45 protein-coding genes and 1 pseudogene (1 of these 46 running past the window's edge) are annotated in these 57,671 nt (G+C 37.6%); 12 read left to right on the top strand and 34 right to left on the bottom strand.

Features of this window, described 5'->3' with window-relative positions; translation table 11 throughout:
• Together prfA and prmC are read left to right on the top strand one after the other, a co-directional pair.
• On the top strand, positions 1–662 hold the 3' portion of the coding sequence (gene prfA / locus ACFIMS_RS06900; protein WP_375668321.1) for a peptide chain release factor 1. 415 nt of this gene lie to the left of the window's left edge; 662 of the gene's 1,077 nt are visible here — the last part of the coding sequence; the start codon falls outside the window, past its left edge; the stop codon is at positions 660–662.
• On the top strand, positions 659–1,525 hold the full coding sequence (prmC, locus tag ACFIMS_RS06895) for a peptide chain release factor N(5)-glutamine methyltransferase (protein ID WP_375613295.1): 867 nt from the start codon (positions 659–661) through the stop codon (positions 1,523–1,525). The genes prfA and prmC overlap by 4 nt, the downstream gene beginning before the upstream one ends.
• Here the strand turns inward: prmC and nrdF are convergent.
• The 4 genes from nrdF to nrdH are packed head-to-tail and all read right to left on the bottom strand — an operon-like array spanning position 1,522 to position 5,262.
• On the bottom strand, positions 1,522–2,496 hold the full coding sequence (gene nrdF, locus ACFIMS_RS06890; RefSeq protein WP_273722534.1) for a class 1b ribonucleoside-diphosphate reductase subunit beta: 975 nt from the start codon (positions 2,494–2,496) through the stop codon (positions 1,522–1,524). The genes prmC and nrdF overlap by 4 nt on opposite strands.
• Positions 2,497–2,507: 11 nt before the next feature.
• Positions 2,508–4,658, bottom strand: coding sequence for a class 1b ribonucleoside-diphosphate reductase subunit alpha (nrdE, locus tag ACFIMS_RS06885; protein WP_375638354.1), 2,151 nt, complete (start codon positions 4,656–4,658; stop codon positions 2,508–2,510).
• Complete coding sequence (gene nrdI / locus ACFIMS_RS06880) at positions 4,640–5,038, bottom strand: class Ib ribonucleoside-diphosphate reductase assembly flavoprotein NrdI (protein WP_375613294.1); 399 nt, start codon at positions 5,036–5,038, stop codon at positions 4,640–4,642. Before nrdI ends, nrdE begins: the two co-directional genes overlap by 19 nt.
• Positions 5,038–5,262, bottom strand: a complete 225-nt coding sequence (gene nrdH, locus ACFIMS_RS06875; protein ID WP_005774163.1) for a glutaredoxin-like protein NrdH — start codon at positions 5,260–5,262, stop codon at positions 5,038–5,040. Before nrdH ends, nrdI begins: the two co-directional genes overlap by 1 nt.
• A 680-nt stretch (positions 5,263–5,942) precedes the next feature.
• Here nrdH and ACFIMS_RS06870 point away from each other — a divergent pair.
• The 3 genes from ACFIMS_RS06870 to ACFIMS_RS06860 are packed head-to-tail and all read left to right on the top strand — an operon-like array spanning position 5,943 to position 8,496.
• Entirely contained in the window at positions 5,943–6,695 is a 753-nt protein-coding gene (locus tag ACFIMS_RS06870; protein ID WP_375613293.1) for an ABC transporter ATP-binding protein, read from the top strand.
• Positions 6,696–6,698: 3 nt separating this feature from the next.
• Positions 6,699–7,568, top strand: a complete 870-nt coding sequence (locus tag ACFIMS_RS06865) for a metal ABC transporter permease (RefSeq protein WP_375613292.1) — start codon at positions 6,699–6,701, stop codon at positions 7,566–7,568.
• Positions 7,569–7,578: 10 nt separating this feature from the next.
• Entirely contained in the window at positions 7,579–8,496 is a 918-nt protein-coding gene (locus tag ACFIMS_RS06860; RefSeq protein WP_375613291.1) for a metal ABC transporter solute-binding protein, Zn/Mn family, read from the top strand.
• Positions 8,497–10,426: 1,930 nt separating this feature from the next.
• Here ACFIMS_RS06860 and ACFIMS_RS06855 read toward each other — a convergent pair.
• The 7 genes from ACFIMS_RS06855 to ACFIMS_RS06825 form a co-directional block, all read right to left on the bottom strand.
• Positions 10,427–11,473 carry a sn-glycerol-3-phosphate import ATP-binding protein UgpC gene (locus ACFIMS_RS06855; RefSeq protein WP_375613290.1) on the bottom strand — a complete coding sequence of 349 codons (1,047 nt, stop codon included), beginning with the start codon at positions 11,471–11,473 and terminating at the stop codon, positions 10,427–10,429.
• A gap of 2 nt (positions 11,474–11,475) precedes the next feature.
• Positions 11,476–12,327 carry a sn-glycerol-3-phosphate ABC transporter permease UgpE gene (gene ugpE / locus ACFIMS_RS06850; RefSeq protein WP_375650897.1) on the bottom strand — a complete coding sequence of 284 codons (852 nt, stop codon included), beginning with the start codon at positions 12,325–12,327 and terminating at the stop codon, positions 11,476–11,478.
• Between the two features lie 10 nt (positions 12,328–12,337).
• Complete coding sequence (gene ugpA / locus ACFIMS_RS06845; protein ID WP_375627662.1) at positions 12,338–13,222, bottom strand: sn-glycerol-3-phosphate ABC transporter permease UgpA; 885 nt, start codon at positions 13,220–13,222, stop codon at positions 12,338–12,340.
• Between the two features lie 95 nt (positions 13,223–13,317).
• Positions 13,318–14,652 (bottom strand): sn-glycerol-3-phosphate ABC transporter substrate-binding protein UgpB, encoded by a 1,335-nt coding sequence (ugpB, locus tag ACFIMS_RS06840; protein ID WP_375618067.1) that lies wholly within the window; start codon positions 14,650–14,652, stop codon positions 13,318–13,320.
• A 965-nt stretch (positions 14,653–15,617) separates the two neighbouring features.
• Positions 15,618–16,340: a glycerophosphodiester phosphodiesterase gene (locus ACFIMS_RS06835; RefSeq protein WP_375611843.1), complete on the bottom strand. Its 723-nt coding sequence runs from the start codon at positions 16,338–16,340 to the stop codon at positions 15,618–15,620.
• A 169-nt stretch (positions 16,341–16,509) separates the two neighbouring features.
• The gene (guaA, locus tag ACFIMS_RS06830) at positions 16,510–18,066 is read right to left on the bottom strand and encodes a glutamine-hydrolyzing GMP synthase (protein WP_375611844.1); all 1,557 of its coding nucleotides are present in this window, start codon (positions 18,064–18,066) and stop codon (positions 16,510–16,512) included.
• A 132-nt stretch (positions 18,067–18,198) separates the two neighbouring features.
• Positions 18,199–19,485 (bottom strand): RsmB/NOP family class I SAM-dependent RNA methyltransferase, encoded by a 1,287-nt coding sequence (locus ACFIMS_RS06825; protein ID WP_375627664.1) that lies wholly within the window; start codon positions 19,483–19,485, stop codon positions 18,199–18,201.
• Positions 19,486–19,951: 466 nt separating this feature from the next.
• Here ACFIMS_RS06825 and ACFIMS_RS06820 point away from each other — a divergent pair, with 466 nt between their 5' ends.
• Positions 19,952–20,098 carry a hypothetical protein gene (locus ACFIMS_RS06820; protein WP_273722522.1) on the top strand — a complete coding sequence of 49 codons (147 nt, stop codon included), beginning with the start codon at positions 19,952–19,954 and terminating at the stop codon, positions 20,096–20,098.
• A gap of 178 nt (positions 20,099–20,276) precedes the next feature.
• Here ACFIMS_RS06820 and guaB read toward each other — a convergent pair whose 3' ends face one another.
• From guaB to ACFIMS_RS06805, 3 genes are all read right to left on the bottom strand, one after another.
• Entirely contained in the window at positions 20,277–21,776 is a 1,500-nt protein-coding gene (gene guaB / locus ACFIMS_RS06815) for an IMP dehydrogenase (protein ID WP_375613284.1), read from the bottom strand.
• Between the two features lie 150 nt (positions 21,777–21,926).
• Positions 21,927–23,498: a phospholipase D family protein gene (locus ACFIMS_RS06810; RefSeq protein ID WP_375632273.1), complete on the bottom strand. Its 1,572-nt coding sequence runs from the start codon at positions 23,496–23,498 to the stop codon at positions 21,927–21,929.
• A 403-nt stretch (positions 23,499–23,901) separates the two neighbouring features.
• The gene (locus tag ACFIMS_RS06805) at positions 23,902–25,287 is read right to left on the bottom strand and encodes a sigma-54-dependent transcriptional regulator (protein ID WP_375681324.1); all 1,386 of its coding nucleotides are present in this window, start codon (positions 25,285–25,287) and stop codon (positions 23,902–23,904) included.
• Positions 25,288–25,540: 253 nt separating this feature from the next.
• Here ACFIMS_RS06805 and ACFIMS_RS06800 point away from each other — a divergent pair, with 253 nt between their 5' ends.
• On the top strand, positions 25,541–25,900 hold the full coding sequence (locus ACFIMS_RS06800) for a hypothetical protein (RefSeq protein WP_375611849.1): 360 nt from the start codon (positions 25,541–25,543) through the stop codon (positions 25,898–25,900).
• Between the two features lie 278 nt (positions 25,901–26,178).
• Here ACFIMS_RS06800 and ACFIMS_RS06795 read toward each other — a convergent pair whose 3' ends face one another.
• On the bottom strand, positions 26,179–27,171 hold the full coding sequence (locus ACFIMS_RS06795) for an SIS domain-containing protein (RefSeq protein WP_375613282.1): 993 nt from the start codon (positions 27,169–27,171) through the stop codon (positions 26,179–26,181).
• A gap of 39 nt (positions 27,172–27,210) precedes the next feature.
• Positions 27,211–28,101, bottom strand: a complete 891-nt coding sequence (locus ACFIMS_RS06790) for a UTP--glucose-1-phosphate uridylyltransferase (RefSeq protein ID WP_375613281.1) — start codon at positions 28,099–28,101, stop codon at positions 27,211–27,213.
• 265 nt (positions 28,102–28,366) lie between these two features.
• On the opposite strand from ACFIMS_RS06790, the gene ACFIMS_RS06785 reads away from it, so the two are divergent.
• Complete coding sequence (locus ACFIMS_RS06785) at positions 28,367–29,623, top strand: lytic murein transglycosylase (protein WP_375696517.1); 1,257 nt, start codon at positions 28,367–28,369, stop codon at positions 29,621–29,623.
• Positions 29,624–29,637: 14 nt separating this feature from the next.
• Positions 29,638–30,714 (top strand): SGNH family hydrolase, encoded by a 1,077-nt coding sequence (locus ACFIMS_RS06780; RefSeq protein WP_375668325.1) that lies wholly within the window; start codon positions 29,638–29,640, stop codon positions 30,712–30,714.
• 162 nt (positions 30,715–30,876) lie between these two features.
• On the opposite strand, the gene ACFIMS_RS06775 is transcribed toward ACFIMS_RS06780, so the two are convergent.
• Complete coding sequence (locus ACFIMS_RS06775) at positions 30,877–32,901, bottom strand: M3 family metallopeptidase (protein ID WP_375696516.1); 2,025 nt, start codon at positions 32,899–32,901, stop codon at positions 30,877–30,879.
• Between the two features lie 549 nt (positions 32,902–33,450).
• On the opposite strand from ACFIMS_RS06775, the gene mgtE reads away from it, so the two are divergent.
• The 3 genes from mgtE (at position 33,451) to ppa (ending at position 38,509) form a co-directional block, all read left to right on the top strand.
• Entirely contained in the window at positions 33,451–34,827 is a 1,377-nt protein-coding gene (mgtE, locus tag ACFIMS_RS06770) for a magnesium transporter (protein WP_375684355.1), read from the top strand.
• A 1,256-nt stretch (positions 34,828–36,083) separates the two neighbouring features.
• Positions 36,084–37,910: a translational GTPase TypA gene (gene typA / locus ACFIMS_RS06765; RefSeq protein WP_375613277.1), complete on the top strand. Its 1,827-nt coding sequence runs from the start codon at positions 36,084–36,086 to the stop codon at positions 37,908–37,910.
• A 68-nt stretch (positions 37,911–37,978) separates the two neighbouring features.
• A complete protein-coding gene (gene ppa / locus ACFIMS_RS06760; RefSeq protein WP_375613276.1) occupies positions 37,979–38,509 on the top strand; it encodes an inorganic diphosphatase in 531 nt (176 codons plus the stop codon).
• Positions 38,510–38,560: 51 nt separating this feature from the next.
• Here the strand turns inward: ppa and ACFIMS_RS06755 are convergent, their stop codons facing one another.
• The 17 genes and pseudogenes from ACFIMS_RS06755 to ACFIMS_RS06675 all read right to left on the bottom strand — a co-directional run.
• Positions 38,561–38,875 (bottom strand): DUF167 domain-containing protein, encoded by a 315-nt coding sequence (locus ACFIMS_RS06755; RefSeq protein ID WP_375611858.1) that lies wholly within the window; start codon positions 38,873–38,875, stop codon positions 38,561–38,563.
• A gap of 22 nt (positions 38,876–38,897) precedes the next feature.
• Positions 38,898–39,191, bottom strand: coding sequence for a YggT family protein (locus ACFIMS_RS06750; protein WP_375611859.1), 294 nt, complete (start codon positions 39,189–39,191; stop codon positions 38,898–38,900).
• 326 nt (positions 39,192–39,517) lie between these two features.
• Entirely contained in the window at positions 39,518–40,078 is a 561-nt protein-coding gene (locus ACFIMS_RS06745; RefSeq protein WP_273790632.1) for an invasion associated locus B family protein, read from the bottom strand.
• Between the two features lie 99 nt (positions 40,079–40,177).
• Positions 40,178–40,705, bottom strand: a complete 528-nt coding sequence (locus ACFIMS_RS06740; protein WP_375611860.1) for an RNA pyrophosphohydrolase — start codon at positions 40,703–40,705, stop codon at positions 40,178–40,180.
• Positions 40,706–40,744: 39 nt separating this feature from the next.
• Positions 40,745–42,055, bottom strand: a complete 1,311-nt coding sequence (locus ACFIMS_RS06735; RefSeq protein ID WP_273790634.1) for a S41 family peptidase — start codon at positions 42,053–42,055, stop codon at positions 40,745–40,747.
• Positions 42,045–43,289, bottom strand: a complete 1,245-nt coding sequence (locus ACFIMS_RS06730; RefSeq protein ID WP_375611872.1) for a murein hydrolase activator EnvC family protein — start codon at positions 43,287–43,289, stop codon at positions 42,045–42,047. The genes ACFIMS_RS06735 and ACFIMS_RS06730 overlap by 11 nt, the downstream gene beginning before the upstream one ends.
• 133 nt (positions 43,290–43,422) lie before the next feature.
• Positions 43,423–43,905 (bottom strand): 23S rRNA (pseudouridine(1915)-N(3))-methyltransferase RlmH, encoded by a 483-nt coding sequence (gene rlmH, locus ACFIMS_RS06725; protein ID WP_375611861.1) that lies wholly within the window; start codon positions 43,903–43,905, stop codon positions 43,423–43,425.
• A gap of 1 nt (position 43,906) precedes the next feature.
• Positions 43,907–44,293 (bottom strand): ribosome silencing factor, encoded by a 387-nt coding sequence (gene rsfS, locus ACFIMS_RS06720; protein ID WP_375610572.1) that lies wholly within the window; start codon positions 44,291–44,293, stop codon positions 43,907–43,909.
• Positions 44,294–44,404: 111 nt separating this feature from the next.
• A complete protein-coding gene (locus ACFIMS_RS06715; RefSeq protein WP_375681871.1) occupies positions 44,405–44,998 on the bottom strand; it encodes a nicotinate-nucleotide adenylyltransferase in 594 nt (197 codons plus the stop codon).
• A 29-nt stretch (positions 44,999–45,027) separates the two neighbouring features.
• Positions 45,028–46,284, bottom strand: a complete 1,257-nt coding sequence (locus ACFIMS_RS06710) for a glutamate-5-semialdehyde dehydrogenase (protein ID WP_375627674.1) — start codon at positions 46,282–46,284, stop codon at positions 45,028–45,030.
• A gap of 45 nt (positions 46,285–46,329) precedes the next feature.
• Positions 46,330–47,469 carry a glutamate 5-kinase gene (proB, locus tag ACFIMS_RS06705; protein WP_375675710.1) on the bottom strand — a complete coding sequence of 380 codons (1,140 nt, stop codon included), beginning with the start codon at positions 47,467–47,469 and terminating at the stop codon, positions 46,330–46,332.
• Position 47,470: 1 nt separating this feature from the next.
• Positions 47,471–48,496 (bottom strand): GTPase ObgE, encoded by a 1,026-nt coding sequence (gene obgE / locus ACFIMS_RS06700; RefSeq protein ID WP_375696515.1) that lies wholly within the window; start codon positions 48,494–48,496, stop codon positions 47,471–47,473.
• A 173-nt stretch (positions 48,497–48,669) separates the two neighbouring features.
• Positions 48,670–49,398 carry an RlmE family RNA methyltransferase gene (locus ACFIMS_RS06695; RefSeq protein WP_375682814.1) on the bottom strand — a complete coding sequence of 243 codons (729 nt, stop codon included), beginning with the start codon at positions 49,396–49,398 and terminating at the stop codon, positions 48,670–48,672.
• 29 nt (positions 49,399–49,427) lie between these two features.
• Positions 49,428–50,738: a Ppx/GppA phosphatase family protein gene (locus tag ACFIMS_RS06690; RefSeq protein WP_375627678.1), complete on the bottom strand. Its 1,311-nt coding sequence runs from the start codon at positions 50,736–50,738 to the stop codon at positions 49,428–49,430.
• 904 nt (positions 50,739–51,642) lie between these two features.
• The gene (locus ACFIMS_RS06685) at positions 51,643–52,248 is read right to left on the bottom strand and encodes an invasion associated locus B family protein (RefSeq protein WP_273790643.1); all 606 of its coding nucleotides are present in this window, start codon (positions 52,246–52,248) and stop codon (positions 51,643–51,645) included.
• On the bottom strand, positions 52,245–54,146 hold the full coding sequence (locus ACFIMS_RS06680) for a Vomp family autotransporter (protein ID WP_375696536.1): 1,902 nt from the start codon (positions 54,144–54,146) through the stop codon (positions 52,245–52,247). The genes ACFIMS_RS06685 and ACFIMS_RS06680 overlap by 4 nt, the downstream gene beginning before the upstream one ends.
• Positions 54,119–57,671: pseudogene (locus tag ACFIMS_RS06675) on the bottom strand (hypothetical protein); the annotation flags it as partial. The pseudogene ACFIMS_RS06675 and the gene ACFIMS_RS06680, both read right to left, overlap by 28 nt.

The raw sequence follows: 57,671 nt of genomic DNA, 5'->3' as shown, positions 1-57,671 counted from the left end.
ATGCCCATGCTCACAATTGGAAAGTAGAAGTTATTTCACTTAGTGAGGGGGAAGTTGGCGGATATAAAGAGATTATTGCTACCATTTCAGGAAAAGGTGTCTTTTCTAAATTGAAATATGAATCAGGGGTTCATCGTGTGCAACGTATCCCAGAAACAGAGACAGGTGGGCGTATCCATACATCTGCTGCTACCGTTGCTGTGCTTCCAGAAGCTGAAGATATTGATATTGATATTCGTCCTGAAGATATTCGTATCGACACAATGCGTGCATCTGGAGCAGGAGGACAGCATGTTAATACAACGGATTCAGCTGTTCGTATCACGCATATTCCAACAGGAATTATGGTCGTACAAGCAGAAAAATCACAACATCAAAACCGAGCACGAGCCCTTCAAATTTTACGGGCACGCTTATTCGATATCGAACGACAAAAAGCGGAAAGTGAACGTTCAGCTTCTCGTAAAAGCCAAGTTGGTTCTGGTGATCGCTCAGAACGTATTCGTACCTATAATTTTCCACAAGGACGTGTCACGGATCACCGTATTAATCTAACCTTGTATAAGCTTGATCGCATTCTAGAGGGAGATCTTGATGAGCTTATTCATGCACTCATCTCAGATCACCAAACAGCACTCCTGATGGAAATGGACAATAATTGAACAAATATTCTTTCAAAAATGTCATCCAACAAACTCAAGAAAAATTGCGCATGAAAGGAATTTCTGAAGCCAATCTCGATGCGAAAATACTCATTGAATGGATAACAGGAATAAATGCTGCTGAAAGAGTTTCTAAACCAGATATGCATCTATCTTCTGAGCATATTATACAAATAGAACAGGCTTTACAACGGCGTATTGCAGGCGAACCCGTTTACCGTATTATAGGAGCACGAGAATTTTATGGTATATCTTTTACATTATCTCAAGAGACGTTAGAACCACGCCCTGATACAGAAACGCTGATAGATCTTGTTCTCCCTTTTCTCCAAAAACAGATCGAAAATTCGAGAAGAACAACATTCCTTGATATGGGAACAGGAAGTGGCGCCATTGCCATTGCCATTCTTAAACAAATTCCCCAATCCTATGCAGTCGCTGTCGATATTTCTGAAGATGCCCTTAAAACAGCGACAAAAAATGCAAAAAATGCTGAAGTAGCACACCGCTTCACACCCCTTCTTAGCGACTGGTTTGATTCTGTCACAGATCGCTTTGATTTTATTGTTTCCAATCCACCTTATATCCCCGCAAAAGATATCAAAAAACTTGCAAAAGAAGTGCGCTTACATGATCCATTGCGCGCTCTTGTCGGTGGAAAAGATGGTCTTGATTTTTATCGAAAGCTCGCCCATGAAGCAGCCAACTACTTAAAAGAAAACGGCACTATCGCTGTTGAAATTGGTTACTCTCAAGAAAAAGAAGTTTGCAATTTGTTTGAAACAAATGGCTTCCAATGTTTAGAAATGCGCAAAGACCTCAGTGGAATACCCCGCGCACTTCTATTTGCATGCAAACATTAAAATTCCCAATCATCATCCGTGGTAGCAACCGCCTTGCCAATGACATAAGAAGAACCTGCCCCTGAAAAAAAGTCATGATTTTCGTCAGAGTTTGGTGATAAAGCTGCCAAAATAGCGGGATTAACACGACAAACCTCAGGGGGGAAAAGAGCTTCAAAACCTAAATTCATTAAAGCCTTGTTAGCGTTATAATGAAGAAAAATTTTAACATCTTCTGTCAATCCAAGCGCATCATAAAGATCTTCAGTATATTTGCACTCGATGTTATAAAGATCAAAGAGCAGGTTAAAAGCAAAATCTTTAATTTCTTGTCTTTTGGCTTCATCAAGCTTTGCAAAGCCCAATTGGAATTTATAACCTATATAATAACCATGGACTGCTTCATCACGAATGATTAGTCGAATGAGGTCTGCTGTATTGGTCAACTTAGCGCGACTGGCCCAATACATGGGCAAATAAAAACCAGAATAAAATAAAAAGCTTTCCAGCAAAGTCGAAGCAATTTTTTTCTTAAGTGGATCATTTGCTTCATAACGCTCAAGTACTAATCTAGCCTTTTTCTGCAAATGAATATTTTCTTCTGACCATCTAAACGCATCATCAACTTCTACCGTCGAACAAAGGGTTGAAAAAATAGAGGAATAAGAACGTGCATGAACCGCTTCCATGAAGGCAATATTCGTCAAAACTGCCTCCTCATGCTCTGTTATCGCATCAGCCAGAAGCGAAATGGCTCCTACAGTGTTTTGAATTGTATCAAGAAGCGTTAGTCCTGTAAAAACACGAATCGTTAGCTTGCGTTCTTCATCCGTTAAGCTTGACCATGAGGGAATGTCATTGGAAAGTGGAACCTTCTCAGGTAACCAAAAATTCCCAGTTAAGCGGTTCCATACTTCAAGATCTTTCTCATCATGTAATCTATTCCAATTAACAGCGCACACAACAGGATTTTTGGTTGTAATCTTTGTCATATGATGATCTCCTATAAACTGCACGAAACACAGCCATCTACTTCTGTTCCACTCAATGCTACTTGCCGTAATCGTACATAGTAAATACTTTTTATCCCCTTTTTCCAGGCATAAATTTGTGCGCGATTAATATCACGTGTAGTAGCCGTATCAGGAAAAAATAATGTTAATGAAAGACCTTGATCAACATGCTGTGTTGCCGCAGCATAGGTATCTATAATTTTTTCAGGGCCAATCTCATAAGCATCTTGGTAAAAATTCAAATTCGTATTATCCATATAAGGAGCAGGATAATAAACGCGCCCAATTTTTCCCTCTTTGCGAATTTCGATTTTTGAAGCAATCGGATGAATGGAGGAAGTGGCATGATTAATATAGGAAATAGATCCCGTGGGAGGAACTGCCTGTAGATTGCGATTATAAAGCCCGTACTCAATAACTAATTTTTTGAGTTCCTGCCAATCCTTTTGATCTGGAATAACAATATTATTCCGTGCAAAAAGCTCTTGCACAAGCGCAAATTGCGGTTTCCATTCTTTTTCAATATATTTCTCGAAAAAACGTCCATCTGCATAAGCTGATTTTTCAAACCCTGCAAACATTTCTTGACGTTCGTGCGCAATTAAATTGGAAGCACGTATGGCGTGATATGTCACAATATAAAAATAGATATTGGTAAAATCAATCGCTTCTGGAGACCCATAATAGATCTGCTCACGCGCTAGAAACCCATGCAAATTCATTTGTCCCAAACCAATCGCATGACTTTCAGCATTGCCTTTCGCAATGGAAGGCACACAATCAATATTGCTCATATCCGAAACAGCAGTCAGAGCGCGAACAGCAGATTCCACGGTCTGTCCAAAATCAGGACTTTCCATTGCTTTGGCAATATTCATGGATCCAAGATTACAGGATATATCACTTCCAATCGTGCGATAAGTTAAATCTGTCTCCAGTTCACTCGCCTCACTCACCTGCAAAATTTCTGAACATAAATTGCTCATACTTATGCGCCCAGCTATCGGATTCGATCGATTAGCAGTATCCTCAAATAAAATATAGGGATAACCCGACTCAAATTGAATTTCCGCTAATGTCTGGAAAAAAACGCGTGCACTTATTTTCTTTTTACGAATCTTTGCATTATCAACAAAAGAACGATAATGCTCCGTTAAAGAAATATCGCTAAAGGGCTTACCTGTCACACGCTCGATGTCATACGATGAGAAGAGATACATATCCTCATTATTCCGTGCAAGCTCAAAAGTAATATCAGGAATAACGACACCAAGCGAAAGCGTTTTAATTCTAACTTTTTCATCAGCATTTTCACGCTTTGTATCCAAAAACTTCATAATATCTAAATGATGAGCATGCAAATAAACAGCTCCAGCCCCCTGTCGTGCCCCAAGCTGATTGGCGTAAGAAAAAGAATCTTCCAAGAGTTTCATCACCGGTAAAACACCTGAGGACTGATTTTCTATTTGCTTAATTGGCGCCCCTGCTTCCCGCAAATTCGTTAAACAAAGCGCCACACCTCCACCACGTTTTGAAAGCTGCAAAGCCGAATTAACCGAACGACCTATCGATTCCATATTATCTTCAACACGTAGCAAAAAACACGAAACCAATTCACCTCGTTGTTTTTTCCCAGCATTTAAAAATGTTGGTGTTGCCGGTTGAAAACGTCCTGTAATAATTTCATCCACAAAACTTTCAGCAAGAGCTTTATTCCCTTGTGCCAAATATAAAGCTACAAGACAAACGCGATCTTCATAACGTTCAAGATAACGTTTCCCATCAAAAGTCTTCAGTGTATAGCTGGTATAATACTTAAATGCGCCTAAAAAGGTAGGAAAACGAAATTTAAATGCATAAGCACGTTTAAAAAGCTTTTTAATAAAAGAAAAATCATAAAGCTCAAATAAAGCTTTTTCATAATAACCTTCCTCTATTAAGTAATCTACTTTTTCCTTCAGGTTATGAAAAAAAACTGTATTTTGATTAACATGCTGAAGAAAATATTGCCGCGCAGCAAGCCGATCCATATCAAATTGAATATGACCATTTTCATCATAAAGATTAAGCATTGCATTCAACGCATGATAATCAGTAATCTGATCCGATTTCTGCGATTGTCCTATACCAATTGTTTCCAAAATCTTTCCAATCCCTTTTTTACATAAATAACGTCTTCATCAGTTCCACGCAGCTCAAAACGATAAAGGCAAGGTACACAACATTTTTCAGCAATAATTTTACTTGCTAGATTATAATAGCGACCAAAATTACGATTCCCACCGCCAATAACACCACAAATTAATTTTCGGTTCTCAGCTTCATTAAGAAACTGGACAACGGCTTTCGGCACGGCCCCTCTTCCTTCACCATCTGCATATGTAGGAACAACCAATACATAAGGTTCACCAACCAATGCAGAAGGCTTTCTTTTATCAATTTTGAAGAGTCTTTGCCCAAGCTGCGAGACAAAATGTTCTGTATTACCCGTTGCACTCGAATAATAAACAATAAGCCCCATTAAGCACAAAGACCACTAATCATATCTGGTCTAAAACCAGACCAATGATTTTCACCACAAACAACGACAGGAACCTGACGATACCCCAGAGATTGAACAAAACTGTATGCTTGTTCATCACAGGAAATATCAACAACACGATAATGAATGCCTTTTGCATCAAAAGCGCGGCGTGTAGCATCACATTGGACACAAGATGGTTTGCTATAAATAGTGATCGACATTTTCTTCAACTTTCACAATTCCAAACAATCAACCCTGAAAGGTCAATCTAATAATTTTATAGGTACTCAAGAATAACAAAAAATAGAAATTGTACGCAAAACATGTGGTTATTTTCAAATAATACACAGCTTCCTGAACATAACAGAATTCCTCATCAAATAACTTCAAAAACTATGATGAGAATAAGCGATTATTCTACAACTTAAATGGCAAAGCCCCCTAGTTATAAAACAATCTTTTGCTTGCATTACAATTCCCTCCTGCTGTCTAAAAAACTAATGTTCTAAACTACCGTTTTTCAAGAGCTCTGTTTGCTCTTTTACGGCAAAAATCAATTACAAAAACGAAAGGAAATCCTTCCAAAAGAGACCCTTCAGTAAAAATACTGCTATACCTTTGGCCAATAAACTCTTTACAATAATGGAAATAACTTAGATACCAAACGAAACACACTAACACCCTCTCTTGTGCTTATTTAGAATCACCAATCATTTTGATACTATATATAGTATATACTCTCTCTCTTTCGTCAAGGTGAATTCAATTATTATTTTTAATTTTCCACGATCTTCCCACTAAAATTTTCAGTACTCAAAACTATGTAATAATATAACATTTTGTTGACAAACGTTATATTATTACATAGTTTCCAAAATAATAAGCAACGATGGTAAAAAATATGGATCTGCACTTCAATAAAACAACATTAGGCTATAGGAATAGAATAGCAATAAAGAACTTTTCAGCAAAGTTAAAAGCTGGTTCATTGGTTGCAATAACAGGTGATAATGGCGCTGGAAAATCGACACTGCTAAAAGCCATCGCCGGATTGATTAAACCTCTTAAAGGAAAAATTACAAAACCAAAAAAAAGCCGCATTGCTTATCTTGCTCAGCAATGTAATATAGATCAAACATTTCCAATTGATGTGAAAACGCTTGTAAAAACAGGACTGTGGTCTTTTTGTGGATTATGGAAGAATCAGCGCCCTTATGATTCTAAGATTCAAAATGCTCTTAAAATGGTTGGGCTTACAGAACTCGCACCCCGTTCGCTTGAAACATTATCAGGCGGGCAATTACAACGCGCTCTTTTTGCACGTATCATTGTACAAGATGCCAATATTATTTTACTTGATGAACCTTTCAATGGTGTAGATCATAATACCCAAAAAGACCTTCTTGCTCTGATCACATACTGGCAACAGCAAGGACGCACAATTCTCACCGCACTCCATAACCCTCTCATCGTGCAAGAATTTTTCCCCCAAATGATTCAAATTGATCAACAAAACGCCTTTTATGGAGAAACAACACAGTTTTTAAACAACACCCTTCATCACGTTATGCCACCTCTCACATCCAATTCTTTCCCTATTAGCGCACAAAAACAAAATCTTCTCATCAATGATCCTCTCTTTCTTAGGTTATAAGACGTGTATGCATTTTTTCTTGCCCCCTTTGTTGATTTCCAATTTATGCAAAACGCCCTTATCGGTTCTATTTTTCTGTCTATTAGCGCTTGTCCTGTTGGTGTGTTTTTGATGCTCCGAGGAATGAGCTTGACAGGAGATGCTATCTCTCATGCCATTCTTCCTGGTGTTGCAATTGCTTTTCTGATTTGTGGCTTTTCCCTCATATCTATGACACTTGGTGGTATCTTCGCTGGTCTTATTGTTGCTTTAGCAACCATTTTGATTTCACGAAACAGCTTTCAGAAAGAAGATGCATCCATGACCGTCTTTTATCTTATTGCACTCGCGGCAGGTGTTATTATTATCTCACTGAAAGACTCAACAATTGAGCTGCTTCATCTCTTATTCGGATCGGTTCTTGCACTTGATGCACAAGCCCTTTGGTTAATCACTACTATAATGCTGATTACACTCTGCAGCCTTTGTATTTTTTGGCGTGCACTCGTTTTAGAAAGCTTTGACCCCCTCTTTTTTAAATCACTCTCTCCATTGAGTAAATATATTCATATTTCATTGCTTGGACTTGTGGTGCTGAATCTGGTTGGAGGCTTTCAATCACTAGGAACATTACTTTCCGTTGGTATTATGATGATTCCAGCCATTACAGCCCGTTTTTGGTTTTCACGGCTAGGCCCTATTTGCGCGCTTTCCACTCTTTTTGGAATCATTTCTAGCGTATGTGGTCTCCTGCTTTCTTTTCATCTTTCACTTCCCTCCGGCCCTGCTATCATCATTGCCGCAGGATTTATTTATCTTGTTTCCTGTTTGATAAGTCCACGTGGCTTTATTGTAACATGGTTTCCCCACCTCTTTTATACCTCCTCACTTTAAGGAAAAAAATGTGCCTAAGTTTGCTCAAAAATTTGTTCTTCTTGGAGCTTTATTGCTTGCCCTTTCTCCATTTTCTGCTTCTGCACACAATAAAATCAAAGTTGTTGCGAGCTTTTCTATTCTTGCAGATCTCGTAAAAAATGTAGGAGACAACCATATCTCTATGACCACTTTTGTAGGTCCCAATGCGAATACTCACACTTATGAACCTACCCCCCATGATGCTCAGGCTCTTAGAAATGCTCAAATTATTTTCATCAACGGGCTTCATTTAGAAGGATTTATTGATCGCCTCATTACAGCAAGTGGTACAAAAGCACTTCTTGTCGAAGTTAGCGCTAACATTCCCTCCCTCAAAATGAAAAATCAAGAACATAATGCCCATCACCACCACAGCGTTATTGATCCACACGCTTGGCAAACAATTCCCAATGTCAAAATCTATGTGAAGAATATCGCTGCTGCTTTTTGTAAAATCGATCCACAATCCTGTACCAGCTACAAAAAAAATGCCGAAACCTACATCCAAAAACTTAAAATAGCACAAGATACCCTGAAAACAAAAATTGCTACCATTCCTAAAGATAAACGTATCATTATCACATCTCATGATGCCTTTGGCTATTTTGCCAAGGAATATGGTTTTACTATCCTTGCCCCTCAAAGTGCTTCAACAGAAACTGAAGCAACCGCAGCCGATGTTGCTAAACTTATAAAACAAATTAAAGCGAATAAAGCAACTGCCCTATTCGTTGAAAATATCTCTAATCCCCGTCTCATAAAACAGATTGCAAAAGAAACAGGCTTAACAATTGGTGGAACACTTTATTCTGATGCATTGTCAAACAAAAATGGCCCTGCAGCAACTTATCTCGATATGATGGAACATAATGTGAATACCATCATTGATGCTATCACAAAACATTAAGATCTTCTATAAAAGAGATAAAAAAGAGTTCATAAAATCGTAAGTCTATGATTATGTTACTAATGATGCCCCAACAGCTATAATTGATAACATTGATATGAAATAAAGTTACTTTTACAGAGAAATTTATACTCTATAGATTCTAAGATAGATAAAGTAAGTGGATTTATTGCCTCATGGTGCCCAAACTGTCAGCAGTAGCATTCTATTTTTCAATGCTTTTTTTACAATAACTCTCGACACTTGAAACGATTCATAAGAAGAATTTGGTGTCTCTTTCTTAAAGTATTTTTATCTATCCAACTTCATTTATAACATGCAAGTAGAATTAGTGTATGAATAAAAACCACTTGAAGAAAAAATGCCTCTTATGAAGAGTCTCAACACAATAATTGTTGCAATGTTGGAGACTGAAAGAGAGTATGATAATGGCCCCAGCTTGCATTTTTATAAGCATAAAGATGGCGATACACAATGGATTTTATGTTATACTACTTATAAACGACTGCGTGAAAAAATAGTTGGAACAACCTTGCAAGATATTTTTAAAAAAAAGTGCGTAAATTGGCAACCCAACAGCCTTCTGTTTAGGTATTCTGTTTTGTATGAGAGATGCAATTTTATTCAAAGAACGTAAAAAAATGTGTTCGGCAATGCTTAATCGCCATTATGTAAGAGACATTGGCTTAGATGTTTTTGAAAATTGCAATGCTAAATTAAAAGATGATGCTAAAGATAAAATCTATTTTTTATTTGATGCTTTCATATTCTGCCTAAATTAAGCTGTCTCCTCATTTTAGAAATTACACAAGCAGATAAACTTATTCTACTCTGGCATACAAAAACTGAATACAACACCGAACCGTCTTCATATTTTTCTCAAACATACTGCTGTATAAAGTTTAGGTTGATTTATAAGCAACAAAAAGCACGCGCTTTATAAGAAAGTAATATCATAAAACCATTAATAGACTGGCAATATATTGAAAAAATATACCAGCTTTTATAAAATGCTTTGTAAAACAATAATATAATTGTCTTTGTCTCTGCTGATTCTTATAGATGTTCGCATCGATCCCTTATGTTATATTCATAAAGATCTGTTTGAGGATGATCTACAGGCAATTTTTAACTCAAGAATATAGAAAAGATCGATGAGATGTTACAGATGTGTTTCATCTGCTTTTATCGCTAAAAGTAATGAAAATTCTAAAACAAGCACGCCTTCTATCTCTCAGTGATTTTTTGCAACTTATCAGATACCCTTGCTGAGAATTGCATAGTGATTTACATGAGAAAAAATAAACTTGCAGCATGCGCGCATAGGTTTCTCTCTAATTTATGTGATTGGTAAAAAAAACAAATGCTTCTTATAGGAGCTCTGAAACTATTTTAGATCATATGGCCAGCGGTAAGATAGAATGCGCCTATTCTCGTAGAGATTATTTAGAACAGCGTCGTATTTTGTGCATCAAATAGACTTCTTATGTTAGGGATCAAAGCTCAGATATGGGGCGCATCCTTCCTTATCTGTAACTCATTTTTTCTCTCTATTTCTCTCATTTGCTTTTATAATACACATAAATTATTACATCAAGAAACATATTATAATATGTTGTTTTTTATAACAAAATTATAAATGAGTAAAAATATGGTTAATAAAGATTTATTCTATATTGATATTTTTTTATAATGAAAATGATGTTTGAAAATTATATTCTTCTTACAGACCGTGAAAATGCAAAATTTCTTCATATAAATGTTTTGACATTCTCAGCGCTATGGGACAATAGATCATTACCAAAACTGTTAAAATTTTGTTTTTAATCCCATCGGTTACAACCTGAGTTTGTAAATGTAATTGAGCAAGTCAAAACACACCATTATCATGACGCAGCATAAAAGAGAGTCGTATCACATCAATTAATGCTTACTTATTATTTGTGCGCTTTCCTGTGTTTTTATTAAAAGTATGAAAATTCTGATGAGCAACAGTGAAACTTAGTTTTTGACCATAGTCGTGTGTCAAGCGTTCTTTTATTTCAATCGTAAAGATGATACCATTCCAACGCGTTAAAACATGGCAACCTGTTCCAATAAGCTTGATAAGCTCAATTTTTGTGTGAAAGACAGGCCCTTTATCTGGATGTTCGCCCAATAAGATTATTTCAGGTCTGAATGCTAAAAGATCAGTTTCTTCACCATAAGAAAATGAATGCCCTAAATGTTGTTCTAAGACATAGCGATCAAGAAAATTCATAGGAGGAGAACCAATAAAATCAGCAACAAATGTTGTTGCTGGAGTATCGTAAATTTCCATTGGTGTTCCAATTTGCTCGATAGCTCCTTTATTCAAAACGACTATTCTATCAGCTAATGTCATAGCTTCTAGTTGATCATGGGTAACATAGAGGCTCGTTGTTCCTAATGAACGCTGTAGTGTTTTTATTTCAATACACATTTGCGCCCGTAATTTTGCATCAAGATTTGAAAGAGGTTCATCAAAGAGAAAAACACGGGGTTGACGTACAATCACACGCCCCATTGCAACACGCTGACGTTGTCCTCCTGATAATTGTCGTGGTTTACGATCAAGAAATGGTTCTATCTCCAAAAGCTTTGCAGCATGTGCGATACGTTTTTTAATTTCTTCTTTAGGAGTTTTACGATTTTTAAGACCATATTCTAAATTTCCACGAACTGTCATATGGGGATAAAGGGCATAATTTTGAAAAACCATAGCGATATCACGATCAGCTGGTTCACGATCATTGATACATTCGTTATCAATGCATAATTCACCTGAGGTAACTTGTTCAAGTCCTGCTATAATACGTAATAAGGTCGATTTTCCGCACCCTGAAGGACCGACAAGAACAAGAAGTTCTTTATCGGCAACAGTTAAGTTTAAATCATCAATGACCAGAATGCCGTTGTCATACTGTTTTTTTATATTTGATAACTGGATTATGGCCACAATTACTTCTCCGTTTCAATAAGGCCTTTGATAAAAAGCCGCTGCATGAAGATAACAACAAGAACAGGGGGAACCATGGCAACAACCGATACTGCCATGAGTATATTCCATTGAGGATCATGTTGAAGTGATTCGACAATAAGCTGTTTTAAAATAATAAGGATCGTTTGATGATTTTGATCCGTTGTGATGATAAGAGGCCAGAGATATTGTATCCATCCATAAATGAACATAATGATAAATAAAGCAGCAATATTGCTTTTACTAAGAGGAAGAAGAATATCCATAAAAAATTTAACTGGACCTGCACCATCAACACGTGCCGCCTCTAAGAGTTCATCTGGAACAGTCAAAAAAAACTGGCGAAATAAAAATGTAGCGGTCGCAGATGCAATAAGTGGAATAATCATTCCACTATAGGTGTTGACCATCCCCAATTTTGCAACAATCTCATAGGTTGGAAGAATACGAACTTCGACAGGGAGCATCAATGTAACAAAAATAAGAACAAAAGCAGTTTTTCGGAAGGGAAAGCGCATGTAAATAATTGCATAAGCAGACAAAAGTGAAATAATAATTTTTCCAACGCTAATCCCAAGAGCCATAATGAATGAATTCATTAAGAGTGGCCAGAGGTTGGGCAAACCCAGCTGTGCAAGGCCATCACCAAAGATTGTTTTATAATTTTCCAGAGCATATTTCCCAGGCAAAAGAGGAAGTGTTCCTGAGTTAAATGCTGCTGAACTATGAGTTGATGCAATGATAGCAACATAAACTGGAAAGCAAATAATGATAATACCAACAATGAGAATAATATGGGTTAGAAATTTCAAAACAGGGCGATTTTCAACCATAATTTGTTTCCTAATATTGTACACGGCGCTCAATCCAGCGAAACTGGATAAACGTTAAGACAATAACCATCAACATCAATATTGTTGATTGTGCTGCTGATGCACCGATTATTTGATTTCTAAAGCCATCGTCATATACTTTATAGACGAGGATGCTCGTTGCACGCGCAGGACCTCCAGAAGTTGTATTATCAATAATACCAAAAGTATCAAACATAACATAATTGACATTGACAATAAGAAGGAAAAACGTCGTTGGTGAAATTTGCGGGAAAACCACTGTCCAAAATCGTTTAAAGGGACCAGCACCATCAATGGCGGCTGCTTCTATTTGAGAACGCGGAACAGATTGAAGACCTGTAAGAAAAAAGAGAAAATTGTAAGAAATTTGTTTCCAACTAGCCGCAATGACAATAAGAATCATTGCTTGAGTGCCATTAATACGATAATTCCATAGCACCCCTATTTTCTCGAGAAAAAAAGGGATAATTCCGATGGTGGGATGAAAGATAAACAGCCACAATATACCTGCCAATACTGGAGCAACAGCATAGGGCCAGAGCAAAAGCATTGTATAAGCCTTTTTTGCACGGATGACACGATCAACACAGACAGCTAAGAGAAGTGATATTGTCATTGAAGCGACAGTAACTGAGATGGAAAATACTGCGGTTGTAAAAAGCGATTGCCGATAAGTAGGATCAGAAAGAACGGTTAGATAATTCTCAAAACCAATAAAGGTTGTTGTAAAGCCAAAAGGGTCTTCACGCTCAAAAGATGATTTTATTGCTTGAGCAGCAGGCCAAAAGAAAAACAAAAAAGTCACAAGAAGCTGAGGAAAAAGCAGTCCGTAAGAAAGTAGACTATTTTTAAAATATGCATGTTTTTCTTGCATTCATAGGGCTCTTTAAATGTAGAGACTTTAAAAAAGTAAACAAAAAGGACTCAACCGTTTTTGTTGAGTCTTTAATGTTTAACAATAAAACGAAATTAATGATTAGATCTTTCAAATTCACGCAAGAGTTTATTTCCACGTTCAACGGTCTCATCTAAACCATCTTTCGGCGTTTTTGAACCACTAAGAACAGCTTCCAACTCTTGATCAAGAATGGCACGAATTTGTGGTAAATTACCAAATCTTATCCCTTTTGAGTTAACTGTTGGTGGATTAAGATTAATCTGTTTGATAGCTATATCCGCACCTGGCGTTTTTTCATAGAAATGTTGTTTTTTGCTCAATTCATAAGTCGCTTTTGTGGTTGGGAGATAACCTGTTTCCTGATGCCATTTTGCTTGATTTTCTGTTTTTGAAAGAAATTTAAGAAAAGCGGCTGCCCCTGCATATTCCTTTGGAGTATGGCCCTTAAACGCCCAAATAGAAGCTCCCCCAATAACTGAATTTTGTGGTGCTCCTTCTGTATCCTTATAGTACGGTAGCATACCAACCCCCACATTAAACTGAGCTTCAGAAACAATTCCAGCATGTGATCCTGAAGATTGCATAAAAATTGCACAATTTTGTGCCATAAACATTGGTGTTGAATCTAATGCACCTGCTGGACCACCATAACGGAAAATACCTTGATCAGACCACTTTTTCAGGTCAGTCCACATACGCACTTGTAAAGGTCCATTAAATGTAAGTTCTGAATCAAGTCCTTTAAAGCCATTTTCCTTCGTTCCAAAAGGAACATTATGCAACGCTGAAAAATTTTCTATACCAATCCATTGAGCGGCATAAGCCATTGTAAAACCACAAGTTGCCGCTTTAGTCTCAAGAATTTTCTTGGAAAAGTTTTCTATATCTTGCCACGTTCTAGGAGGCTGTTCTGGATCAAGCCCTGCTTTTTTAAAGATATCTTTGTTATAATAAAGGATGGGTGTTGAAATATTAAATGGCATAGAGACGATACGTCCCTGTTCATCGGAGTAATAACCACTAATAGCAGGGAAATAATCTGTAGGATCAAATTCTTGTTTTGTATCAGCCATAAGTTGATAAAATGGGTAGATTGCACCTTTTGCAGCCATCATAGTTCCAGTACCAACGTCATAAATTTGAGCAAGTACTGGCTGTTTCTTTCCACGAAATGCTGCAATGAGTGAAATCAATCCCTCTTCATATTCACCGCGAAATGAAGAAACAACTTTATACTCAGATTGACTTGCATTAAAATCGTTAATGAGACTTTCAGTTTGCTTTCCTAATTCACCACTCATAGAATGCCAAAAGCTGATTTTTGTCTGTGCAAAACTTTCTGTCATCCCCGCTGTGGACATTATGATAGCAACCGTGGCCGCTATGGAAAGATAAAAACGACTCATGCTTCACCCTTTCTGAAGTGATGGAATACAAACTACCCCTAAATTTATAGTATTACACATGAACATGCTATGACAGTTTTATTTCAGAAACATATTCTCTCATTTAAACAGGAACCACCTAAAGGTCAAATGAATTTGTTTAAATTTATTTATTTTCTTTTATAAGCTTTCTTATGTATTCACGAAATACGCGTTTGTAACTATCTGAAAAAAGTGAGATGGCTTAAATAAGAAAAGTCACTTGGTAAAAAGATATAGATCGTAAATATCATTTCAATGACTATTTTAATATCTGGATTTACTTTTTTAAAAAGAATTGTTTATTCTTTTATTATTTGTCTTATAACTTTCGGCTTATAACTTTAACACGATGTTGCTACTGAATTTAAAGAAGAGACAAATAGAATTTTTTTAAAATTAAGAAAATCATTTTGAAGCGCTTAATAGTCTCTTTCCCTGTAACAAGATCACACCCCTCACGCAAAACAAAATGACACTGTATAACCAATTTCCATGCTGTTAAAAAATCTTTCAATACATCTACATTTCATGATAGCACCTATAAAATAAGCCCTAAAGCCTCTCCATTAAAGTATATAAGACTTTTTGTATGCCATCATTTTTACACTTCATAAAAGTGCAAAACGACATCATCATGTGCGATCCTAATGCTTCAACAAATCTTGCATTTAAAATACGTTAAATGAATATTTTTATTCTTTTCTCAATCATTTTTTATCCACACACCAACCCTGCTTGTAATGTGCAAACGAATGATTTTGATTGATTCATTGTAAAAATATTTGAAATAAGAGAATCTTACGTATTAAGGTCTCTTACTCACATGAATAAAATATTAATTATGATTATAAATCAATGTATTATTGTCGTATATTAGATAATTTTTCTTCTTTCATTACGCTAACTTTATGAAGATATATAGTTCCTTTTGTGTTGATGTATTTTTACCTTTGTGCACACAATTGCAATGCGAGATCAGGTTGATCTGTCGTAATATAATGTACAGGCATATCAAGCCAATATGATAACCGAGCTTTTCCATTAATTGTCCATACCCCTACAGTAAAACCAGCCTCAAGAGCTGATTCAATAAAGTTCTGTGAAACAATAGAGCCATCTAAACTTAGATCAGAATAACCTAATTGCTTCCATTCAGAAAAATGACGGTACATATCACCTTCGAAATTATCAACACATGGACCAGATGGTATTCCTGCTTCAATAAAAGGACGAAGGATAAAAGGATCAAAACTAATAGCAGAAACCCGTTCTGATAAATTTCGGCTTTTTATTAGCGCAAGCGCTTTTTGGGATAATATTGTTTCGCGCTCCACTTCACCGCATGTCTTGATTTCAAGATGCAATGCAACATTCGTTGGTGCTAAAAGATCAAGCACTTCTTCTAATAAGGGAGGTGCTTCTTGGCTTCCTTTTACGCAGAGTTGTTTGCGTGTTTCATTATCAATGTCGTGAATATACCCCTTTTTTCCAACCAATTGGTCTAGACGGAAGTCGTGAAAGACAACCACTTCACCGCTTTTTAGCAAATGAACGTCGCATTCAACTTCATCAACACCTAACGCTATAGCATTATTAAATGCCGAAAGGGTATTTTCAGGATAAAGATGAGCTCCTCCACGGTGTGCAACAATTTTTTTCTCAGACATGCAAAATCCCACACTTCTCAATTTTAAACGATATTGACGTACAGATTGCCAGATAAAAGCTTATATCATATGAAAATACACAATCATTTTTAAATGATTTTTTCTACACTTTTCGAATATCAAACCCTCAGTCATATTTTATTCTTAAAAGACTTATCCTTCATTTTAATTATTCCCATTCAATAGTACTAGGAGGCTTTGAGGTTACATCATATACAACACGATTAATCCCTCTAACTTCGTTAATAATACGTGCTGCTGTCTTACTTAAAAACGCCATATCATAAGGATAAAAATCAGCAGTCATTCCATCTACAGATGTGACGGCGCGAAGAGCACAAACAAATTCATAAGTGCGACCATCCCCCATAACACCAACAGTTTGAACTGGAAGAAGAACAGCAAAAGCTTGCCAAATTTCATCATAAAGACCGGCCTTACGGATTTCCTCAAGATAAATAGCATCTGCTTCGCGTAAAATTTCTAATTTTTCACGTGTTACAGCACCTGGACACCGAATTGCAAGGCCGGGACCTGGAAAAGGATGGCGACCAATAAACTGCTCCGGTAGCCCTAACTCTCGTCCTAGCGAGCGAACCTCATCCTTAAAGAGCTCACGTAACGGTTCTACAAGTTTCATCTTCATCTGTTCTGGTAGCCCACCCACATTATGATGGCTTTTAATGGTTACCGTTTCACCAATAGCAGACACACTCTCAATAACATCTGGATAAAGTGTTCCTTGTGCTAAAAACTCTGCACCTCCTATTTTTTTCGTTTCTTCTTCAAAAACTTCAATAAAAAGGCGACCAATTGTTTTGCGTTTTTTTTCTGGATCTGTCTCACCTTTTAAAGCATTAAGAAACACATCAGCAGCATTAACGTGAATAAGCTCTATATTATAATGATCACGAAAGAGCGTGAGAACTTCTTCAGCTTCATTCTTGCGCATCAGCCCATGGTCTACCAAAATACATGTCAGTTGATCTCCTATAGCTTCATGAAGGAGTACCGCTACAACAGATGAATCCACTCCCCCTGAAAGACCACAAATCACACGACTTTTCCCAACTTTTTGTCGTATCGTAGCAATTGCCTGCTCACGATAAGAAGCCATTGACCAATTGCCTTTAATAGCAGAGATCTTATGAACAAAATTTTGCAAAAGTTTTGTACCATCCGGTGTATGGATAACTTCAGGATGAAACTGTACCGCATAAAAATGTCTTTTTTCATCCGCAATAGCCGCATAGGGAGCTCCTTTTGAGGTTCCTATGACACGAAAACCTTCTGGTAAAGCTGCCACACGGTCACCATGGCTCATCCATACTTGATAACGAGAACCTTTTTCCCACACTCCATCAAAAAGGGCACTCTCTTCTTGAACTTCCAAAAAAGCACGCCCAAATTCACGCTCATGTCCAGCTTCAACCTTTCCTCCAAGCTGAACACACATGACTTGTTCACCATAGCAAATACCCAAAATCGGAACACCCGCCTCAAAAATTTCCATTGGTGCACGCGGAGAGCCCTCATCAATAACGGAATAAGGACTCCCTGATAAAATAATAGCTTTAGGATTTATGCGGCGCACAGCTTCTAAAGCCAATTGAAAAGGAGCAATTTCACAATATACCCCCATTGCTCGTACCCGTCGTGCAATAAGTTGTGTAACTTGTGAACCAAAGTCAATAATAAGAACAGTGTCTGGATGTGATATGCTCATAGAAAACCAATCAACAATTGTAAAAGAAAACTCATGAGAGTTATGATTTAATCTTTCTCTTTTCACAAGCCTATTTTCTTACGAAAAAGATTATTCTCGTAAAGTTTATGATAAAAAGTGCAAAAATATGGATCAATGTTTTTTTTGCAACACAGATAAAAAGAACCCATCTGTTTGTGTTGTGGCTGGCGACAAAGTAAGTCCATAATTTGAAAAAACTGGTTGCACAGGAGAAAAACTAAAATGTTTCTGCCAAAGCGCTGGCATATCTATTGGAGAAAAATGAGAATGTTGTTGAAGGAAATGGGAAATTTGTTCCTCATTTTCATCTGTAAAAAGAGAACAGGTAATATAGATTAAGCGCCCATTTGGCTTAAGATAAGCTATCGCTTCATTCAAAATATCCCTCTGTTCTGTTTGGCGTTGTTTCACTTGTTCTAATGTTAAACGCCATTTCGCATCTGGACGACGACGCCATGTTCCTGTCCCACTACATGGTGCATCTAGTAGAACTCTATCCATCTGGCCTATTAATGGCTTCAATTCTTCTTTTTGTGCTCGTGTTTGTACATTACGAACACCAGCGCGTCGAAGACGATCAAAAATAGGAGCTAAGCGCGCTTTATCGGAATCATAAGCATAAATTTGCCCACGATTGTTCATATCGGAAGCTAAAGCTAATGTTTTGCCACCAGCACCTGCACAATAATCTAATACCTGCATGCTCTCTTGCGCTTCCACAAGGTGAGCAACAATTTGAGATCCTAAATCCTGTATTTCAAAGTGTCCTTTTTGAAAAGCTGGTTCCACTTGAACATTGGGATGACGATTAAACTTTTCAATCGGTGCAATTCTTAAAGCTTGCCCAAACCATGGAAAAGATTTAAGTTTGGTTTTTGCTAATTCTTTCAGCACCTTTTCTGGTGTTGCCTTTAGGTTATTTACCCGTAGGTCTAAAGAAGGACGCGTTGCTAACGCAGCCGCTTCAGTGATCCAATTATCACCAAATAAAGGACGCAGATGCGCTTGACACCATTGCGGAATATCACCACGAATATAGTCTGGAGCATCCACTAATTGCTGACCTTGCCACGATTTACGCTGTTTAGCCCCTAATAACTGCGGTGCAAACCGATCTTCTGTCAACTCACCGTCAATTTGCTCCAGCGTCATTTTTCCAGAATCTAATAAGGCACCAAAAACGATATCTCGGATATCATCACTCTCCATACGCCATTGTAAAGAATAACGTCGTCTTAAAACATCATAAACGATTGTACCAATAGCTGCACGATCACCTGCTCCAGCAAAGCGATGAGAAAGACCCCAATCCTTTAAAGCTTCTCCTACTGGGCGATGCTTCATTTCTATCTCTGTGAGAACATCTATTGCTGCTTGCAAACGCCCACCTAATCGCATTCATTTCTCCCATTAAAATAATAAAATTTTAAATCATCTAAAAAATAATATTATCGCCTTCTTGCCAATGAAACCTTCTCAACGCCATAAAAAATTTACATTCAATCTTAAAACGATCTGATCATACTTTTTTATAAGATCCAATTTAGAGTATCTAAATTTTTCCTTTCATCTTCTGCCCATTCGTTTTTTATCCTTCTACCTCTTATACTAAAAGATACGTAGCCATCCATAAAAAACTTATTTCCGCCATGCATTACGAAAAAAACAAACTCTTTAATTTATTGGCGTAAAATAAAGTTTACGAGGATTGTCTGAACAATAGAAAAAATCTTCTCATAAAATTAAACAAGCTCATCTTACGTTCAACAAAAAATTAACTTTTTAGAAAATGCTTGGAACCACTATTTGGCATGACCGTTTTTACTCTAATGGCAACTGCCAGACAATTTTAAAGGAGAAAATAATGACTTATAATAATGGAAAAACAACTTCGTCTAAAAGCCGTCATAATACAATGCCCTCAAACAACGGAAAGAAATCCGTTCAAAGTGATCAGACAAACACTCGCCAACGTGCGTCAAAGACTGGACGGAAGACAACAAAAAGTTAATTCTAATTTTATATAACTTATTTCATATAGTCTTAACAGAAAGAATTAGAGTTTTAACCTCTAATTCTTTCCTTTTTGGGATTATTACACCAAATTACAAACAGAAAAAGCGCAGTCTCTCTTTCTTGTTCTCGGCAAATTTTATATTTATGCAATATGATATTAGGCTCTTGTATCTTTAAACTGGCCCACGATAATTTGGACTCTCTCGTGTGATAGAAACATCATGCGTATGACTTTCATGGAGTCCCGCATTCGTAATACGTACAAACGTTGCTTTTTCCCGAAACTCTACGAGATCTTTTGCTCCAACATACCCCATCGAAGCACGAAGTCCACCAGCAAGCTGATGTAGAACTGATGCTATAGGACCTTTATAAGCCACCTGCCCCTCCACACCCTCAGGAACCAACTTAAGTTCATCACGAACATCATCTTGAAAATAGCGATCTGCCGATCCTCGTGCCATAGCACCAACAGATCCCATGCCGCGATAAGCTTTAAAGGATCGTCCTTGATAAAGATAAACTTCACCAGGACTTTCTTCTGTACCCGCTAAAAGAGAGCCAATCATAGCAGCACAAGCCCCACCTGCTAAGGCTTTAGCAAAATCACCCGAAGCTTTTATCCCCCCATCAGCAATAACGGGAATGCCCGCTTTTTCAGCAACTTCTGCAGCATTCATAATGGCTGCAAGCTGAGGAACACCAACACCTGCAACAATTCGCGTTGTGCAAATAGAACCAGGACCAATCCCAACTTTTATAGCATCCGCACCACTGTCAATCAAAGCCTGTGTTGCTTGAGCAGTCGCCACATTACCAGCAATAATAGCTGGAGAAAACGTCATTTTTTTAATACGCTCAACAGTGTCTAATACACGCTGAGAATGTCCATGTGCAGTATCAATTACTAGAATATCAACGCCTGCATCAATTAATCGTTCAGCCCGCTCAAACCCATCGTTCCCTACACTACTTGCAGCTGCAACACGCAAGCGACCTTGTGAATCTTTGGCAGCGTTTGGATTTAATTTTGCTTTTTCAATATCCTTAACTGTTATCAGTCCGACACAACGATTCTGTTCATCCACAACTAATAATTTTTCAATACGATGATGATGTAAAAGATACTTCGCTTCATTGAGTTGAACATTTTCACGCACTGTGATTAAATTTTCATGCGTCATTAATTCATAAATTTTTTGTTTAGGATCCGATGCAAAACGCACATCCCTATTTGTCAAAATGCCAACAAGCCGTCCAGCAGTTTCACCTTTAGCACCATTTTCAACAACCGGAATACCGGAAATACCATGAGAGCGCATCAAAGATTTTGCTTCTTCAAGTGTTGCATCTGGTCCAATGGTGACTGGATTAACAACCATACCAGATTCAAACTTTTTTACTTGGCGAACTTCTTCTGCCTGCTCTGCAGGAGACATATTACGATGAATAACCCCAAGACCACCAGCTTGAGCCATAGCAATTGCCAAACGCGATTCTGTTACCGTATCCATTGCCGCAGAAAGCAATGGCAAATTGAGCTTAATATCCGCTGCAATGCGCGTACTGAGATCCACTTGACTAGGCATAACAAGAGAATGACCGGGTTGTAAAAGTACATCATCAAAAGTCAGTGCCAATGCACCTGTCCCCGTTTCAACAATCTTTGCCATATCAAAATTCCTTTTATAATAAAACACCGCAAGAAGCTTTAAAATACAACTGCGGTTCTCATACATGGTAGATTGGCAAAAAATTATGCCATGCTACAAACAAAATGAAAAGAAAAATAAATATTTTTTTTAAGTGTGGTTTATAAAAATTTACAATTGTGATTCAATAGGTAACCAACTTATTATTTTTGCAAATGCGCGACGCCAAAAATTGCTTTCTGGCTCATAGTCAATGCTATATTTTTTTTCATTTTCAATAAAATCCCAATAAATACGATTATTATCACCAAGACGCAGATGATAGCTCATTTCCCCTGTGGTTTCTTCAGAAAACAACAAATCTAATCTTGCTGTAATGGGAGCACATTCAAAAAGAATGCCCATTTCTGTATTTAATGATGCTGATCTTGGATCAAAATTTAAAGATCCAATAAAAGCTGTTTTACGATCAATTAAAAAAGCTTTGGCATGTAGACTTGCCTTACTCGATCGAAACAATCGTAACCCATGAGTATTGCCTTCCGCTTTTAATTCATAAAGATTAACACCACTTTTCAACAATGCCTTACGATAAGGTACATAACCACCATGCACTAATGCTACATCAGTAGCTGCTAAAGAATTTGTCAGAATTTTGACATCAACACCTTTTGAAACCAAATTACTAAAATTCTGCGTGCCAACCTTACCAGGAACAAAATAAGGTGACGTAATCTGAACCGTTTTTTGGGCATTTCCAATAACCTTTGAAAGTGCCTTCATAAGCCAATTACTTGCTTTTTTACGCAATGCTTTTTCTGGAGGGTCAGAAAGAACAACAACTTTGTCTGCTAAAAATAACCGCTTTCCTGTTTGGATAAAACAATTAAAGTTAATGTGCTCTTTGACATAATCTAAATAAACTTTTGCAACTTTGGAATCACGAAACTTTCGTAATTTATCTTTCCAATAGCTAAGATCACTTGCGCTTTTAGGAACAACCAAAGTATGAATTGGCAAAACAACAGCACTATTCCAAAAATCATCAAAGATACTTTCTACCTTTTTAACAGAAGGACCGATTAACATCAAATCTAAATCTCGAAAATGGGATTCTTTACCAGCATCAAAATAAGAATCTGCAAGATTACGTCCTCCTACAAAAGCGACCCTGCCATCAACAATAAAAGCTTTATTATGCATTCTACGTGTTACAGTAATTGCCCGTAATATAATTTCTAAACCACGGCGTAAACCACCTTTACGCGATCGCCCTGGATTAAACATTCTCACCTCAATGTGAGGATGTTTATCTAGCGCAATATAAGCTGGATCACGTGCCTGAGCATTAATATCATCCAAAAGAAGCCGTACCCGAACCCCTCGATCAGCTGCCTCAACTATTTCACTTAATAATAGGCGCCCCGTTAAATCATCATCCCAAATATAATACATCAGATCAAGGCTACGCCCAGCCTCTGCAGCTCCTATTGCACGAACACAAAACGCATCCAAATTGCTGATAATGAGAGAAAGGGCATCTTTATCAATCCCCAATCCATTTTCTTTCTCAGCTAATTGACTGACGATACGATCAAGCTTAGTTTCATCTTTCTGAAGAGGTAACGCATAAGAACATTGCCCCCTAGCATTTTTCACAAAACGCCCATAGGTGTAGATTGCCAACATAGATGCAATAAAAAAAAAGAGGACAAAACCAATAACAATCTGTAAAAGAGTCAAAGAGGGCAAACTTTCTATTTTAAACTATCACATCATCAGTAATGCAAACAATAACACTAATCACTTTATCTTAATCGTATAGCAGATAAAATGCCACTTCTTGCTTAAGAGAGTATAAATTTAATATTGATGATACAAAAATTTTAGCGGTAGTATTTAAAAGTTTTTAAAAATGCTTCTCTGTTTTAATAAATGTAAACTTAACTAAAATTGTATAAATTGAAACAAACGATTAAAATAGTCACATAAAATTTATATTTTATTTAAATCAACAAAATCATCCTCTATAGATAAATTTTACAATAAATGATTGTTTTCTTCAGCTTTCCCCCACGAACTTTATCAAAATTCACTCTATTTTTTGAAACGCATGCTTGTCATGAAGAGAAATTTGTTATGAATTTTATTTTCGTTCTTGATTTCTTATTGCTCTCAATTCTTCCATTTTTCTATAAAGTGTAGAGCGACCAATATGAAGGCGACGCGCAATCTCACTCATATGTCCTTTATAATGTTTAATCGCTTTCTCTATAATATCATGCTCCATTTCTGCAAAAGTACGTACATGCCCATCAGTATTCAAAAATTTTATCGATTCTTGCTCATTATCTTCTTGTATATTACCCTCAATGATATTGGGAACATTCATTAATAAATTTCCCATTAATTGCGGAAAGTCTCGAACAGTTAATAACGGTCCTTCACTGAGTAAAATCGCACGAAATAAAAAGGTTTCAAGCTCATTTCTATTGCCAGGCCAATCATACTGCATAAGCAAGGAAAGAGCAGAGCCTGCTAAACCATGGACATGTGATCGCCCTGTTTCTGTGATAATGCGATCAATCAAACGTTGTGTGATCTCTGGAAAATCATCCCTTAATTCTCGTAAAGCAGGAACGCTAATAGACAAGTGAGAAAATTGTTCAAACAAACTATGCAAAAAAAAGTTCTCATTAACCAAGTCCTTTAAACGCGATGTTGAAATAGCGATGATCCGAAAAGGAAAAAAATCTCCTTTTGTATCCCTTTCCCTTTCTTTAAGGTAATGAGCAAACCGTTTTTGCTGTATGGGCTCAAGTCGATCAATATCACAAAGGCAAAGTGTCCCTTTTTCAAGAGAAGAAACCAATGGTAGGAATTCTTTAAACCACTGCTGATTTTCTTCTTCTGGATCAACGATGGCTGAACATTGAAAGCGAACAAAAACACCCTCCGAAAATAATCCCTCATGATGAATAATCCGAGCTAATGTCTCACGTCCTGTTCCAGCTTCCCCCTCTATCAAAAGATTCTGTAAAGAAGTTGCTGCTTGTCTCGATTGTTCTAACACTATCTGCATAGCTCTACTTTTTACGCAAAGATCAGAAAACCGTAAATGATTCTCTTTTTTTCGCCGAATATCTCGAACCTCACGCTCCAAGGCAGAAATAAGAGCAAGGATATCCAAAGTAACTCTTACGCGTAATAATGTTACTGGATGGATCCAATAATCAATAGCTCCAGCTGTTAAAGCTTTCTGGAGTAAATGCTGATTCTCTTGTTGTGCTATAACGACAATAGGAACAGAAACACCAGCAACTCTAATCATTTTAATCAAATCGCTCACACTCAAATCACTCATAACGACATCAAGGAGTGCAAGCACAATGTTTTTACGCCTGTGTAAAAGATCAATCGTACGGAGACCATTTTCTGCTTCAATGACACGATAACCAAAACCTCGCAGCATAGAAGAAAGTTCTATACGTCTTCCATAATCTTCACTCGCAACAAGAATGGGACCAACCATAATGTTAATAATCTCCTTTGAGACTACTTAGCAGCTTAATATAAAAATTGTTGTAAACCATAAGAAATATTTTACCTCTTGTGTTTCACTTACGAACTTCATCAAGCTGTCAATTAAATACAACATTAAGGCATTTTTTTCCATTTTTTTGCTTTTTCATTGATTTTTATCAAATTTTTCATATTGACTCATGGGGTAATTTAATAATGTTATAGAAACTAGAGAGCAAAATAATCTAAATAGAGTGCAATAAATGAAACATACCTATCATATTTTATGTCTTACAATTACCGCCTTGCTGTTAAGTGCCTGTAACTTTTCGCGATATTATAACTCAAATATGCCAACTGGAATTGATGGAAAATGGGTTGATGAGAATGGTATTATTTCTTCTTTCCACAATGGTGTTTTTGAAACGCATGCAGCAGATACAGAAGAAAAACTATCAGAAGGAGCATATAATTATCTCAATGCCCAAAATATAGAAATTGAAATACGCTCTATTCTCCGTGGAACAATTTCTAGAGTCAACTGTACAATGTCATATGACGCCACACAACTTCTCTGCACCTCACATACAGGAGCACAGTTTTTCCTTAAGCGGAAATCTTAAACAAAGTACAAGGGAAACCTCTCTTAAGAACAGAGGGAGCACACACATTAAGCAGGAGGCGACATCCTTTCTCCTCCTGATAGAAAATCCTCTCTAAAATACGCAAAGAGGCTAGTATAATCTTTACCCTGAAAATTTTCTAAACATTATGAAATGCGTAAAATAATCATTTTCTTCCACAAAATATCAGTAAAGCCACCTCACAATAAAATTGTAACTTTGTATCATTCAATCTATTTCAACCTAAAATAACATTTTATTTGATAGGGAAGCTTAATCTAAGCAGCGCCAATGCGCAAAAGATCATGAAAATGAACAATTCCTATCGGTTTTTTATCTTCAACCACAAAAAATGCACCAATCTGATGATCATTAATAAAAGCTGTTGCTGCACCAACAAGTGTATTTGGCTTTACAACTTTAGGAGCTTTGGTCATCACCTCGTCAACATTAAATTTTGATAAATTAAAATGAATGTTACGTGCAAGATCGCCATCAGTTACAATTCCGATTAGTTCACCTTCTTGATTCACAACACCAACACAACCAAAATGTTTTTCCACCAAAACATTCATCGCTTCAGTCATAGCTGTTCCCTGCATAACCAAAGGAATATTATCACCCTCATGCATAATATCACACACGTATTTAAGGCTTGCACCAAGAGAACCACCAGGATGATATATTTTGAAATCCGTTGCGGTAAAACCACGCATTTCTAAAAGAGAAACCGCTAATGCATCTCCCATTGCCAATTGCATAATTGTTGAAGTTGTAGGGGCTAAACCATGGGGGCAAGCCTCTTCTATCTTTGGTAATAATAGTACAATATCAGCTTGTCGTCCTAACACAGAGTGCTTACTTGATGTCATCGCAATAAGGGGGATACGAAAACGCGCCGCATAACTTATAATACCACTTAACTCTTGGGTTTCACCAGACCATGATAAAGCAAGAATAACGTCATCAGAGCCAATCATACCAAGATCACCATGATTGGCTTCTGCAGCGTGAACAAAAAAGGCAGGTGTTCCAGTTGAGGCTAAGGTTGCTGCAATTTTTGTCCCTATATGACCACTTTTTCCAAGACCAGTAATAACCACATGTCCACGAGCATTTCTAATAGTTTGAACAGCCGCTTCAAAAGAAGAAGAAAGACTTTCCAGAAGAGCTTTTTCAAGAGCTTCAAGCCCCTGCTTTTCACTAGCAAGTGTTTTAAGCGCTGATGCTACTGCACCTTGCAAAGCCATATGAGGAGACGATATTGTCATAATCAAATTCGATCAATAAAATTAAGTGAGAGATCTATATCACTTTTCGACATTAATGGTTTCTAGTAAATTTTTCAATGAAGCAGAAACGTGGCTGTGCATATCAGCGCGTGCCAAAGAAAATGCAACGTTGGCTTCAATAAAACCAGCTTTAGAACCGCAATCAAAAGTGCGCCCTTTTACTTGCAAACCCCAAAAATCTTGCTCATTTGAAAGCCGTATCATAGCATCTGTTAATTGAATTTCATTTCCTGTTCCCCGTTCTTGAGTGGAAAGAATATTAAAAATTTCTGGCTGCAAAATATAACGTCCATTGATGTACAAATTTGATGGTGCCGTACCTTGTGCTGGTTTCTCTACCATTTTTGTGATTTCAAAACCATTTGCAATCTGTTTGCCTTTCCCAACAATACCATATTTATGTGTTTCTCTAGGATCGCATTCCTGAACTGCTATAATATTTCCCCCACCCACCTTTTCATAAAGGCTCATCATTTCAGAAAGACAGCCCTTTTTCGCTTGTATCAACATATCCGGTAATAACAAAGCAAAAGGTTCCCCTGCAACTAATTCACGTGCACACCAAAGAGCATGCCCTAATCCCAAAGGTTGCTGTTGCCGAGTGAAAGAAGTTGACCCTGGTAATGGCTGTAAACGGTATAAATGTGCAAGATCTTCTTTCTTTCCACATTCAGCAAGTGTCGTATATAATTCAACTTGCTCATCAAAATAATCCTCAATAACGGCTTTGTTACGTCCAGTTACAAAAATAAAATGCTCAATACCAGCTTCCCTCGCCTCATCCATAACATATTGAATAACAGGTTTATCAACAACTGTTAGCATTTCTTTAGGAATCGTTTTTGTCGCAGGAAGAAAACGCGTACCAAGACCTGCTACTGGGAATACTGCTTTCCGGATTTTACGCACACTCACCCTCCTCAATGAATTCATATAACTTTTTTGTTTTATTTATCATATGTTTTTACGAAATGGTAAAAAAGATATCTTATTGTTTTGATTATCATTATAATGAGCAATAAAAATGTAAAAAGAGTCTGAGAATTTATTGAAGGGATTAAAACGTATTATTTATTTCAGTTTTTTCCTCTTCTTGATCATATTATCGATTAAACTAAATACAAAATAAAGTTATTGCACATCTAATGAATTGAATATTAATGGGGATTTCAAAATGCAAAAAACAGAATTGAAGACTTTCTCTTTTTTAGAGAAGTCAATAGCTTGGAGAACTCTTCTCACTGGCTCTGCCGTTATTTTTTCTGCTTTTTTAATGTTTTTTGCACCCCTTTCATATGCTGATAGCGGATTTAAACACTGGATTAAAGAATTTAAAAAAATAGCTATTACTCACAATATTACCCCCTCTACGTTTCATATGGCGTTTAAAGGTGTTAATGCCATTGATCCAGAAGTTCTAAAAAGCGCCGCATACCAACCGGAATTTGTTGCTCCTTCATGGAACTATTTCGATAATCGTGTCCATGATATTGCAATTGAGGAAGGACGACGCCAAACTCAAAAATGGAACAAATGGCTTCTTCAAATTGAAAAACGTTTTGGTGTTGATCGCAATATTCTGCTTGCTATTTGGTCAATGGAAAGCAACTATGGGAAGGTTTTAGCTAATAAAAGTGTAATGCGTGATACCATTCGCTCTCTTGCAACTTTAGCCTATGCTGATAAAAAACGTGCAAAATATGCATATACACAGCTGATTGCTGCTATGAAAATTCTACAAAGTGGCGAAATTAAACGCTCTCAACTCACTGGATCTTGGGCCGGTGCATTGGGGCATACACAATTTATTCCAAGCAGTTATCTCGCCTATGCAGTTGATATGGACCAAGATGGACGGCGTGATATCTGGAACTCTGTTCCAGATGCTCTGGCTACTGCTGCTAACCTTCTCCACAAAAATGGCTGGCAACCTAATCTTATTTGGGGAGTAGAGGTAAAAGTGCCGCAGGGGAAAACCCTTCCTGAAGGCTGGTATTCCTTTGAACAATGGAAAAAATTAGGTGTAAAACACGCAAATGGGCACCCTCTTCCTACATCAGCTGAACAAGCAATATTAAAATATCCAGATGGAGCAAAAGGACCTATATTTTTAGTCACAAAAAATTTCTTTGTTCTGAAACATTATAATAATGCAGATCGTTATGCGTTTGCTGTTGGCCTTCTTGCTGATCGCATTGCTGGACATCCTAGATTGGTAAATGATTGGCAAAGACCTTTTCAACCTCTTACTTTCCAGGAATGTAAAGAACTACAATCTCGCTTAAGTGCACTGGGCTATTATAAAGGGAATGTTGATGGAAAAATCGGAACAGCTTCTCGCAAAGCAATTAAAGCTTTTCAACTGCGTCACGGTCTAAAAGCAAATGGATATCCATCATCTCAAGTGCTTTTTCTCCTTCGCAAACAATAAGGGAGACTAAATTTTTGTCTTCTTTTCGCCTGATATACTTGACATTATTGCTGTTTTCACTTTCTATTGTGGGGATCTTACAGCCATCCCCAAGTAAAGCAACGAACTTCTTCAAATGGTTGTCACAACAAAACAAACAGACACAGCAGCCACCGCAAATTATAGAACAAAAAATAGACAAGCCGCAAAAAAAGATCGTAACACAAAAAAACATACAAAAGCTAAAAAATGAGAATGCAAAGCGCATTCTTGTCATAGGGGATTTTGCAGCTTCTGCTGTTGCTGATGCACTTAAGAAATTTTTTATAAATAATAGCGATATCGTTATCATGAACAACACAATGCCAGCTTCCGGCTTAGTTCGAACGGATTATTATTCTTGGCAAAGCAATATTTCTAAACTCATTGATCAAAATAGCCCCGATGTTATTATCATGATGATCGGTGCAAATGATAATCAACCCATCACAGACTCTCATAACATGATTAACACAGATCAGTCAGAATGGATACGCATCTACAAACAAAGAATTATCGAAATTACTGAAAGTCTTCACGCCTCTGGAAAATCATGGATATGGATAGGTCAGCCTTCTTTTGGAAATGATCTTTTGACACAAAAAATGAAAATTTTTAATGCGCTCTATAAACAAGAAACAGAAACAGCAGGAGGGTATTTTCTCGATATCTGGAGCGGCTTTAGTGATGAGACAGGAAATTTTTCTTTTTCAGGCTATGATATTAATGGAAAAATAACCAAATTACGCACCAATAATGGCATGCATTTCACCCCTGAAGGAAAGAAAAAACTTGCCTCTTATTTAGAAAAACCATTGAAAAATATTTCAAATTTTTATGCCTTTTCTCATGAAAATTCTTACTCAACCGATCAAGTTATTCAAAAACTTATACAAGAATCAGAGAATCAAGAGCGGAGTAAAATTATGCGTCAGCCTCCAATGAGCCTCGATGATATGGCACAAAAAAACACTCACCTTTTAGGCAAAAGAAAGTCAAGTTTTATAAAAAAATCATGGTTTCCACCAAATGGGCATCAAAAAGATCGAGCTGATAATTTTTCTTTCCCATAATGTCTATTTAAAATACAAAATCTATTTTCCTCTATAAACAAAAAGCGAATAAGATAAAAAACTCTGTTTACAGAGCTATAATGAAGAGAAAATTTGCATAAATCGCAACTGTACCTTTCGAATAATATGAAAACGGCATGGTGTTAACCATACCGTTATATCTTATAGTCCACGTTTGTTAATCATTGCCTCTGGTAAAGGCATTCGTCCCCGAAAAGCTTTATAAAGCTCCTCTGGATCACGACTTCCTCCAGCGGAGTAAATAAAACGTTTCAACTTATCAGCAAGCTCTGAATTAAAAACATCTCCCGTTTCTTCAAAAGCTTGAAAAGCATCAGCATCAAGGACTTCCGACCACATATAAGAATAGTAACCAGATGCGTAACCATCCCCCGCAAACACGTGCATAAAATGTGGGGGACGATGACGCATAATAATTGTATCAGGCATTTGCAGCTTTTCTAATTCTTGGCGTTCAAACACTGTTGGATCAGTGACTGTTTCGCCTTGATGAAAAGCCATATCCACTAAAGCTGATGAGATAAATTCAACGGCAGAAAATCCTGCATTAAATGTCTGTGCTACTAAGACTTTATCTATCAACTCTTGTGGCATAGGATGGCCTGTTTTTGTATGTATAGCATAAGATTTTAATATCTCTGGTACTGTTAACCAATGTTCGTAAAGTTGAGAAGGTAGCTCAACAAAATCACGTGAAACAGATGTTCCCGACACAGATGGCCATGTGACATCAGAAAGCAAACCATGCAATGCATGTCCAAATTCGTGGAAAAGCGTACGTGCATCATCAAGTGATAAAAGAGCAACTTCCCCTTTAGGTGGTTTAGCAAAATTACAAACATTGTAGATAATAGGCTTTTGTCCGCCATCCAATTTATGTTGTGATTGCAAACTACTCATCCACGCACCGGAGCGTTTTGAAGAACGTGCAAAATAATCACCAATAAAATGCCCAAGTAGACTTCCATCAGACTTTTTTACTTCCCACAAACGTGCATCAGGATGCCAAAGTGTAACAGCGTTTTTTTCTTCAAATGTAATGCTAAAGAGTTTTTCGGCTACCCCAAAAGCCGCTTTAATCATAAGATCAAGCTGAAAATAATATTTAATCTCAGCGCTATCGAAAGAAAGTTTTTCAGTGCGAAGCTTTTCAGCATAATAACGCCAATCCCAAGCAGCTAAAGATTCATTGCTGCCCTGATTGTTGGCAAAATTTTGTAAGTCAATTTGCTCAGTAGAAGCTTTCGCTCTTGCGCGCTTCCATACAGGCATAAGCAAATCCATAACGGAATCAACACTTTTAGCCATAGTATTATCGAGCTTCAAATCTGCGAAAGATTTATATCCCAATAATTTAGCCTGCTCATCTCGAAGCGCAACAATCTCTACAATAATTGTTTTATTATCATTCTTGTTATTATTTTCACCACGTTTAGCCCAAGCTTGGAATACAACCTCACGCAAATCACGACGATCAGAGAATTTTAAAAAAGGTTCAACAATCGAACGTGCTAGTGTTAATGCATACGCTTCTTCATTGCCTCTTTCACACGCAATTTCCTTCATTGAAGCAATGAGATCTTGCGGTAAACCAGATAAGTCTGTTTGTTTTAAAAACAGAATCCATTCAGCTTCATCATTTAAGACATTTTGTCCAAAAGTAGCATTTAAAAAAGCAAGTCTTTCATTAATTTCCAAAAGCCGTTTCTTAGCTTTTTCATCGAGTTTTGCCCCATGACAAACAAACTTTTTCCACCATAATTCAAGAACACGTGTTGTTTCACTCTCAAATGTGCCCAACTGCGACTGTTTATAAAGCATATCTATTTTCGCAAATATCCGCGCATCCATCATCATTTTTGAAGAATAACGAGAAAGTTTTACAACGAACTCTTGCTCTAGCTGTTGAATTAATACATTCGTATGAGCACTGGTGCGTAAGAAAAATATTGAACAGACACGATCAAGCGCTTTGCCGCAAAGCTCAAAAGGCTGCAAAAAATTCTCAAGCGTTGGTGGTTCTTGCACCATCGCAATTGCCTCTAGTTCTTCTTCTGCTTCTTGAAGTGCCTGTTCAAAAGCGGGTTTAAAATCTTCGTCACTTATAGAAGAAAAATCAGGAAGACCTAAAAATCCCTTCCAGTCCAGCACTGCTGCTTTTGTCATAATACTTTATGTCTCCATTATAAATTTAAACTGTAACAATTATCTTTACGACACAAATTGATAACATACTAAAACTATTTCGTGAGTTTCAAAACTACCTTTCAAAACCCTATTGAATAAAAAACCTGAAAATCGTAAAGTTCTTTCATTCAAACCATATTATATTGAAGCAATAAAGATTATTCGCTCGCACATCACAATAGAATTGCATATTAACAAAAACACTTGGAGAAAAGCATAATCTCCACTCTTTATAAAATATTGCTTTAGATTCTTTTGAAAATCGCAAACTACATTAAAGAAATGATGGTAAAATCAGAACTGATTTTTACATTTACGTTTTTATATTATCCTCAAATTAAGCTGTATTCTCGTTTTAGTGATTCAGAAACTTGTTTATAACTTATAATTTACCCTTGACTTTACTTCAAATATTAACAATTGGGAATATAGCTGGGGAGTTTTTTTTAAATCTTCCATAAACTTTTGTTTTTATCTCATCTATTATCTAGATTTACAACTCTCCAACTCTTCAGGAGGTACTTTATCATGACTGAAATCAAAACGGCCTTCGACTTCAAAAATTTTTCTCCTGAAGCTCTCGCTGAAAAGTTAAAGAACCAGCATTTTGCAGACTCTATTGATATCATCAATGAGCTCGATATCATGGAACGTGTAACTATTCTTAGTCTTCTGCCTCTTGATTATGTTATCGAACTTTTTGATAAACCAGAGCTTGAGCAACCTGCTGCCATCCTAGAACTTCTCCCTATAAATCGTGCTGTTGAAATTCTTGATGGCATGTCTGCCGATGCTGCTGCAGACGTCTTTCAAGAAATGGATAAGGAAACCCGTACACGACTTTATGCCTTGCTTAACCCCTTAACGCGCGCTGAACTTAAAAAACTCACCAGTTATCCTGATCATACAGCAGGAGCACTGATGACAACAGAGTTTATAGCCGTTCCTTCAAACTGGACCATACAAAAAACTTTGGATCACATTCGTGAGGTCGAGCGAACACGTGAAACAGTTTATACCAGCTATGTAATTGACCCCAAAACAGGTACTCTTCTCAAAGCTGTTTCCCTGCGTAACCTTATTCTTGCCTCACCTGATGAACAAATTCTTAATGTCCCTACCCATGACTCGCCCATTACAATATCACCTTTCACACATCATGAAGATATCGCACGCCTTTTCCAGCGCCATGATCTTCTCTCTGTGCCTGTAGTTGATGAAAGTAACCATGTCATTGGCATTGTAACCGTTGATGACGTGCTTGATACTATGGTCGATGAAATGAATGAAGATGCCTATAAATTTGGGGGTATGGAAGCACTTAATAAGCCCTATATGCAAATTAAGTTTCCTGAAATGATGAAAAAACGCGGAGGCTGGCTCGCTTTACTCTTTATCGGTGAAATGCTGACAGCAAGCGCTATGCAACATTTCGAAACAGAACTCGAAAAAGCGATTATTCTTACACTGTTCATACCTCTCATTATGAGCTCAGGAGGAAATTCCGGCTCACAGGCTACATCCCTTATTATCCGTGCATTGGCTTTACGTGAACTCACGTTGAAAGACTGGTGGAAAGTGATCATTCGTGAAATTCCAACAGGACTATCCCTTGGTCTCTTATTAGGAATTATTGGTGTTACGCGCATTGCTCTTTGGCAAAAACTAGGTATCTACGACTATGGCCAACATTGGATTGCTATTTCGACAACAGTGGGTACAGCTTTAGTTGGAATCGTTACCTTTGGTTCTCTTTCTGGATCTATGTTGCCTTTTATTCTTAAAGGTTTAAAATTTGATCCAGCAAGTGCTTCTGCTCCTTTTGTGGCAACTTTAGTAGATGTCATGGGCATTATAATCTATTTTTCTGTAGCTTCTCTCATTTTGTCAGGAACTCTTCTTTAAACATGTAAAGTAAAAACTCTTACTTATGGAAAAATCTTGTCATGTAACCTAAGATTCTTTCCATAAGAGAATAAGCTTTATTATTTATTTTCTAGCGCACCGCTCTATAGATAATTTATTATTTTTTTGAATAACAGCTCCGAATAACGTAATTTTACCTCATCATAAAGCTTCTCATATTAAATCGATTAAAGTCATCTTCTTGCCAGTCACAAACGAGATCGGTGTATGTCTAAAAACTATTCAAGAAAAAATAAAATACTTCTTATATCCTCTCTCTCTCGTATCAAAAACTGGCGCAATATTGACAGCTGAGAAAGAATAATCATGATGATACCAGGCTTTATATTTCTTCACAAAGGCGTTAATAGTATACTATTCGCGTATATTATATCATTTATGAGCTCTATCATGGAATGGATGTAGTGTACGTTAAGCAATCTCTCTTAAGTACATGAATATGCAACAAAAAGTATATGCTGTTTAAAGTGTTCTGTTTGGCATGAAAAGCATACTCCTATTAGAGAGTGCAATTAACAAAAGTAAGGCAATGCACTATCTCCATGGTTTAAAAGATATTACTTTAGATGCTTTTGAAATTATAAATTGGATTAACAGCAAAGATGGGAATTTTCTTTGGATGCCTTCATATTCTTTCTAAATAAGACTGTATTCCGGGTTCATAAATAAATCAAACAGATATAACTCTTGCCCTAATCTGGCATACAAAAGCTAGAACTTCTTATAAAATTCTTAATCGTCTCAATATTTACCTCAAATACACGATTGCATTAAATCTGGATTTTGATTGACAAGTTATAGAATAAGAAAAAGCTTTATTTAGAATAAGAATGTTGTACAGTTGTCAATAAATTGGCTATGGATTGAGAGATATTCCGGATTTTTATTAATCTCTTTGCAAAACAACAACAATAATATGGCTAGCTTTATACTTACTCTTACAAGAGCTCATATAAATTCCTTGTGTCATATTGATAAAAATCAAGTTGACGGTGATTTTTTGGATAATTCTTAGCTCGAGAATAGAACATACGTACTATAAAAACTTTTACGAAGCTTCAGAAATTGAAGCTCAATAGAGCCTTAAAGACTTGGATAAATAGTTTTGCCATAAAAATATTGCCTCCATCTTCCAAAATTATAAAAAAACATGTAAAAGGTTTTCTAATAGTCAGGCAAAGAATGTAAAGACTTTACCTCAAATGAAATTTCATTAAACGAAAAGAAGAAAATTTATGCAATTGCGTAACATTGCCATCATTGCCCACGTTGACCATGGGAAAACAACGCTTGTAGACGGGCTTCTCAAGCAATCAGGAAACTTCCGTGATAATCAGCGTACAAGCGAACGTATGATGGATTCAAACGATATTGAGAAAGAACGCGGAATTACAATCCTAGCGAAAGTGACATCTGTTGTTTGGAAAGATACTCGAATTAATATTGTTGATACACCAGGACACGCCGACTTTGGTGGAGAAGTTGAACGCATCCTCAATATGGTTGATGGAGCCATTGTACTTGTTGATGCTGCTGAAGGACCAATGCCACAAACAAAATTTGTCGTTGGCAAAGCATTGAAAGTAGGATTGCGCCCTATTGTTGCTATTAATAAAATTGACCGACCGGATGCACGCGTTGATGAAGTCATTAATGAGGTTTTTGACCTTTTCGCTGCTCTTGACGCAACCGATGAACAGCTTGATTTTCCTATTCTTTATGGATCTGGACGCGATGGATGGATGGCTGAAGCCCCTGAAGGACCAAAAGATCAGGGATTAGGTCCTTTATTTGATCTTGTGACGCAGCATGTCCCTTCTCCTAGTGTAGCAGAAGGACCGTTTCGCATGATTGGAACTATTCTTGAAGCGGATCCGTTTTTGGGACGAATTATTACAGGACGGATTCATTCTGGCTCTTTAAAACCCAATCAAAATGTCAAGGTTCTTGGACAAGATGGAAAACTTTTAGAAACTGGGCGTATTTCAAAAATTTTAGCGTTTCGTGGCTTAGAACGGCAACCTATTGAAGAAGGAAGTGCTGGTGATATTGTTGCGATTGCAGGTCTGCAAAAAGGTACCGTAGCTGATACTTTCTGTGATCCTACTGTCAATGAACCCCTTACTGCCCAACCAATTGATCCTCCTACTGTTACTATGAGTTTTCTCGTCAACGATAGTCCCCTTGCTGGAACTGAAGGCGATAAAGTAACAAGCCGTGTCATTCGTGACCGATTGTTAAAAGAAGCAGAAGGCAATGTCGCTCTTAAAATTGAAGAATCAGCCGATAAAGATTCTTTCTACGTTTCAGGACGAGGAGAATTACAGCTTGCAGTTCTCATTGAAAATATGCGCCGTGAAGGATTTGAACTTAGTGTTTCACGCCCACGTGTTGTTATGCAAAAAGATGAAAATGGAATAACTCTTGAGCCAATCGAAGAAGTTGTTATCGATGTTGATGAAGAATATTCCGGTATTGTTGTACAAAAAATGTCTGAACGTAAAGGCGAAATGGTGGAGTTACGTCCTTCTGGAGGTAATCGTGTCCGCCTTGTCTTTTATGCCCCAACCCGAGGACTCATTGGTTATCAATCTGAACTTTTAACGGACACACGTGGTACAGCAATTATGAATCGCCTTTTCCATGCTTATGAACCTTATAAAGGAGACATTGCTGGTCGTGTTAATGGTGTTATGATTTCAAATGACAACGGTGAATCTGTCGCTTATGCTCTTTTTAATCTTGAAGATCGTGGACCTATGATCATCGATGCGGGTGTGAAAGTCTATCAAGGTATGATTATTGGCATCCACTCACGAGATAATGACTTAGAAGTTAATGTGTTAAAAGGAAAAAAACTCACCAATATGCGCGCTTCTGGAAAAGATGAGGCCGTAAAGTTAACGCCTCCCATTAAAATGACGTTAGAACGCGCCTTATCGTGGATACAAGATGATGAGCTTGTAGAGGTAACCCCTAAAAATATTCGTCTCCGCAAGCTCTATCTTGATCCTAATGAACGTAAACGTTTTGAAAAAACACGTGCATCAATTTCAAATTAATTTCATAATCTCTTTGGTAAAATATTTAATTGTATTGAGCCTCACTATATTCCAGAAAGGATGTCTCTATGAATATTAAGGAAATACCCGTAGGCAAAAATCCACCAGAAGATATTAACGTTATTGTGGAAGTCTCCCTTGGTGGGCAGCCAATAAAATATGAGATGGATAAAAAGTCGGGTGCATTATTTGTTGACCGTTTTCTTCATACATCAATGGTTTATCCTGGAAATTACGGTTTTGTCCCTCATACGCTTTCAGATGATGGTGATCCTATTGATGTCCTTATCTGTAATACCCGTCCACTTATGCCTGGTTGTGTTATCAATGTTCGCCCCATCGGAGCTCTAATGATGGAAGATGATGGTGGTAAAGATGAAAAAATTATTGCCATTCCCACTACAAAATTAACAAAACGCTATATCAATATTCATGACTATACAGACCTGCCCGAGATTACACTCAAACAAATTGAACATTTCTTCAAGCATTACAAAGATCTGGAACCTGGAAAATGGGCTAAAATTGAAGGATGGCGTGATAAAAACTTTGCTCATGAATTAATTAAGCAAGCTGTTGAGCGCAATAACAAAATATAACGATTTAATAAAATAAAGCCTATTTTTTATAGGCTTTGTTATTTATTTTTTCTACGAGATGTAATCTCTAAAGGATTGCCATATCTGTTTTAGCTCTTCTAAATGTGTTGAAAAGTAAAGTTGTTTGTAGCGAGATATTGCACCGTTTTTCAGAGAAATAGAAGAAGATGGGATTCTCCACTGCTTCGCAAGAAATTTAATGAGAGCTTTATTCGCTTTTCCATCTTCAGGAACAGCACGAAGGCGTATAACCAGATATTGTTTTTCACCATCCCTACATTCAACCCCTATTATTTTGTCAACAGATGATTTTGGAATGAGATATACAAACAAAATCAAGTTATTTTTATCAACTTGATAAAACATGTATTCGCCTCAAGTAATATTTCTATACATACATGTTTGCGTAAACGCGCCACATAAAAGTACGAATAAAATAAATAATAATGAACACTACAATAGGTGAAATATCAATCGTTCCAAAATTTGGTAAAATTTGCCGGATACGGCTTAGAACGGGATTTGTAAGACGATATAGAAAGCTTCCTATCAAAACAACAAAGCGATTGCGCGAATTTATGATATTAAAGACATAAAGCCAAGAAAAAATGACACTCGCGATTAAAATATCAATATAAATCTCAAAAATCAAATCAATCGTTCGAAGCAATGCATAAATCATGCGTCATCCCTTTCAATCAAGGAAACAGAAGAGCGTATAGAAAACCTTCATTAAAGCAGGTCTGTGTATCAAAAAATGGTTTTATATTTCAATACTCTTTTTTCTTGAATAAAAACCAGACATCTAAATTCTTCATCTCTCTATTTAATGACGATGCAGTTAGAAAACAAATATCAAAATTAAAAATAGCACATAAAATAGAAGAAACGGCAAAAAATCTGAATATCCCTTATAGGATTAATCTTAAATCTCATCGTTTTAATTATTAATTATAAAAAACAAACAAACTAAAAACGGCCTTTTAAAGGCCGCTTTTAGTTTTAAAATTATTTCTGCAAAGCAGTCAAACGATTAAGAGCACTGCTAAAACCATCTAGCTGAACAAATAAATCATTCAAAGCTGGTTCACCTGCAGCAGCAATTGTCATCGCCAACTTTAACTGTTTTCCAGAACGTAAAGCTGCTACGTGATTTTTGTCAAAAACGACAGGAACCACACAACCTGCTGGTACACAAGTCCGGATACCGGTTTCGATAACAGCTTTTCCCTCATCAACTTGTAAACGAACAGGTTTAGAAACCAAAATGCCAAAAGGAACTGTTAAATTACCAGATACAACACCCTCAGCATCGAGAGTAAGGCCCATAGCCACAACAACACGCCCCTGCTCATTTACTTCTTGACGGTGCATAAAACAAATTCTTTTCCCTTCTTGTATACCACAGTTAATAGTCCACAAACCGTAGGTTTCAGTCAAAGAAGAAGCTCCATTTGGCAATGTCGCTGCCGCATCTTTTGATGCAGGAGGCTTTGAACTTGTTGCAAATGCAACAGATGAAATACTCAAGAGAGTAAAAACTATAAGTAAATTAAATAACTTTTTCATTTTATATTCCTGTTCTTTACATAAAAGATAAACATGTTTATTATTTATTATAATATAAAGCATCTTAATAAAAAAAGCTTTCTCATAATCATATAGCTTTTATAATGGTCTAAGGCTACCTCGAAATTCGCTGACAACTTTCGTATAAACGTGCTTTTTAAAAGAAACAGCAATCAACGGAAGGGTTTCTAGATCAATCCATTTCCATTGATCGAATTCCGCTTTATTGCCATCTGGTGGCGGATTAATCGCAATTTCAGAAAGCTTTCCTGTAAACTGGAAAGCAAACCATTTTTGTATTTGCCCACGATATTTATTTGTTAATGTGCACCCAATAAGTTCTTGTGGAAAATCATAATGGAACCAATTTTGTGCTTCTTTAATCAACTTTACAGATCGAATACCCGTTTCTTCATAAAGTTCACGATATGCCGCATCTAATGGTTTTTCATCTTCATCAATCCCTCCTTGAGGAAGCTGCCAACGATGAGATATGTCAATATCTGCATCTGCATGAATGGGCATCATTAAACGACGCCCAACCCACACTTTCCCCTCATGATTAAAGACAACAATCCCAACACATTTGCGATATGGAAGAATCTTCAAATTAATATCTGCATCCATTTAATATTCCTCAAAATCGCAAGCTATAGATATCAATTCTCACTTTAACACATCCTTATTGGGATCTGGTGGAAATGCTGCATTTGCCATTTCACCTCGTAACAGTTTATAAGCCTCATTCAATTGAATATCATCTTTAGGGTCTTTGGGAACAAAAGCAGCTGAACCAGATCCTTTATTACTCTCTCGTTTTCCTTTGATATGTCCTTTTAATGCAGACTCACCAACTTTTACATCATAACCTTTATATTTTTCAGGGAGTGGTTGCTCTACAATAATATCTGGTGTGATCCCTGTTCCTTGAATAGAAGTGCCTGATGGCGTGTAATAAAGTGCTGTTGTTAAGCGTAAAGCCCCATTTTCACCCAAAGGAATAATTGTTTGAACAGATCCTTTACCAAAAGACTGCGTCCCTAAAATTGTTGCACGACGATGATCTTGCAGTGCACCCGCAACAATTTCAGAAGCACTTGCTGAACCACCATTAATAAGAACAATGAGCGGTTTTCCATTAATGACATCACCTGGCTTCGCATCAAATCTTGTCACATCACTCTTTTTGCGCCCACGAGTCGACACAATTTCACCTTTATTGAGAAAAGCACTCGAAACATTAACAGCTTGATCTAAAAGCCCACCGGGATTAAGCCGCAAATCAAGGACGTAACCTTTTAGCTTATCTTCAGGAATTTTAGATTGGATATCTTTAATTGCCGCTAGAAGATTATTTAATGTCTGTTCAGAAAACTGGATAACTCTTAAATATCCAATATCACCTTCAACCCGATATTTCACCGCTTTTACTTTGATAATATCACGAACAATCTTCACTTCAAATGGCTTATCAACGCCAGAACGAATAATTGTTAAGGTAATTGGTGTTCCAGGAGCACCTCGCATCTTATTAACAGCTTCATTCAATGTTTGACCATTCGTTTGTACATCATCAATTTTTGAAATAAGGTCTCCTGCTAGAATACCTGCTTTTGAAGCGGGAGTATCATCCATTGGTGAAACAACTTTAATTAAGTTTTTTTCCATAGTGACCTCAATACCAAGACCTCCGAACTCTCCTTTCGTAGAATCCCGCATATCCTTGGCTTCTTCAGCATTCAAATAAGATGAATGAGGGTCCAGTGATGTGAGCATGCCATTGATAGCATTTTCAATAAGCTTTTTATCATCTGGAACTGTAACGTATTGCATACGCACACGCTCAAAAACATCGCCAAATATAGCTAGCTTTTTATATGCATTATCTTCATTATTCGCAGCAACAGACTGCACCATAATCATTGAACAGGCGCCGAGCAATACCCCAGCGACCAAAAGAATAACTTTACGAATCATTTTGGCTCCTTCTTATTTTTTCAGTCTGCCACCAAGGAGTTGGATTTACAGGTTTTCCCTGCTTTCTAAACTCAATGTAAAGCATTGGAGAAGTTTTTCCTATATCCAATGCAACACTGTTTGAAATAAATTGCATTTCCATTATACCCAGAGGCTCACCTGAAAGAACAAACTGCCCCTGTTTTACATTAATTCTCGACATTCCAGTAAGAATGATATGATAACCATTTCCAACATTGAGAATGATTAAATGTCCGTAAGAACGAAATGGCCCAGCAAAAGCAACAAAAGCATCCACAGGTGATATAACAACAGCTCCTGACTCTGTTTCTATCGTTTCACCAAAGCGCGTAATCTGCGAACTTTTGTTAGAGTGATGTATTCTTTTTCCTGAAACAGGAAAAAGTAAAGAACCTTTTCGGCTTTCAAAATTGGACTGTTCTAACAATTGCAAACTTTTCCGTACCTGTACTGATGCATCAGAGCTAAGTTTTGACTGACGGTCGAGCTCTAAAATCAATTCTTCTAAAGACTGCGCTTTTTTAGCAAGAGCAATATTTTTTTGTTGCTGTTCTGTAAGTTCTTTTTCTGATTTTTTTTGTAGTTTGTTTTTTTGGTCTAATAAAAGCTCTAGACGTTTTCGCTGCTCTGCTTGATTTTGCAGCTTTGTCTTTAATGCCTTATATTCCGTAGTAATGGAATTACTCAAATTGGTCAACTCCTTGAGTTTTTCTGTTAAATCTCGTGTTTTCTCTTGCATCTGAGGAATAACGGTACCTAATAAAACAGAACTACGTATAGAAGCCAACGCGTCCTCTGGCTGTATCATAAGAGCAGGAGGCGGATTCAATCCCATACGCTCCAAAATTGCAAGAACTTCCGCAAATTCAGCACGACGATTTTTTAAACGTTGATAGACTTGTACCCGCTTTTCTATCATTTTTTTAAGCTTTTCTTCCCTTTTAGCAATATCATCTGCTACTATACGTTCTTCTTTAGCCGCCTTTATGAGTGCATCACTCAAAACACGTTGATCTTTTTTTAAATGCTCAACTTGATGCATAAGAAAAGCAACACGCTCACGCGAAAGTGAAATATTTTGGCGAATTTCTCCTAATTCTTTATGGACTTCCGTACTCCTCATTGTATCTTCCGCATGCGATACAGAAAAGCAAAAAAATATACTCAAGAGCAGAATGACAAATATGACGCACTCCTCATATAAATATAGCATCTTTCTATGAAGAAGCTTTTTCATTTGCAAAAACCATGACACCTCATCGTATACATTAGAGATGCTTTAAATGGTGTCAGCTAAAACAATATTAATAAACATATAAATAAGTGCTAAAAATTGAACAAAAATATTAAAAACGATGATACGGATGATTATTTTCAATTGTTACAGCGCGGTAAAGTTGTTCTGTAAGAAGAATACGTGCAATTTGATGTGGCCACGTCATCAAACCAAAAGATAAAAGAAAATCAGCACGCTTCCTTATTTGTTCATTATGCCCATCAGGTCCTCCCAAAGCAATGACGACATCTCGAATGCCCTCATCACGATAACGCCTCAATTTTTCAGAAAAAGAAATTGACGAAATCGATTCTCCACGCTCATCTAACACAATTAATCGACATTTTTCAGGTAAAAATTCAATAAGTTTTCTCCCCTCTTCCTCCATACGTTGATAAACTGTTTGAGCACGACTTTCTGGTATCTCTTGTAACTTTTTTAAATGAAAGCCTACATCTCCAGAAATTTTAGAAAAACGATCCAAATAATGCTGAACTAATTTTTGCTCCGCCCCACTTTTCATACGACCAACCGCAAAAATAGAAATTTGCATTTTAATGATCTCCGAAGAGAAGCAAAGCCGTATCGTTTAAATCCGGCGTCATCCATATTTTTTCTAAATTATAAAAAAGACGAATTTCTGGACGAAAAAGATGAATGATAATATCACCTGTATCAATCAATACCCAGTCACCTCCAGCAAGCCCTTCTACACGCGCAAGCCCCTGCCCACTATCTTTCCAAGTATGTAATAAATGATCAGCAACAGACGATACATGACGCTGCGAATTTGCTGAAGCTATGACCATATAATCAGCCAAAGATGACTTCCCTCGAATATCAATAGCAACAATATCTTCTGCTTTTGTATCTTCTAAACTCTTGAGAATAACTTCAAGACTCTCACTAACAGAAAAAACTTTTTTTTCTTTTGAAGGCATAGTATCGTAAGAGTGTTTGTGTGCAATGTTTTTCAGATCAATATCCTTTCTTATCGTTGTGGAATCTAAAAAAGAGACTTCTCTAAAGAGAAACAGAATCTTATGAAATGTTCAAGAAAAATCATTCTTCTTCAAACGAAGGTTTGTTGAAGATTGAAAAGATAAAGGTCCATGCAAATAAGTCCAAACTGGTGGCTTGATAAAAGGTAATCGCTTACTTTCTCTCTCATCCAAACGAAAACGGCGATAAATATGTGCCATAGGAGAGGAAAGTGCTGACCAATTGCCTAAAGGACGATCAATAATCGCAATAGGAAGCATAGAGACGATATCATGCCATCGATACCAATGATGTATCGTCGCAAAACTATCTGCCCCCATAATCCATACAAAATTTACGCCACTGTAATGGGTAAGAATATGAAAAATCGTATCTACTGATACTTTGCTCCCTATAGCCTGTTCAAAACCTGTCAAGCGAATTTTCGGATGGTCAATAAGTTTAAAACTTAATCGCATTCTCTCCTCTAAAGGGAGCAACTGTGTACAATCCTTTAAAGGATTTCCTGGAGTGATCATCCACCATAACTGATCAAGATGCAAACGCCGAATGGCAATTTTTGCAACAAGAAGATGCCCCGCATGCGGTGGATTAAAGGAACCACCAAAAAGACCCACAACATTAGATCTTTCAACATGTGGCATACAATTTTTCCATGGAAAAAATGGTGTTCTCAAGCTCTAACCTGACCATTTCCTTTAACGTGATATTGAAATGATGTTAGCTGTTCAACACCTATGGGACCACGTGCATGCATTTTTCCTGTTGCGATACCAATTTCCATTCCAAAACCAAATTCACCTCCATCAGCAAATTGTGTAGATGCATTGTGCAATAAAATAGCTGAATCTAAATGATTAAAAAAATTCTTCACCACTTCCAAATCCTCAGCAATAATCGATTCCGTATGTCCTGATGAATAACGCTTGATATGAGCAATGGCTCCCTCAACACCCTCAACCGTTTTAACAGAAAGAATAGCATCAAGATATTCATGCGACCAATCTTCTTCAGAAGCTAATTTGACATCTGGCATAAGAAAAACAATATCTTCTGTGGCACGAATTTCACACCCCTTTTCCTGTAAAGCAGTTAAAACAGGAAGAAATTTTTTTAATGCTTGGCTGTCAATGAGAACTGTCTCAACAGCACCGCATATCCCTGTTCGCCGCAGCTTTGCATTTAAAACAATATTGCGTGCCATATCTAAATCTGCCGATTTATCAATATAAATATGACAAAGTCCCTCCAAATGAGCAAAAATTGGAACACGTGCATCAGACTGAACACGAGCAACAAGGCTCTTTCCACCACGTGGTACGATCACATCAATCGCTCCATCCAACCCTTTGAGCATTTCCCCAACGGCAGCACGATCTGTCGTTCCAACCATTTGGATGGCATCTTTAGGTAAACCAGAGCGCTCTAAACCTTGTACCAAAGCTAAATGAAGAGCATGAGAAGAATGAAAGCTATCCGAACCACCGCGCAAAATCGCAGCATTGCCAGCTTTTAAGCACAAAGAACTCGCATCAACTGTAACATTTGGACGACTTTCATAAATAATGCCAATCACACCAAGAGGTGTTCGTACACGACTTATATGAAGCCCATTTGGACGCGTCCATTCATCCATCACTTGTCCAACAGGATCAGATAAACGAGCAACTTGGCGAACACTGTCTATCATTGCACGTAAACGCAAATCATCTAATTTTAGCCGATCAATCATTGCAGCTTTCAAATTATTCTGAGCAGCATTCTCTAAATCTTGACAATTCGCCCGTAAAATTTCATCTGACTGAGCCTCTAAACTTAAAGCGATCATTTCTAATGCATTGTTCTTTTGCTCAGAAGAAGCAACAGCCAATGCTGCAGCGGCATAGCGTGCTTTTTGTCCCATATCTTTCATTTTTTCTTCTAAAGTCATCGTAACATCCACTCTGCCAAAACAATAAAAACAAAAGTAACTTTTTTAAACAGAATTGATCAAGAAACGTACAATCATATCATTACGATGCACCATAGCAGAGCGCGCCTCATACCCAAGAATAGCTTCGATTTCTTCACTTTTATGTCCTATAATGCGTACAGCCTCATCTTTGTCATAGCTTACAAGTCCACGCGCAATCTCAACTCCATCTGTACCAACAATTGCAACCGTATCCCCACGCTGGAAATTTCCCTCAACGCCAATAACCCCTGCAGCTAATAATGATTTTCCTGATTCAAGAGCCCTAATGGCTCCTTGATCAATCGTCAAAACACCAGATGGATCTAAATGACCAGAAATCCATGTTTTCCAAGCATTGACAGATTTCTTACTTGCCGCAAAAAAACTCTTGCGTTCACCTTTGTCAATTGCAGCAAGAGGATTCATACGCTTGCCTGAGGTGATAATCATCGCCGTTCCAGCAGCATTAGCTATTTTTCCGGCTTCAAGCTTAGTCTTCATTCCTCCCCGTGAAAACTCTGAAGCAGCAACATCTGCCATTTTTTCGATATCATGCGTAATGGATGCAACAAAAGGTATAAATTCAGCCGTAGGATCACTATGGGGAGACTTTGTATAAAGACCATCAATATCGGATAAAAGTATTAAAAGATCTGCCCTCACCATTGTTGCCACACGTGCAGCTAAACGATCATTATCACCATAACGAATTTCAGTTGTTGCAACAGTATCATTCTCATTAATAACAGGCACAGCTCCCAAATATAAAAGCGTCTCAATCGTTGCACGTGCATTGAGATAACGCCTTCGCTCCTCCGTATCAAATAAAGTGAGCAAAATTTGGCCTGTTTTGAGCCCATGTTGAGCAAGCGCATCACCATAGGTTTTTGCTAACTCAATTTGCCCCAAAGCAGCACATGCCTGGCTTTCTTCCAATTTCAAAGCCCCTTTAGGAAGCTGTAGCAATGTCCTTCCTAAAGCAATAGCACCTGAAGACACCAATAATATCTCTACGCCTCCTTTGTGTAATTCAACAACATCATTGATCAAGCTTTTAAGCCATTCAACCCGTAAACCTGCCTGAGGATCAACCAAAAGGGCAGATCCAATCTTGACCACAATACGTTTATAGTGTGTAAGTTTTTGCGATCCAACAGCCATCTCAATCAACCTTGCTATCCCCACTGATCTCCTCTTTGCGTGACATTTCAATAATATGTGCACCAGCACGCAGCACATTTTCTAAACCTTCGCGGCTAACCGCAGAAAACATCATAACAGGTTGATCCGTTACTCTTTGCAAAGCTTCATGTTTCGTTTTACGCTCTTCATGAGCGAGAGTATCTATCTGGCTTAAAGCTACAATTTCAGTTTTATCACTTAGATTATTTCCATATGCCTCAAGTTCATGACGCACAATTTGATATGCTTTTGCAACATCTTCTTCTTGAGCAGAAATCAAATGAAGGAGGACACGACAACGTTCTACATGTCCTAAAAAACGGTCTCCAATTCCTACACCTTCATGCGCTCCTTCAATCAATCCCGGAATATCAGCCAAAACAAATTCACGACCATCAATACGTACAACACCAAGATGAGGATGTAGAGTGGTAAAAGGATAATCTGCAACTTTTGGTTTTGCAGCCGTTACAGAAGCTAAAAAAGTTGATTTTCCGGCATTTGGTAAACCAACAAGCCCCGCATCAGCAATCAACTTCAAACGAAGCCATATTGCACGCTCTACTCCAGCCAAACCTGGATTTGCACGACGCGGTGCCCGATTTGTCGATGTTGTAAAGTGAAGATTGCCAAAACCGCCATTCCCTCCTTTTGCAAGGCGATAGCGCTGTCCCACTTCCGTTAAATCACATATTAACGTTGTATTATCTTCTTCAAAAATTTGAGTCCCAACCGGAACTTTAAGGATGACATCATCACCCTTCTCACCCGTCATATTACGCCCCTTGCCATGTCCCCCTGTTTTTGCTTTAAAATGCTGTTGGTACCGATAATCAATCAGCGTGTTAAGTCCATCAACAACAAGAGCCCAGACATCACCACCCCGTCCTCCATTCCCTCCATCAGGCCCCCCAAATTCTATGAATTTTTCACGACGAAATGATACTGCTCCAGAACCTCCATTACCAGAACGAATATAAACTTTAGCTTGATCAAGAAATTTCATTGGAAGTACTCACTGAGGAATCAATCTCTTTACCTCTATAGGCAATACATTAGTTTTACCAGTTTTTCATCATTGATAACAGAAAAACTGTCACTATCGCCGATAACTCTTTGAGAAAAAAATCATCACATCTAAATAGGTTAAGTAAAGTTAAATCTTCTTAAAAGAAGGCGCTATTCTTGAATGTTTGTTTTTCCCTTAAATTCAAGTGCTAGAAGATAAAGCTCTACTGATTCTGATCGGCTTGCGGGTGGTTTAACATGATAGACTTTTTTAAAATGCTGTTTTAGTGTCGTAAGAAGAGTGTTTTCTGCTCCTCCTTGAAAAGCCTTTGCTAAAAAATGTCCCCCAGGCTTAAGAACCGAAAGAGCAAAATCAGCCGCAACTTCACATAAATAAATCGTTCTTAAATGATCCGTCTGACGATGACCTGTTGTTGGCGCTGCCATATCAGAAAGAACCACATCCGGTTTTGTCCCTAAAGTTTCAATTAATTTCTGCGGTGCATCTGTATGCAAAAAATCCATTTCCAACATGGCAACTCTAGGTAATGGATCAACATGTAAATAATCAATACCAACAACGCTAGGATCCTCATCACTTGACCCTACTATACGCTCAGCCACCTGACACCAGCCCCCAGGTGCTGCTCCTAGATCAATAACCTTTTGACCTTTTTTCAAAAACCTATAGCGCTCATTAATTTCAATGAGTTTATAAGCCGCACGCGAACGATACCCATCTACTTTTGATTGATGGACATAAGGATCATTCAGATGCCTCTCTAACCATCGTCGTGATGAAGCTTTAATGGTTCCTGCTTTCTTTTTTACGCGCTGATATAATTCATGTGACCCTGAACCTCCATAGCCACCTCTCGGTGTTTTTGTTGTTTTTTTCATCGTTATTCATTGTCTCCATATTTAATTCTCTAACGCTTGAAATCTCTGCTCTTTCTACGACGACACCATACCCCATCGCGTAACATTAGCTCTATCAAAATTCCTTCCCTTAATCCACGATCAGCAACTCTTAAACGCTGACTTGGCCAAACTTCCCGAATAACATCTAAAATTGCACAACCAGCTAAAACTAAATCTGCTCTCTCGCGCCCAATAAAAGGACTTATGACACGTTTTTCTATATCCCATGATAATAGACGTTGTGTCATAAGTGTAATGTCTGCATCCTTCATCCAAATGCCATCCACTTTTTTCCTATCATAACGCTCTAAATTAAGATACATTCCTGCTAAAGTCGTAACCGTACCGGAGGTTCCCAAAAGATGAAACTTTGAACCTTGTGCTAACTCTCCTAATTTATGACGATCTGAAAAATTATTTAATAACCCTCGCACATAACTTTTCATTTTTTCAAAATCGTCTAAGCTAATATCATTCCCTCCAAAACGTTCAGCAAGCGTAACAACACCAACAGGAAGAGAAGTCCAAGCGATAATTTGTCGAGCTAAACGAAAAGAACGCTTTTGAGAAACATCAAGTAGCACAATTTCTGATGATCCTCCTCCAATATCAAAAAGCACAATTGCGTCAGTATTTGGTTCAACAAGTGTACTACACCCTGTAACAGCAAAACGCGCTTCTGTTTGCCGATCAACAATTTCCAATTCAAGACCTGTCTCCTCCAAAACACGCTGAATAAAATGTCTACCATTTTCTGCAGAACGACAAGCTTCCGTTGCAATCAAGCGATAACGCTTAATATGCCTTTGTTTTAGCTTTAAATGACAAATCTTTAATGCTTCAATCGCACGATCCATAGCTTGTGTATTAAGAAAACCGTTATTTATTAAACCTTCTCCCAATCGTACAATACGAGAAAAAGCATCAACAACACGAAAATATCCAGGTTTACTGGGAGATGCGATAAGAAGACGACAATTATTTGTTCCGAGATCAAGTGCCGCATAAAGAGGTGGAGATTTTACTGGATGGAACCGTCGAAGAAAAGGTGCTTTGAGTTTTTTTGTTTTTTGAGCACCTATCATTATCTGATTATGAAACTCAAAAGCTGCCTCAGATTGAACAAAAACCTGTTTCTGTTCATAATGTTTTTTTCTCTGTTGTCTCTTTATATCAACAAGGACAGAGTATGCCTCTGTTCGTGACAATGCAGAAAGATTATTTGTATTACTACCGCACTGATCATACAATTGATCTGCTTTGGTATCGTATATTTCTCCTTGCTTTAACTCTTTTGAACCATAATTTAACGGGGTCATGTCCCTTATCCCTTGAGCGTCCCCCAATAAATAAACGCGAAAACTCTTCTGCTCATTCCTAAATAAAGCAATAATGCAGCATCAAATGATATATACAAGAAATCATTCTTTCTTTTTCTATCATTAAAATTTTCTACACTAACATCATTCAGTTTTTTGTATAATCTTTCGGTTGTTTCCGTGAAATCATGCATCTCTTTATGAACTTAAAACTATAAATTAATCGTTTACGTTCACATCAATTTTTATAAATTATGCTCTTTTCTTGATACCATTTACACGGAGCATACCTCTATTGTAACAAACCTACACTATCATACTATTTGCTGACTTTTAAGGTTACAACAACCTATACATTAGTACGGTTTATAAGAAAAAAAATTTTTTTTCGTTATCCACACACAAACCTCGTTGTTATATGCAATGAAATGGCTTTGATTATGCTGGAATAAAAGTTCCATAGTACTACAAAATGCAATTACAATAGCTGTTATTTCGTGAATACCAATAAAAACTATCGTTCAAAAAAACTCTAGAATTATAAATTTATCTGAAAAATATTAATGCTTAATCAGACCGCTTTAAAAATCCATTTTAAGCTTAAAAAAATAATTTAGTCTACTCATTATTGTAAGGAAGAAATCGAGTATTTCTAATCTTTTTTACTTTTAATAACTAACGAAATCACTCTTTAAGCATTATAGGAAACACTAACTTGATTTTCTATTACATATAAAGAACTTACTGTGACTTTATATTCATAAAACTCTCACTCTTTCCAATAAATCACCTCGATATCATATTATATAAAACTTCTTACTTATTTGACCTTATAATTTACACTCAAAAATATAATACAACAATTTATGGAAAAATGACTCTTGTTAAAAATACTCGATGAATTCTAAGGACGGAAAGAATTAAGTGCTGCATTTAACCCTTTAAATGGTACAGTAAAAGAAAATACCTTACCTTCTTTAGTTTTATAGGAAATACGTACCTTATTGTTCTGCTCTATTTGTTTAGTCAAAACCGGCCCTACAGGTGATTGTGCTAAACAAACCGTTTCATTACATTGCGTATAATTAATAAGAACAGGTTTTTTAACATCTTTTACAAACATTTGAATCGGAACATTTATATCAGAATTTGGCAATGTTCGAAAAAGCATCACTGCTTGACCACTTGTCGTAGAAACAAGAGACCAACTAAAAATGGTATTTCCTTCTTGATCATGAACCGTCTGTGTCACATTACATATACCTTGCTTATGTTTAAGCTTTTGTTTTTCGTCACAAATCAAAGTCCAATCATAAAACTGCATAATAATTCGACGTGTTTCGCCAGGTTCTCCCTTAGGTATCGATAAGTGCGGTGGATGCACTGTATAAATATTATTGTTCTCGTTGGCAAAGCTTTCGCTCTTGCCTATTAAGGCAAGAGCAAACAGCAGAACCTTTACTAACATACTTCTCGTTTTTACAATAACAGCCATTTTTTCTATTATCATCTCAACCTCAGAGTAATTCCAGCACCTATTCCCCAATGACCTCCAGCACTTGTCACAGATACATTCGAGCGAATATTTCCATCTTCAGATGTATAACCAGCACCAATAGCAAGTGCAGATTGACTGCGCCATAAACCACTCCCAAATGAAACACTTAAAGATCCTGGTATATCATAGTAACGTAAGTTGGACACCGCTAGACCAATAGCAGCAGCTTGTCTTGCTTCTTTCCGAACATCCTGAATAGCATAATTCAATGTCTCAAACTTCATATCCGTATAGGATTTCGACTCGTTAACACCATCATTGACAAGACCACTAACTTTCTCATCCGTATACTTATTGGCATCTTCAAGAACTATCTTCATCTGCTCTTCAGTATAATCATGCAACTGACCGCCATTAACAGCTTGCTGAGAACCTGTTTCAATCTTGCCTGCCGCTACATTGTCTATCATAACAGGTTCGCTGTCATTGCCTCCTACTAACGTAATGCTATTGGTCTTTTTCCCATCACTATCTTTATCATAGTTAACAACGCCATCTGTTACGGCTACTTCAATATCTTTCACATGTTGATCTATCGTATCTACTTTGTCTTCAACCTCTTTTACCCTCTCATTCGTGCTCCAAAGCTGACCACCATTAACAACTTCTTGCGAGCCTTCTTCTATCTTACCATCCAATACATTCGTAATCTTACTCGACTTACCATCATGCTTCGCATCATACGCGCCTTCTTCTTCATTCCAATTCAAACCATTGCTCGCCACATTCTTCTCAACATCATGAATACGCTCGTTGATACTCGTCATACCATCACTGACACCATCAAAAGCTCCTGCTACATCATGATAGATCTTCTTTTCTGACGAACTACCATCAGAATTGAATTGTGAAACCTTGAATTCCGGAGCCCTCCATTCGCCACCTTCATAGCTAGCTCCTCCTCCTAAATACATCGCTAGCGTCTGATGCAAGGAATAAAGCTGATTGCCCGTAATCGCCTCTGTCGAACCTTCAGAAATATCGCCATCTAAAACTGACTTCAGTTTGCTCTTACTTCTTTTATCTCCCTTCCCATGAAGCGCTACAAACGCACTGTCTTCATCACTCCACAACAACGCATTCTGCTCAATATTGTCTGAAATCTCATTATGAAGTTTTGTAAATGAATTGCTTACACCAGCAAACGCTTCCGCAATATTAGGGTAGCTATGCTCTTCTGGACTACCATCATCATTAAATGTCGTAACTTTGAAAGTAGGTGCTACCCATTGACCATCTTCATAGTGAGCTCCACCACCAAAATAAGTCGCCAGCGTCTGATTCAAGGAATAAAGCTGAGAACCATTCACTGCTTCCGTCGAGCCTTCAGAAAGTGTGCCCGCTTTCACGCCAGAGAGACTACGTGCATCACCATTCATGTTTGAAATTGTGATTGCACTACCCTCTTTTTCATCACCTATCTTGATTACCTTCGTAGCATCATCCTGCTTAACAAGACTATCTCCTACAACTTTATTAATCTCATTCTGAAGCTCTTTATGAATATTCATGAATGAATCACCAACACCAGCAAAGGCAGACGCAACATCATCATAGCTCTGCTCTTCAACGGCACTGCCATCTTCTTTGACGATCTTAACTTTGAAGCTTGGAGTACTCCATTGACCTTCCTTATATTCNGAAGTTCCTACACCGGCAAACGCTGAAGCCACATCTGTATAGCTCTCCTCACTCTCAGTTCCATCAGATTTTACTGTTTTAACCGTGAACTTAGGTTCGATCCATTGGCCATCCTCATACTTAGCTCCTCCACCTAAAGATTGCGCAACTTTATCACCTAGAGCATAAAGCTGGTTACCCGCTACGGCATCCGTTGAAGTTCCACTAATATCTCCATTTTTAAGAGACGTAATCTTGTTGTTCTCTTTACTGTCCCCNTTTCTGACGAACTACCATCAGAATTGAATTGTGAAACCTTGAATTCCGGAGCCCTCCATTCGCCACCTTCATAGCTAGCTCCCCCTCCTAAATACATCGCTAGCGTCTGATGCAAGGAATAAAGCTGTGAACCATTCACGGCTTCCGTCGAGCCTTCAGAAAGTGTTCCAGCTTTCACGCCAGAGAGACTACGTGTATCACCATTCATGTTTGCAATTGTGATTGCACTACCCTCTTTTTCACCACCTATCTTGATTACCTTCGTAGCATCATCCTGCTTAACAAGACTATCTCCTACAACTTTATTAATCTCATTCTGAAGCTCTTTATGAATATTCATGAATGAATCACCAACACCAGCAAAGGCAGACGCAACATCATCATAGCTCTGCTCTTCAACGGCACTGCCATCTTCTTTGACGATCTTAACTTTGAAGCTTGGAGTACTCCATTGACCTTCCTTATATTCAGCGCCACCACCTAAATAAGTTGCAACAGTCTTATTCGTCTCAAAAAGCTGAGAACCATTGACCGCATCACTTGAGCTTGCAGAAACCTCTCCATTGGAAAGAAACTTAATTTTACTGTTGCCTTTCTCATCACCCTCTCCATGTGTTGCTACAAACGCCTTTTCAGAATCACTCCACAACAACGCATTCTGCTTAATATTTTCAGTAACCTCCGTGTTGTTTTGAGTAAACTCTTTTTGAAGATTCTCAAAAGATGTTCCTACACCAGCAAATGCTTCCGATACAGTATCATACTTCTTCTCTTCAACTTTAGTACCATCCTCATTAACGATCTTAACTTTGAAACTTGGAGCCGTCCAAGCGCCACCTGCATAACTAGCATCACCACCTAAAGACTGCGCAACACTGTTACCTAGAGCATATAGCTGATTTCCTGCTACAGCATCGCTTGAGCTAGCAGTAATATCACCATTTGCAAGTGATGTGATTTTGCTGTGTGTCTTCTCACCATCTTTTTCTCCATGCAAGGCGACAAAAGCACCTTCAGCCTTGCTCCATGATAAAGAATCTTGTGCAACTCCTTCTGAAACTTCCTTAATACGAGCGTTGATAGTGCTCATGCTGTCATTAATGTCATTAAAAGCACCTGCAACATTATTACTGCTCTTCTTATCACCTTTCGTACCATCATTGCTGAAAGTCTGAATTTGGAAATCCGGATCTTGCCATTCGCCTTTCTCATTATAACCAGCACCACCACCAAAATAGCCAGCAAACTGTTTTTGCAGATCATAAATCTGTCCACCCGTAATCGCATCACTCGAGCCTGATACTATAGAGCCAGCTGCAAGTGATGTAAGCTTGCTGTTCTCTTTATTGTCCCCATGCATCGCTACAAACGCCTCTGCGTCCTTATCCCACAACAGCGCATCGCCTTGAACTTCCTGAGTAATATTCGTGATGTTTTCAGTAAGTTCATTAAACTTATTCGTTAGGTTGTTATTCACATTCTTGAAATTCGTATCAATACCTTCAATGGCTAAACCAACATCACCATAGGATTTTTCTACTACCTCGCCTTTTGCATCAACACTGGATAATTTATAGGTTGGACCCGTGAAAGTACCATCTTTAAAGCTTGTACCTCCACCTAAGTATTTCGCAATATCCTGAGAAACCTTAGAAATCTGACCGCCATTAACCGCATCATGCGAATTCTCACTAATCTGACCTTCGGCAACATTATGCAAACCAACAGGTGCAGAACCCTTACCTTTACCCAAAGTCACACTCGCATAATTAGTGCTGCTATTATCATCACCTGTTTTATCGTAATGAACAACAGCCGATTCATCAGACTGAAGATTGTTAGAAAGCTCCTTCAGACTTTTATCAAGCTGACCTTTGTTAACTGCTTCATTATCCCTTGTCGCTGTCTTAACACCTGAAAGTATTCTATCTTGGCTTTCCTTATCCGCAATACTGATGCTCGCACCTTCTTTTTCACCACCAAGCTTGATTACTTTTGTCGTGTCATCAAACTTAACAAGACTATCTCTTACAACTTTATTAATCTCATTCTTAAGCTCTTTGTGAATATTCGTGAATGAAGCCCCTACACCAGTAAACGCTTTGGCAACATCATCATAACTTTGCTCTTCAACAGCACTGCCATCTTCTTTGACGATCTTAACTTTAAAGCTTGGAGCATTCCATTGACCTTCTTTATATTCAGCGCCACCACCTAAATAAGTTGCAACAGTCTTATTCGTATCAAAAAGCTGAGAACCATTGACCGCATCACTTGAGCTTGCAGAAACCTCTCCATTGGAAAGAAATGTAATCTTACTCTTGCTTTCCTTCTCTCCATGCGTCGCTACAAACGCCTCTGCGTCCTTATCCCACAACAGCGCATCGCCTTGAACTTCCTGAGTAATATTCGTGATGTTTTCAGTAAGTTCATTAAACTTATTCGTTAGGTTATTATTCACATTCTTGAAATTCGTATCAATACCTTCAATGGCTAAACCAACATCACCATAANAGCCAGCAAACTGTTTTTGCAGATCATAAATCTGTCCACCCGTAATCGCATCACTCGAGCCTGATACTATAGAGCCAGCTGCAAGTGATGTAAGCTTGCTGTTCTCTTTATTGTCCCCATGCATCGCTACAAACGCCTCTGCGTCCTTATCCCACAACAGCGCATCGCCTTGAACTTCCTGAGTAATATTCGTGATGTTTTCAGTAAGTTCATTAAACTTATTCGTTAGGTTGTTATTCACATTCTTGAAATTCGTATCAATACCTTCAATGGCTAAACCAACATCACCATAGGATTTTTCTACTACCTCGCCTTTTGCATCAACACTGGATAATTTATAGGTTGGACCCGTGAAAGTACCATCTTTAAAGCTTGTACCTCCACCTAAGTATTTCGCAATATCCTGAGAAACCTTAGAAATCTGACCGCCATTAACCGCATCATGCGAATTCTCACTAATCTGACCTTCGGCAACATTATGCAAACCAACAGGTGCAGAACCCTTACCTTTACCCAAAGTCACACTCGCATAATTAGTGCTGCTATTATCATCACCTGTTTTATCGTAATGAACAACAGCCGATTCATCAGACTGAAGATTGTTAGAAAGCTCCTTCAGACTTTTATCAAGCTGGTCTTTATTAACAGCTTCATTACCTCTCACGGCTTCTTTCACACCGGAAAGAATTCTATCCCCTTTGTCTTTATTTGCGATATTGATTTCATTGCCTTCTACTTCTGTACCAATATTGATAACTTTTGTCTTTTCATCCTGCTTGGCAAGACTATCACTGACTACATTGGTCACATCATTGTGAACATTCGTGATAGAACTTGCAACACCTGCAAGTGCTTCCGCTACACTATTGTAAACCTTTTCCTCACCAGTGCTACCATCATCATTGACAGTTTTAAGTTTGAATGTGGGTGCAACCCATTTTCCATTTTCATAGCCAGCACCT

The organism is Bartonella sp. AP331QHHD (assembly GCF_042195905.1).
Taxonomy (GTDB): domain Bacteria; phylum Pseudomonadota; class Alphaproteobacteria; order Rhizobiales; family Rhizobiaceae; genus Bartonella.
This window is presented reverse-complemented; position numbering and strand designations above follow the sequence as displayed.

Excerpts from the sequence above, each read along its gene's own strand:
- rlmH (WP_375611861.1), bottom strand. The coding sequence starts at position 43,905 with ATGCAAATTTCTATTTTTGCGGTTGGTCGTATGAAAAGTGGGGCGGAG.
- obgE (WP_375696515.1), bottom strand. The coding sequence starts at position 48,496 with ATGAAATTTCTTGATCAAGCTAAAGTTTATATTCGTTCTGGTAATGGA.
- mgtE (WP_375684355.1), top strand. The coding sequence starts at position 33,451 with ATGACTGAAATCAAAACGGCCTTCGACTTCAAAAATTTTTCTCCTGAA.
- ACFIMS_RS06735 (WP_273790634.1), bottom strand. The coding sequence starts at position 42,055 with ATGATTCGTAAAGTTATTCTTTTGGTCGCTGGGGTATTGCTCGGCGCC.
- nrdI (WP_375613294.1), bottom strand. The coding sequence starts at position 5,038 with ATGGGGCTTATTGTTTATTATTCGAGTGCAACGGGTAATACAGAACAT.
- proB (WP_375675710.1), bottom strand. The coding sequence starts at position 47,469 with ATGGCTGTTGGATCGCAAAAACTTACACACTATAAACGTATTGTGGTC.
- ACFIMS_RS06695 (WP_375682814.1), bottom strand. The coding sequence starts at position 49,398 with ATGAAAAAAACAACAAAAACACCGAGAGGTGGCTATGGAGGTTCAGGG.
- ACFIMS_RS06715 (WP_375681871.1), bottom strand. The coding sequence starts at position 44,998 with ATGCCACATGTTGAAAGATCTAATGTTGTGGGTCTTTTTGGTGGTTCC.
- ACFIMS_RS06755 (WP_375611858.1), bottom strand. The coding sequence starts at position 38,875 with ATGTTTTATCAAGTTGATAAAAATAACTTGATTTTGTTTGTATATCTC.
- rsfS (WP_375610572.1), bottom strand. The coding sequence starts at position 44,293 with ATGCCTTCAAAAGAAAAAAAAGTTTTTTCTGTTAGTGAGAGTCTTGAA.
- ACFIMS_RS06785 (WP_375696517.1), top strand. The coding sequence starts at position 28,367 with ATGCAAAAAACAGAATTGAAGACTTTCTCTTTTTTAGAGAAGTCAATA.
- ACFIMS_RS06690 (WP_375627678.1), bottom strand. The coding sequence starts at position 50,738 with ATGACCCCGTTAAATTATGGTTCAAAAGAGTTAAAGCAAGGAGAAATA.
- ACFIMS_RS06775 (WP_375696516.1), bottom strand. The coding sequence starts at position 32,901 with ATGACAAAAGCAGCAGTGCTGGACTGGAAGGGATTTTTAGGTCTTCCT.
- ACFIMS_RS06750 (WP_375611859.1), bottom strand. The coding sequence starts at position 39,191 with ATGATTTATGCATTGCTTCGAACGATTGATTTGATTTTTGAGATTTAT.
- ACFIMS_RS06710 (WP_375627674.1), bottom strand. The coding sequence starts at position 46,284 with ATGACTTTAGAAGAAAAAATGAAAGATATGGGACAAAAAGCACGCTAT.
- ACFIMS_RS06805 (WP_375681324.1), bottom strand. The coding sequence starts at position 25,287 with ATGGTTGGTCCCATTCTTGTTGCGAGTGAAGATTATGGAAGACGTATA.
- typA (WP_375613277.1), top strand. The coding sequence starts at position 36,084 with ATGCAATTGCGTAACATTGCCATCATTGCCCACGTTGACCATGGGAAA.
- ugpE (WP_375650897.1), bottom strand. The coding sequence starts at position 12,327 with ATGGTTGAAAATCGCCCTGTTTTGAAATTTCTAACCCATATTATTCTC.
- nrdF (WP_273722534.1), bottom strand. The coding sequence starts at position 2,496 with ATGACAAAGATTACAACCAAAAATCCTGTTGTGTGCGCTGTTAATTGG.
- ACFIMS_RS06870 (WP_375613293.1), top strand. The coding sequence starts at position 5,943 with ATGGATCTGCACTTCAATAAAACAACATTAGGCTATAGGAATAGAATA.
- ugpA (WP_375627662.1), bottom strand. The coding sequence starts at position 13,222 with ATGCAAGAAAAACATGCATATTTTAAAAATAGTCTACTTTCTTACGGA.
- ppa (WP_375613276.1), top strand. The coding sequence starts at position 37,979 with ATGAATATTAAGGAAATACCCGTAGGCAAAAATCCACCAGAAGATATT.
- ACFIMS_RS06825 (WP_375627664.1), bottom strand. The coding sequence starts at position 19,485 with ATGCGATTAGGTGGGCGTTTGCAAGCAGCAATAGATGTTCTCACAGAG.
- ACFIMS_RS06820 (WP_273722522.1), top strand. The coding sequence starts at position 19,952 with ATGACTTATAATAATGGAAAAACAACTTCGTCTAAAAGCCGTCATAAT.
- guaB (WP_375613284.1), bottom strand. The coding sequence starts at position 21,776 with ATGGCAAAGATTGTTGAAACGGGGACAGGTGCATTGGCACTGACTTTT.
- ACFIMS_RS06740 (WP_375611860.1), bottom strand. The coding sequence starts at position 40,705 with ATGGATGCAGATATTAATTTGAAGATTCTTCCATATCGCAAATGTGTT.
- ACFIMS_RS06730 (WP_375611872.1), bottom strand. The coding sequence starts at position 43,289 with ATGCTATATTTATATGAGGAGTGCGTCATATTTGTCATTCTGCTCTTG.
- ACFIMS_RS06685 (WP_273790643.1), bottom strand. The coding sequence starts at position 52,248 with ATGATAATAGAAAAAATGGCTGTTATTGTAAAAACGAGAAGTATGTTA.
- ugpB (WP_375618067.1), bottom strand. The coding sequence starts at position 14,652 with ATGAGTCGTTTTTATCTTTCCATAGCGGCCACGGTTGCTATCATAATG.
- nrdH (WP_005774163.1), bottom strand. The coding sequence starts at position 5,262 with ATGTCGATCACTATTTATAGCAAACCATCTTGTGTCCAATGTGATGCT.
- guaA (WP_375611844.1), bottom strand. The coding sequence starts at position 18,066 with ATGAGCATATCACATCCAGACACTGTTCTTATTATTGACTTTGGTTCA.
- ACFIMS_RS06800 (WP_375611849.1), top strand. The coding sequence starts at position 25,541 with ATGAAACATACCTATCATATTTTATGTCTTACAATTACCGCCTTGCTG.
- ACFIMS_RS06795 (WP_375613282.1), bottom strand. The coding sequence starts at position 27,171 with ATGACAATATCGTCTCCTCATATGGCTTTGCAAGGTGCAGTAGCATCA.
- ACFIMS_RS06745 (WP_273790632.1), bottom strand. The coding sequence starts at position 40,078 with ATGAAAAAGTTATTTAATTTACTTATAGTTTTTACTCTCTTGAGTATT.
- ACFIMS_RS06835 (WP_375611843.1), bottom strand. The coding sequence starts at position 16,340 with ATGTCTGAGAAAAAAATTGTTGCACACCGTGGAGGAGCTCATCTTTAT.